The organism is Saccharicrinis sp. GN24d3 (genome assembly GCF_052400645.1).
GTDB lineage: Bacteria > Bacteroidota > Bacteroidia > Bacteroidales > Marinilabiliaceae > Saccharicrinis.
Genome location: NZ_JBQTGI010000033.1, coordinates 1 through 41,711, shown reverse-complemented (window position 1 = coordinate 41,711; position 41,711 = coordinate 1). Strand labels below are relative to the sequence as shown.

Sequence of the window (41,711 nt, the reverse complement as noted above, 5' to 3'; positions counted from 1 at the left end):
CCTTTCATTTAGAGGCTGTCCAGACGATGGCCGGTAAAGAACAGTCGCTTTCGGACTGGTATGCCGATATTATTACCGGGCGCAAAACACAGCTGCTTGGGCTATCTTCATACCTGGTGGCCGATGCATGGTTTGCAAAACGTACGTTTGTTGACCAGGTAACAAATGCCGATATGCACTTAATTAGCAGGCTAAGGGACGATGCCCATTTGCGGTACCTGCATCAGGGTGAGCCAACGGGCAAGCGTGGAAGACCCAAAAAATATGACGGGAAAGTCGATAACAGCAATATCGACTTGAGACACTTTGAGCTTGTGTCAAAAGACCAGCGGGCTGTAATCCATAGTGCCATTGTATATTCCATATCCTTAAAACGCAGCATAAAGGTTGTGCATGCCCTTTATTGCAACGAAAAGGGCAAGCAGGTTTATTAACTTTATTTCTCAACAGATATCAATATGGCTGCTTCCGATATCCTGAAGTTTTATCAAAGCCGTTTCCAAATCGAATTTCTTTACCGGGACGGAAAACAGCATACAGGCTTAAATGATTGTCAAGCCAGAAGCAGAAACAAATTGGATTTTCACTTTAACGCTTCGCTGACAGCCATTATCCTTGCCTAGGTCGCCCACTGGTTGAGCATACCCAAAGAGCTTAGAAAATCATTTTCGATGACAGACATCAAAACAATAAACCACAATGCCTTACAGTTGAATTTGTTTTTTGACAAGTTCGGTATTAACCCACACTTGCCTAAAAATAAAAAGAAGGCAAGGGAACTATTACATTACGGAACTATTGCCGCTTAAAAGTTTAACGAAGTATTGTCACCTATATGTTCACTGAAATCCAATAAAAGAATTTTATCTGAAATTTTTGACAAAGAGATTTACAACTTTATGAATGGAGATTATTGAGGTTTAACCTGTTCTTTGACAATTTTTTTGGATATACATACAAAAAGATAACGATAGTTAATTATATGGATATCAAATACTAAGTAATTATTATTGGATAGGTATTATTGTTTTGCATCGTTATATAAAATAAAATTCCTTGAGAACAGCATGGGTAGAATTGGCTGCTTATTTTATTGATGAAACATACGGAGTTATCTTGAATGTCCGACGGTCTGAGACAAAGCTACATATATCAATCAAAGAATAGTTTTTACCGAACAATAGCTAAGGGTGTAAAATATAGTATTTATCGCGCTATTGAATGTTGTGTAGCTTGGCTGCAACATCAATCAGCCAAATATGGAGCGCTGGCTGCTAATGGGGAGTATAATTACTAAGCGGTAGTATTGTAAATTTTAAAGCATCATATAGGATCAAGATGTACCTTATAAAGCAGTTGTTATACATTAAATGAATAGTGCTATATTTAAGCGATATATTTAAGCAAAAGTTGAGTCTGTTGATATGTCTAAAGCTCAAAATTGCTTTTTTGCACATTCTCAACTTTATGAAAGGCAAAATGAAGAAAAAGAGCTTTCTAATTGTAATACTTCTCTATGTTGGAATAAACAGTGTTTTGTCCAACAATGTAATATCAGGAAATAAACGAATAGAAAAGTTTTTAAACGAACAGGGTTTCTTCCAGAATACTATCTCTGCAATTGTATCCGATAAACTCGGTTACTTATGGATTGCCACACCTAATGGATTGGTTCGGTACGATGGTTATTCCTTTGAATATTTTTACCACGATTCTCGTAATTCCGCATCTATCCCAGGTAACAAAATTAAAAATCTACTGAATGATTCCGAGGGAAAACTTTGGATTGGAACAGATCAGGGGCTTTGTATTTACCTTGTTGATAAAGAGCAATTTATTTCGATTAATTACGATGTGAAAAATGTTGCGTTTATAAAGGAAGATGCTCAGAAAAAAATTTGGGTAGGTAAAGGCTCAAGTATACATGTTTTTAATACAAAAACCCTAGCATTGGAAACACAAAATCCTGATGTAAGAATTAATCTTAAGGAAGAATTGGGCGGTGGAGAGATTTTAGATATTGAGTTTCTCGAAGATTCAGTGTTGTTATTAAATACACCTTCAGCCATATATAAAGTTACTTATAGCGGAACTAAAGCTTTTACCTATGCTGTTCAAAAGCTTTTATTTGATTATGAGGGAAATGGCATAAACAAAATAATTAAAAGAGATAATACCGTTTGGATAGGTACAGAAAATGGATTATATCAGGCCTTGCTTGAAGAAACCAGGCTCACTACAATACGTCGTTTTTTTTACTCAACTATTCAAGAACATGTTAATTCAATTGATGTTCTGACTTTATTTTCCGATAAGGAGAAGAATTTGTGGATTGGAACAAAACACGATGGAATACTAAAATATGATAGTAAAAGCGAGAATTTTATTTCGTACGAATTTGATTCAAAACACATTTTTGGATTAACCAGTAACCGCATCAACTGTTTTTATGAAGATGAATTTGGAGTAATTTGGATTGGTACTGCTCAAGGAGGGTTAAATAAACTAGATAAATATCAAAAATCATTTCAAAATTATTCCCATAATCCATATGATAGTCAATCTCTATCAAGCAATTTAATTACTAATATAGTAGAAGATAAAGCGGGGCATATCTGGATTTCGTTTTTTGATGATGTGATATGCCGTACAACAAATGAAGAAGATATAAGTGGAGGGCATAAACTAAAATTTAAAAGACTCGAACATCAACTTGACGTTTTAAAAAACAAAATAGTTGTAAAGCTATATCAGGACTTTAAAGGGTATTGGTGGATTGGTACTCAGGAAGGTTTGTATTTTTTTGATGATAAAAAGGAAAGGCTTAGTCAGGTCTTAGTAAAAACTAGTGGTCAGATATTCTCACCTATAGGTAACAGGGTCATTACACATGTTAGTCCAAACAAAATTATAATAGGGGGACGTCAGGTTTTTTTGCTCGATGATCCCTGGAGATGGATAATTAGTAATGAACCTATCCCTGTAAATTCTGCTTTGTTTGACATAGAAAAAGGCAATTCTGTGAATGATTTTAAAGAAGATGGACTGGGCAATTTATGGTTTGGATCGCAGAATGGTATTTTTCGTATTCAAAAACAAGATAATGAGTTTGTTTTAAAAGATCACCTGAATACCAATAGCGCTAATGAAAACCTTCAGCTCAGTCATAACCAAATATTTTGTATTCATAAAAGCCGCAATAGAAATATTTGGGTAGGATCTTTTGGTGGTGGCTTAATGAAAATTCAGTTAAACCCTGCTGGAGAACCGGAGAAGATAAAAACTTACCATGAGAAAGATGGCCTTCCCGATGAAGTGATTTATGGAATTTTAGAAGATGCTGATGGAAAACTTTGGATGAGCACCGATATGGGGATATGTTGTTTTGATCCCCTAGTTGAAAAATTTGAGGTTTTTGATGTTAACGATGGAATTTTGAATTATAATTTCCGACAGGCATCTTGTTATAAAACAGAAAAAGGGATGATGTTGATGGGAGGCTTAAATGGATTAACTGTTTTTAATCCTGAACAAATAACAAAAAACAAGATATCACCTAAGGTTTTAATTTCAAGGTTAAAAATAAATGATCAACTTATTATTGCGGGTAAAAAATATCACAATAAAATTCTCCTTGATAATTCAATTTCCAATACCAAAAAATTGATATTAGATCATCACAATAGAAATATTTCGTTAGATATTGTTGTTCAGCATTATTCGGCTCCACAGAAAAATACGATATCGTATATTTTGGAAGGTGTTAACAAAGATTGGATTGAAGTAGATGGAGGAAAAGCGACTGCAACCTATACGAATTTAAATGCTGGCACCTACCGATTTTTATATAAAGGAGCCAATTGTGATGGTATTTGGACCGAGAAATCTGGGGAGCTATTTGTCAGAATACTAGCTCCCTGGTATATGCGTTGGTGGAGTTTGGCTATCTGGGGTACAATAATATTGTTGCTAATATATGTGGTGTTTAGATATCTGATTAATTTAGAAAAACTCAAACAGAAATTGAATTTTGAGCAGTTAGACAAAGAACGAATACATGAAATGGATCAGGCTAAATTGCGATTTTTTACCAATATTACACATGATTTCAAAACACCATTATCGTTAATTATTGGGCCACTGGAGAAAATTGAAGAAAAACACAAACGCAAGGATAACCAAAAGTACTTTTCAATAATTCAAAATAATATCTCAAGACTTCAACGACTAATTGATCAGCTAATATCATACAGGAAAGCAGAAACAGGTCATCTTGAATTAAAGTATTCAGAAACTACTTTGGGAAGTTTTATTTATCCTTTGATGGAAGCTTTTGAGGAAAATGCAAAACGGTCAAACATTAATTTTTATTATAAGGTAAATGAGCCTAACCGCCTCATTACAATAGATATTGATAATACCGAACGCATATTGTTAAATCTGTTTTCAAATGCAGTTAAATTTACGGAACAAAATGGAGAAGTGAGCATTGAAGCAGGTTTTCGTGAAGTTAATGGGAAAGAAATACTGTATTTCAAAGTGAGTGATAATGGTATAGGTATTCAGAAAGAAAAAATTGATAAGATTTTTGATCGCTTTTATCGCGGTGTTGATGATCGTGGTAGTTGGAGCGGTACTGGAATTGGTCTGGCTTTGTGCAAGTCTTTAATTGAGTATATGAAAGGTAGCATTAGAGTGGAGAGTACCCCGGGCAAAAAAACCGTTTTTATCATTGAACTCCCATTTAATGAAATTGAAACTAAGGATATTAAGGTAAGCGATATAAATAAGTACAGTAAAATTGTTACCGATTGGATGCCTGATGCACTCACTGAAACAAAACAATTACCAGTTAATTCTAAAATGCCAACCTTATTAATTATTGATGATGAGAAAGATGTTCGTTCATTTTTAAAAGAGTCACTAGGCAATATATATAACATTGTATTAGCTGTTGATGGAGAGGATGGTTTTAATAAGTTAATGGAATATCAGCCTCAGCTTGTTATTTGCGACGTGATGATGCCGCATATGAGTGGTTACGAATTGTGCGAAAAAGTAAAATCAGATCCCGAAACCTGCCATATACCCGTAATACTACTTACCGCTTTAGAAAATGATGATAAGATGATTGAGGGATTAGAACTTGGTGCCGATGATTACATCACCAAACCCTTTTCTATTAAACACCTTGAAACGCGCATTAAGATGCTGATTGAAAACAAGCAGCGACTAATTGAGTATTTCTCGAAAAATAGTGTGATACCGGATGATAATTTGGGTATAGCCAAAAAAGATCGTTCTTTTCTCGAATCAATAATCTCTTCAATCGAAAGCAATTTGTCTAATTCTAGTTTTGGAGTTGAAGAATTAGCAAAATGTGCAGGAATGAGCAATTCGCACCTATACCGTAGACTAAAACAGTTAACAGGCCAGGTGCCAAATGTTTATATCCGAAACCTTCGTTTACAAAAGGCCGCCGAAATATTAAAACAAAATAAAGATATAACTGCAGTTGAAGTGATGTACGAAATAGGGATAGAGTCACCATCTTATTTTTCTACCTCGTTTAAAAAGATGTATGGTACTTCTCCAAGGGAATATCAAAAAAAGAATTAAATCAAACGATGTATTCTTTCATTCATGATGCAGGTATGGAAGTGCTCTAGTGTTAATTTTTAAATTAATCATCATATTTCTGACCATTTATTGCAAAGAATTTAACCTTTTGTTTATTGAGAGTTTAATAAATGTAGGTAATACCGACCTAAACTATTGTAAAAATCCATTTGTATGTATTTTAAATCTCATTTTATAATCAGATAGTATGTTTTTAATGAGACTGATTTGAGCAATTTGCTTTATAAGTTACATGTTGTTAGGTGCTAAGGTATTCTCTAATCGTGTGAGTGATAAGAGCAATAATTTTCATTTTTTGAGAAATGTTAAATGGTTAATGACTGTTAAATTAGCACAAAATATGATGCATGAGCATTGCTCTACAAACATTTAAATGTTATTAAATCATTTCTTATGAAAAAAATCTTGTTAATGTTTTTATGGGTAATTTCCATTTCTGTTTTTGCACAAACGCAAAAAGTTACGGGAAATATTACCGACACAGCAGGGGAACCGCTGCCAGGTGTAACTATAGTTGTTAAAGGAACTACTCTGGGAACTATATCTGATGTTAAAGGTAATTATATATTACCCAACGTTCCAACTGATGGAGTCATACAAATATCATTTATAGGTATGGCTACACAAGATATTGAAGTGGCTGGTAAGTCTATTATTAATGCAGTTTTAGAATTCGATTTAGTTGGGCTCGACGAGGTAGTAGCTATTGGTTATGGTACTGTTAGAAAAAAAGATTTAACGGGATCAGTAGCAACGGTAAATACTAAAAATGCTTATAGTGCACCCGTAGCCAATATCGAAAATTCTATTCAAGGTATGACTTCTGGGGTTCAGGTAACTTCAGGAAGTGGTAACCCGGGTAGTGTACCCACAATTAGAATTAGAGGTGGTAACTCCATTTCGGCAGGAAACAGTCCTCTTTATGTTATTGATGGTTTTATTGGTGCAGGTACATCTATTAACCCAAATGATATTGAATCGATGCAGGTACTTAAAGATGCCTCGTCAACTGCCATATATGGAGCACGTGGAGCTAATGGTGTAATTTTAATCACTACCAAAAAAGGTAGAAATAGTGCGCCTGTTGTAAACTTTAAATCATCATATGGTATGCAGTATCTGCCAGAGAAAGTTGGTGTTCAAAGTGCTAGGGAGTTTGCAAACTGGAAAAATATTCACGATCCACAGTCTGATGGAGAATTTGATTTAGATAATCTACCAGCATCAACCGACTGGCAAGATGTATTGATAGGCCCTGCTCCAATTACCGATAATCAGATATCTGTAACAGGAGGAACTGATAAGATCAATTACTACATGTCTGCTGGTTATATGAGCCAAGATGGTATAGTTGAAAGTACCGACTTTAAAAGATATAGTTTAAGGTCAAATATAGATGTTAAATTATCCAAGATATTTAAAACCGGAATAAACCTATCTATAGTTGAAACTAGCAGAGATATTAACAATATCGATTTTAAAGACTTGGTTAGAGAAGACCCATTAAAAGATGTGTACGACAGTGAAGGCTATTATAATATAGTTGGATATGGTAAGGATGTTATTACTAGCAATTTATTGGCAGATAATGAATTGGATCAAAATGATAATGTGAGTGATAGAGCTTTGATTAATACTTACATACAAGCGTCTTTATTTAATAATAAATTGGTATATAAATCTACTTTCGGAACAGATGTAGCATTTACAAAAATAGATAAGTATTCTCCTTCAACCAATCCTATAAACCTTGAGGAAAACGTGCTTGGTTATGGATCAACTGAGCAGAAGAAAGCGGTTGATATGCTTAATGAGAATACATTGAATTATAAAGAATCATTTGGAGACCATTCTATTGGAGTTTTAGGAGGTATTACTTTTCAAAAAGCGCATACCACAACAACTAAGATGAGTTTTGCTGAAATGCCTACTGATGGTGTGGGCATTAACTCTGTTCAGCTTGCGCCAGTTGAAAATACAGGTATTACTTCAAACTATAGCCAATCACAGTTGGTTTCATTTCTGGCTCGAGCCAATTATTCTTATAAGGGTAAATATTTACTAACAGCAACTTTTCGTCGAGATGGTTCTTCAAAGGTTGGTGGAAAATATGCAAATTTCCCTTCTGCTGCCGTAGCATGGAATGCCGCTGACGAATCTTTTGTACAGGATCTATCTGTGTTCGATGTGTTAAAATTGAGAGCAAGTTACGGATGGACAGGTAGTCAGTCTGTTGGGGCTTACAGTACTTTGTCTACATATGCCAAGAAAGGTACCGCAGCTATTATAGGAGGAACCGAGGTTGCTGGGGTAACACAAGGTAATCTTGCAAATCCTTCGTTAGATTGGGAGAGAACTGAACAAATGGATTTAGGTATTGAGTTTGCCGTTTTAAACCGGAGACTTACAGGAGAGGTGGATTTCTATTATAAAACTACACATGACTTGCTTCTTGATGCTTCATTAATGCAACAAACAGGTTATGATTCTCAAACAACCAATGTGGGTTCTGTTAAGAATAATGGGGTGGATATAACACTACATGGCGTAATCTTAAATACATCAGATTGGAACTGGAGTACAACGCTTAATATTTCTACTTTTAAAAACGAAGTAATTGATTTAGGAAGTAAAAGCTTTATCGAAGTTCAAAAGTTAAGTGCACCAGCAAATGATTGGGCTTCTCAATTAATGGTAGGTGAACCAGTTGGAACATTCTGGGGATATGTATATGATGGAATTGATTTAGAAACAGGTGATGCCATTTTTAAGGATCTTAGTGGTCCTGATGGAATTCCAGATGGAGAAATTGATGCGGATGATAAAACCGTAATTGGTGATGCAACACCTGATTTTTATGGAGGTTTACAAACCAACTTAAGCTGGAAAAACATTGATTTTATGGCTTCTTTCCCTTTTTCTTATGGTAACGATGTTTATAATATGGAAGCATACTTAGCCAACGAAGGAACGATTAATTCTTTTGCATCCATTAGAGATAAAATGTGGATTCCAGGTGACCCTAATGGTACCAATAAAGATGCAGTATTTCCTACTGTAGGTAACTCAACAATGTATAAATCAAATAGCTTCTATATTCAGGACGGAAGTTTCCTTAGACTTGCTAACCTTCAGGTAGGGTATACGTTACCTGAAAATTTAATTAAGGGAATTAGTAATTGTAGGTTTTATGTAACAGGTACCAATTTATTCTTGGCTAAAGACAAAGATTATTGGGGATATGACCCTGATGTAAGTGGATACGGCGATAATTCAACAAAACGCGGATTTGATAATATGCAATACCCATTAAATAGGTCTTATATCGTTGGTCTTGATATTACTTTCTAATTACTGTTGTATACTAAATTTTAAAATGATGAAAACGAAATATTTAATATTAGCATTCATTGCCATTTTAGGCAGTTTAATAACGAGTTGCAGCGACTTTCTACAAGAAGATACGAGGGCAATTCTTAGTCCAGATGGTTTTATAACCAATCAAGAGTCTGCAAATTTAGCTTTAAATGGGCTACAGGGACAGCTGACAGGAACCGCTGACATGAATCAGTTATTAGGTACAGATCAGGGTGTAGTAGGTAGGAATAGTATTGCTGCAGGATGGATATCAGCAGTATATCAACACGATGCAACACATCCTACAGTACTAAAAAGTTGGTCTACAAATTATACAGCAGTTAAAGATGCCAACTTTTTGTTGTCGAGTATTGAAGGAGCGGATGTAACTGATGAAATAAGAGGAAGTACAAAAGCACAAGCTTTATTTTATAGAGCTATTTTTTACTGGAACTTGTCTACTACTTTTGGGGATGTTCCTTATTGGAGAAATGAACTGGATATTGAGGCGGTTTCTATGTTAGGAAAAACTGATGCTGAAGTAATTCAACAAGATATGATAGACGACCTACAAGAAGCTATTGAATCGGGTTACCTTTCTACCGATACATGGCAAGGAAATGGTGGCCGTCCTACTGTTTGGGCTGCTCGTATGTTAAAAGCTCATTTTCATATCTGGTTAAAGCAATGGAGCGAGGCTCGTACTGAGTTAAAAGAAGTTATTGAAAAATCACCACACGGAAGTACCTTAGGCGATTTTGGTGATACATATCGAGAAGGCAGTGAAACGCATAATGAAATTATTTTTGGTAGAGAGTTCATTGCCAATGTGCAAAACAATGCATCCTTAAATGTGTTCCATTATCAAGCAGCTAACGAAAATCCCAATGCCAAAAAGGCCATGGCTGAAGTAGATGTTTTTACCAATTCTGCAGCTATGACGTTGAGAAAGAGTTTTGCGGATACTTATGATGAAAATGATGCTCGAAAGAAATATACGGTATGGGAAAATTATACCCTATCTAGCGGAACAGAAGCTGTTTTTAATTGGATTTATATACCTAAATTCATGCGTTGTACCTTGCCAATTGAAGATCCATTGATGACAACTCCTGAAGCAAAAAGTAAATCAAGTGATTCGTACAAATTATTTAAATTGTCGGAAGCTTATTTATTACTATCAGAAGCTGAGTTTATGATAGGTGGTTCTTCTATAGAGGCACTTGCGGCTTTAAATGCAGTACGTACAAGAGCCAATCTAACTTCATTAACTGTGATGACTATTGAAGATATATATAGAGAACGCGCTTGGGAGTTAGCTGCTGAAGGTTTTATTGGGCGTAAAAGAGATTTAATACGTTGGGGCATTTTTGAATCTACCATTTATGCTACTCCTCAGGCAGAAAGAGCAGCTGGGGCAACAGAATCTGCAATAGAACGTGCAATGGATGATTCAACCTACATAACCAATGGTGCTGATGGTAAATATTATTACTATCCAATACCTACTGAAGAGCTTTTAAAAGCAGAGGATATTGGAAGTGCTTTAACTCAAAACCCATTATGGGAGTAGTGTTGTTTAAATAACTTCACTAAATGAGAATTCTAATTATTTCTAGCATTATAGGGTGTTAGCAATTACCTCTGGACAAACATAAAAAGCGTGTGAGATTCTCACACGCTTTAATGTAACTTATTTCTCTATAACAGAAATAATTCTACTGGGCTTTTTTAATAAATTATTACCCAATTTAATGATGATATACTTGCTATGTCATTTATTAAAGGACATTTACATATAACAATATGAAAAAAATAGTAGCTTTTATAATACTGATTTGCTGTGTAAGTATACTGCAGGCGCAGAACCGTAGTGGCAAAGAGAAGAATGAAAGTATGGATAAAATGTGGGGTGAAGCCACCGTTGCTGTTGATGTTTTAAAGTCGGGTCGTGGAAAATTGTTCGATGAAAGTAATTTCGGAATGTTTATTCACTGGGGCTTGTTTTCGCATTTAGGAGGCAAGTGGAATGGAAAAACTTATTATGGCATTGGCGAATGGATCATGAGTCCAAGAGTAGCAGGTATAGCACCTGAAGAATATAAAAAAATAGCTAATGATTTTAATCCTAAGGAGTTTGATGCCGCGGCAATTGCAAAATTAGCTAAGGATGCAGGAATGAAATACATTATTATTACAAGTAAACACCACGAGGGTTTTGCTATGTTCGATTCTAAGGCGAGTAAGTTTAATATTGTTGATGCCACACCTTTTTCTCGCGACCCAATGAAAGAGCTTTCGTTAGCATGTAAAGAGTTAGGTTTAGGTTTTGGTTTCTATTACTCCCACAATCAAGACTGGATAGCTCCAGGGGGTACTAATGGCCCAACTAAATTTTCTAATGGAAAAGAAGCCACTTTCGATGACTATTTCTATAAAAAGTGTAAGCCTCAAGTAAAAGAAATTTGCTCAAACTATGGAAAAATTGATTTCATATGGTTTGATACCCCAGGTGGGATGGAAAAGGAACAAATTGTTGAATTAGCGGATATGGTTCGTGAGCTTCAGCCTGAAGCCATGTTATGTAGTCGTATTGGATATGGTTTAGGAGATTATGTGACACATGGGGACATGGAAGTGCCATCTCGTAATTTAGATATATTATGGGAAAGCTGTGATACCAATAACGATTCTTGGTCATACGCATGGTACGATAACAACTTTAAAGATCCACGTGAGATACTACACCGACTTATTTCAACAGTTGCGCGTGGAGGAACATATCTATTTAATGTAGGCCCTGATGGTAGTGGTAAAATACCGGAAATAGGCGTTCAGTTTCTTCTAGAAACGGGTAAATGGATTAAAAAGTATCCTCAGGTTATTTACGATGCAGGCAGTTCTCCTTGGAGGCATGCACAAGCATGGGGAGATGTAACAACACAAGATAAATCAATGTTCCTTTCGGTATTTGATTGGCCAAAGGATGGCAAACTCTATTTGCCAGGAATGAATACGAAGATTGCTTTTGCACACATGATTGTTGATGGAAAAGCTAAGCAAATATCCTATGCTAAACAAAATGATTGGGTAGTGTTTGATGTTCCTTGTAAACCTGCGGACTCTCCTGTGTCTGTGATTGAACTGAAGCTAGATACAGATGCCAAAAATGCACAAGTAGATACTACATTAGGCATTTATCCTAACATAAGTGCGGTGTTACTGACCGAATTTGCAGATGTTAACAATGCCAAACAGGAGTCCATAAGATGGATGGAGAAATTTGGAGAATGGAAAAGAACTACTCAAGTAAGCCATTGGGGAAATGAAGGAGAGGTTAAATGGACTGTTAATGTACTAAACCCAGGATATTATTACTTGGATCTAAATTATAAAGGAGAAGGTCGTTTGGTTTGGAAAATTCGAACAGATGAGGGTGTAATTGTGCAAAACCAACAAGCAGCTTCCGAGGTATATCATAGTTACCCAATGGGTATTGTGGAGTTTAAAACCGCAGGTAAACACACACTGTCTGTGTCTTTGGTAGAAGGCGATACCAAAACCTCCAGTTTAAAATCTATCATTGTTAAACCAATTCAATAATCATAAAATGCATAAGCACAAATTACTCTATATCGTATCCGTTGTTGCAATAGTTCTATTTAATTGTTGTACCATAAAAAAAATACAAAAAACAGATGCTAAACCCAATATTATCCTTGTAATGACGGATGATCAAGGTTATGGAGATTTAGGACATACCGGAAATCCTATAATAAAAACGCCTAGTATCGATGCTTTTTCAAAGGAAGCTATCAACCTTACCAATTATCATGTAGGTACTACTTGTACTCCTACACGAGCTGGTTTATTAACTGGTCGTAACTGTAATCGTAACGGTGCATGGCATACCATTATGGGAGCCTCATCTATCAATGGTGATGAAGTAACAATTGCCGATGTTTTTAAAAAAAACGGGTATCAAACTGGCATGTTTGGTAAATGGCATTTAGGCGATAATCACCCGTCTCTTCCTAATGATAAAGGTTTTGAAGAGGCTTTTTACTTAAAAGGTGGAGGTGTAGGACAAACTCCTGATTATTGGAATAATAATTATTTCGACGGTACATATTTCCGTAACGAGAAACCTGAACAAGTAAAAGGATATTGTACTGATGTATGGTTTGATGAAGCAATTAAATACATCGAAAATAAAAAAGATGATCCATTTCTTTGCTATCTAAGTCTTAATGCACCGCACTCCCCATATAATGTGCCTGAGGAATATTATAATATTTATAAAAATGAAAATACAATTTTAGAGAGTCAAAAACGATTTTATGGTATGATTACCAATATCGATGATAACTTCTCTAAATTATTGGCAAAACTAGAAGAGCTGAAAATTGCCGACAATACAATTATCATATTTACTACCGATAATGGAACTTCTAATGGATATAAATTAGATCAAGAAACTGGCGAAATACATGGGTATAATGCAGGTATGCGCGGTACAAAAGCAAGTGAATATGAAGGAGGACACAGGGTTCCTTTTATAATAAGATGGCCTAAAGGAGGTTTAATAGGAGGCGAAAAGCGTGATGATCTTGTAGGTCATATAGATATGTTACCAACTTTAACTGCACTAGCGGGTATCAAATTTTCATCTTCAAAAGTACTCGATGGTACTGATGTAAGTAAATACTTAAAAACAGGAGAAAATATAAAAGATAGAATGTTGGTTACCGATACTCAACGTGTTCCTTGGCCTATTAAAGGGAAACAAAGTTGTGTTATGGATGGAGTTTGGCGATTAATTAACGGAAACGAACTGTACAACATTAGTAGCGATCCTGGTCAGGAAACAAACTTGGCTGATCAGTTTCCGGAGAGAGTTATAGAAATGAATGAATTCTATAATACTTGGTGGGAAGGTGTGATTAAAGAATCAAAATTTACAGTTATCGACTTAGGTATTGATGCAAAAGAAACACTCACATGCATGGATATTCACTCCAAAGAGCAATATCCTAATTGGAACCAAGGAATGATACGTAAAGGAACAGCACTAATACCTGCTAACTTTTTGGTGAACTTCACACAAAAAGGATCCTATAAAATAAGTCTTAGTCGTTGGCCCGAAGAAAGCGGACTTGCACTAGCCGATGAAGCCAATGATGCAGTAAAAGAGACAGCGTATACAAACGCTCGTAGTAAAGGTAATTCTCTTAAGTTTAAAAAAGCATTTCTTAAAATCGGAGAGAAAGAGTATTCGGTGGATGCGGATAACACGGAACAAGCAACATCCTTTGAAATTGAAACCGATTTAGGCGAAACAGATCTGACTGCTTGGTTCGCGATGGAGAATGGAACCTTAACGAATGCATTCTATGTTTATGTTGAGAAATTAAACTAAATACCGTGAAATTATACTTTATTTATATACTTCTCTTATCGTTTTTTTACTCTGCTTATGGCCAGGAGCCTTATCAGTTGGTATATGCACAAAGGGAGTTTATGCGTTTAGATAAAAATGGTGATAACCTCCTCGAAAAAAAGGAAGTGCAAAATCGTTGGGAGACATTTAAAAAATTCGATTCAAACGGAGATGATGTTGTTTCTCTTGAGGAATACTCAGCTGTTGTAATTCCATATTTAAGTACTTCTGGTGAAAAGAACTTAAATATTAAGTATAAATCAACTCCCGAGGAAGATTTATACTTAGATATTTATTACCCTCCTGGTAAAACCAAAAATAAAACATTCCCTGTTATGGTTTATGTACATGGCGGAGGTTGGTTTAATGGGAGTAAGGAAAATATAACTAAAAAATATGTGAACGAAACTTTCTCAAAGTTAGTAGAACAGGGGTTTGCTGTGGTTTCTGTCAATTATCGACTTACAAAACATAAATCGGTTGTAATGAGAGATTGTGTTATAGATGCAATGGATGCCATACGTTATCTGTCAAAACACCATAGCGCACTTAAACTAAATACCGATAGTGTTTATGTATTAGGAGATTCTGCTGGTGGACAATTGGCGCAAATGATAACTTTAGCCGATGCCTCTATATTCGAAGGTGATAGCGAGTTGTATCAGTATAAATATAAAGTAAAAGCAGGCGTATCGTGGTATGGGCCATGCGATTTTACTCAAACTGAATTGTTTGAAACCAACGATCCCCAAAAAGAACCGGATAGATTTCGTGGAAGAATACTCAAAAAAGAAACAGATCCGTCATTAAAAGATTCTTGTTTTAAGGAGATGAGTTCTATCTTTTATTTAAACCAACAAAGTCCTCCGCTCTATATGATGGCGGCTGAGGATGACACTACAATTCCAGTATCTCACGCCTACCATATGAAAAAAAGGGCTGATGTGATTAATGCAACTGTTGAAATATTTATTGCAAAGAATGCAGGACACAATTGGCGACATGTAGATGGTCAAATAGATCCATCAACAGATGTGATCATACAAAAAACAGTGGATTTTTTCCTAAAATATAAATAACATAATTGTCATATGAAGCACTTACTTTTTATAATTGCCCTGTGTACATTAATAGTATCAGAAAGTATTGGCCAAAAACCCAATATTATTTATCTGATGGTTGATGATCAAAATCTCTTATCTGTTGGATGTTATGGTAATACAGAAGTGTTTACACCAAATATGGATAAGATAGGAAATCAAGGTACCATTTTTATGAAACATTATAATACTACATCCATATGTATGGCGAGTAGGGCAAATGTTTTTACCGGTATGTACGAGTTTAAAACAGGTACTAATTTCGATCATGGTAACATGAAACCCGAAATTTGGAAAAAGTCATATCCTGTTTTACTTCGAGAAGCCGGGTACTTTACGGCTTTTGCCGGAAAACTTGGTTTTGAAGTTGATAAATTAGGCTTATGCGAAAATGATTTTGATATGTGGGGAGGTGGCCCCGGACAAACTGAGTATGTAACCAGTAAAAATAAATCGATGAAAAAATATGCCAAAGATTTTCCACATTCAACCTTATCTTATGGAGCCTTTGGACAAGATGTTATTAAAGAGGCAGTGAAACAAGATAAACCTTTTTGTTTGTCTGTAAGTTTCAAGGCACCTCACCGCCCAGTGCAGCCTGATCCTAAATTTGACGATGTGTATGCTGGAAAGACCTTCACCAAACCAGCGAATTTTGGGCGTGAAGCGGGTGAACACATGTCGACGCAAAGCAAGCAGGGAAGACAGTATGTGCGTTTTCACGAATGGAAATATAGTACCGATTACGATGCGGTTATGGCAAAATATTATCAGCTTATTTATGGGATAGACGTTGCGGTTGGAATGATAATGGAAGAGTTGGAAAAACAAGGAATTGCCGATAATACAGTTATTATTTATACCAGCGACAACGGTTACATTTGTGGTTCACATGGCTACGGATCAAAAGTTCTTCCTATGGAGGAATCATCGCATGCCCCATTAATGATTTTTGATCCTCGAAGCAAAACAGCAGGTAAAAAACTTCGCTGTGCTTCCTTAACGGGAAATATTGATTTTGCTCCTACAATACTTGATTTAGCAGGGGTTTCTATTCCCGAAAATATGGATGGTAAGAGTTTAGCGCCACTTTTAGATAATCCGAATCAGAATATTCACGAATATTTGGCTTTTATAAATACATGGGGAGTGGTTCCAACACAGAGTTTATCATGTATTACAAAAGATTGGAAATATACTTATTGGTGGTATGGAAATGATGAGATGACTCCAACTGAGGAATTATATAATCTCGAAAGTGATGCATTGGAAATGAATAATCTGTCTAAAGATCCAGAATCAGAATGCGATCTCAAGGACATGCGAAAAAAATACGATTCAATATTAAAGCATTGGAAAAAAGAGGCCATTAGCTATAATAATTATCAGCAATATGTAACATTGTTTGATCGATCAATACCATGGGAGCAGAAAAAATTCACTAAAAGCAAAAAGACTAATGAATCAAATCATTAAAATTACAGCTTTTTGTCTTGCAATATCATTAATATTTGCAAACCTACAAGCTCAGAAAAAGAAGAGTCAACCCAATATCATTTTCATTTTTGCTGATGATTGGGGATATGGCGATTTAAGTTGTCACGGAAGTACTTTTGTGAAAACACCCAATATCGATAAAATGGTTAGCGAAGGTGTAGATTTTGCAAATTTCACGGTAAATAGTCCTGTATGTTCTCCAAGTCGAGTTGCAGTAATGACAGGACAATTTCCTGCTCGTCAATGTATACATCAACATTTCCAGGGAGTTAAGGCTCATATTAACAGAGGTATGCCCGATTGGATGGATGCAGATGGTATTTCTATGCCTAGAGAATTTCAAAAAGCAGGATATACAACAGCTCATTTTGGTAAATGGCATCTAGGAGCTAGTCCCGATGGGCCATCTGAAGATAAATATGGCTACGATGAGTTTGCTACTTTTAACGGCTCTCGTATCAACGAAATACCTAAAGGCGGATCGGTAGGTGTTGATTATGCAGAAGAATTCATTAAGAAGAATAAAGACAAACCATTTTTCATCAACTTATGGTTACATGAAGCACATACTGCTCATTTTCCTCTAGAGAAATTTATGGATGAATTTGGAAATTTAGATGAACAGAAGCAAGTTTATGCATCTATAATTGCTGAAGGGGATGAAGCTGTTGGGAGAATTATAACATTATTAGAACAATTAGATATTGATAAGAATACATTGGTTGTTTTTTCAACAGATAATGGCCCCGAATGGGAAGGTACAGAAGCCGATAAATTACATAAAGAAGGTCCTGGACTAGGGAAATACTATTCTGTAGGTGAAACAGGTGGATTAAAAGGCCAAAAACGTTCTTTATTTGCCGGCGGAATTCGAGTTCCATTTGTTGTGAGGTGGCCAGAAATGGTTCCAATGGGAGTTGAAGACAAAAACGCTGTAATTACAGCTGTAGATTTATTACCTACATTTTATGAAGTGGCAGGAATTGATATTCCTAAAGATTGGAAACTTGATGGAGAAAGTGTTTTATCAGCATTTAAAGGGGAAAAATTTGAAAGATCCAAACCCATATTCTGGGAATGGAAAGGTGGCGAAAAAAATGAATTTACTTGGCCAACACTTGGCGTTAGATGCGGCGATTGGAAATTAGTGGTGGATGTTAGTCGCGATAGAAAAGAGTTATATAACTTATCTGACGATTGGGCTGAAAAGAATGATCTATCAGACAGCAATCCTAAAAAATTAGAAGAGCTTTCTCAATTAATTGAAGAATGGAAACAATCATTGCCTACAGAGCCAAAACCTAGCTGTTTATCCAGTGCCAGGTCTAAAGCAAAAAATAAAAAAGCTAAATTATGATGAACAAGATAGTTTTATTCCTATTCGCCACACTTTTATTTAGTTGTCAAACTAAGGACACAAAGAGTTGGGAACAAATGAATGGCTCAAAAGCAAAAGCAAAAGAGGCATTTAATGATGCCAAGTATGGTATGTTTATTCATTGGGGACTTTATTCTATTCCTGCCGGTACATGGAAAGGGAAAAAGATGGAAGAACTTCGAGGACCTCGAGTAGCTGAATGGATTCAATATGGAGCGCAAATACCGCGTAACGAGTATGCTCAGCTTGCCCAAGAATTTAATCCAACAGGGTTTGATGCAGATGCCATTGCTAAATTAGCCTATGATGCCGGCATGAAATATCTAGTAATTACATCGAAACATCATGATGGTTTTGCTATGTACGATTCCAAAGTTAGCGAATACGACATTATGGATGCAAGTCCTTACCAAAAAGATATTGTTCAGGAATTGTACGATGCTTGTAAGAAATATGGAATTGATTTCGGTTTGTATTATTCGCATAACATCGATTGGATGGATGGAAATGATTGTGGTTACGAAGAGTTAGTAGCTAGTGGTTTACCTATTAGTGATAGAGCAATGCGCAAGGCTGGTATGAATACCTGGGATCCTAGCCCAAATACTTTTACCGAATATTTAGAATCAAAAGCCTATCCGCAAGTAAAAGAGATTTTAACTAAATTTCCAGATATGACCACGCTGTGGTACGATTACGATCGTTATATCACTCCCGGGCAGAGTATGAAATTTTATCAGTTGGCCTATGATTTACAACCAAATATGCTTGTTAATTCGAGAGTAGGTCATGATTTGGGCGATTTCGATATTCCAGGGGATAATAAAATTCCTGAAGATCATTTATCTATTACTAAACCATGGCAAACAGTGGGTACTACCAATAATTCATGGGGATACAAATCGTATGATGATGATTGGAAATCCGTAAAGGAACTCTTGTTCTGGCTGACCGAAATTGTAAGTAAAGGTGGAAACTACATGCTAAATATTGGCCCAAAGGCTTCAGGCGAAGTACCTCAAGAATCAATAGATAATTTATTGGAAGTTGGTAAGTGGTTAAAAGTAAATGGTGAAGCTATCTATAATACACGCAAATGGGAAGTTACTCACGAAGGTCCCACTAAGCTCGATATGAGTGGTACAAAAGCCAGAGAAGAACATGGTTTTATGGCCGAATTTACTCCGCAGGATTTCTGGTTCACCCAAAAAGACAACAACTTATATTTGATTGCATTTGAATATCCCGAAGATAAAATATTGGTTAAAAGTTTAACTAAAGATGTTGTAGGTGAAATAAAAAACCTGCAGTTATTAGGCAGTGAGACTAAATTAGAGTGGAAACAAACTAATAAAGGATTAGAGGTGACCATTGGCAGTGAGAGAGTAAATCAGAATGGTTATTCTTTAAAAGTAAGCCTTTAATATTTGAGATAAAACGATTTAAAATGAAAAAGTTAGTTTTAATACTGTTATCTGTCATAGGTATATTATTTTATTCTTCTGCGCAGTCAGATGAGGTAAATATATTTGTATCGCCTACAGGTAATGATGCCAATTCAGGTAGCATTGATATGCCTTTAGCTAGCCTTGAAGGTGCTAAAATGTTTGTTCGAAAAGTAAAACCTTCTACCAAAGGAGACATCATGGTTTGGTTTCGTGGAGGAAATTATAAATTAAACGAAACCGTTGTTTTTGGCTTAGAAGATTCGGGAAATAGTGAGCAAACAATAAATTATAAAGCCTATAAAGATGAGATTCCAATTTTTAGTTCAGGACAGGAGATTAAAGGTTGGAAAAAAGTAACAGAGGAATTACCTGGATTGCCAAAAGTGGCAAAAGGAAAAATCATGGTTGCTCATACTAATGGTTTAAAGTTCTTTACCCTTTTTGATGAAGATGGTTTATTACCACGTTCACAATCAGAAGGAATTATAACCGGGCTTGGAAAAAGTGGTAGAAACCGTTTGCATTATCCTGAAGGATTCATAAAGAATTGGTCAAATATTTCGGATGTAGAAATTAAAGTACGTCCGCACCATGCCTGGATTGTAAATATTCTTCCACTAGAAGCAGTAAACGAAGAAACAAGAATGGCAAAAACATCTTTGGATGCAACTTATGCTATGAATTCTTTACATTTCCTAAAAGACGATAAAAATTGTTGGCTTGAAAATGTATTAGAAGAGTTGGATGAACCTGGTGAGTGGGTATTGAATACAAAAGAAGGTAAAGTTTACCTTTGGCCACGAAATGATTCTCCAGTTATTGCTCCTACATTAAATGAATTGGTTCGTGTAGAAGGTAAAATTGATTTTGATGGACCTACCGATGTGCCGGTGCGGAATTTACATTTTAGCGGCTTAACATTCAAACATGCTAAACGTTATCAATTAACTGCAGATGATAAAGGCTTGCAGCACGATTGGGATATGTTAGATAAAGATAATGCTTTGCTTCGTTTGCGAGGTACTGAGAATTGTGTTATTGAAAAGTGTCACTTTTTACACAGTGGAAGTGGTGCTATCCGAGTTGATTTACACGGCATAGGAAATAATATATCAAGCAATCATATTGAGCATCTCGGTGGAAGCGGTATTTTACTTTGTGGCTATGGTCCAGGCACAAAGGATGTTAACAAACGGAATATTGTATACAACAATAATATTCATCACGTAGGTGAAGTGTATTGGCATTCGCCAGGAATCTTTCTTTGGCAGAGTGGCGATAACCAAGTATATAACAACCTAATTCATCATACAGATTATACTGGCTTAATTGTATCTGGTTGTATGTCGCATTTTTTCAAAAAGGAGGGACGAGAATTAGCCAGAACGCTTCGATTAAACGAACTACCTGACTTACCTGAAGAAGTTAGCAGAGAGTTTGCACTTCCTTATTTGCATTCGCGTAACAATATAATTGAATATAACGAGATTCATCACTCAATGTTAAGGTTGGGAGATGGTAATGCCATTTATATCCGTGGTTCTGGTGAGGGTAATATCATTCGACGTAACTACATACATCATATGGTAGGTAAAACTATTATGCAAGCAGCAATTCGTACAGATGGAGGGCAAACGGGAACACTAATTGCCGAAAACTTACTGTATAAATGTACATCGCAAGGAATTCTTACTAAGCTGGATAATAAAGTAGAAAACAATATTGTAGTAGATGTAATTGCACCGCCGCGCGGTTACTATCTTTCTGTAAGAGAAGGTCCTTTAACAGGAGCATCCATCAAACGAAATATCTTATATTCTTCATCTGATACCTGTCGTTTTATAGATGAGTTACCTCCAGGTAAAGCAGGAAGTAGTGAGGATCGTCGTGGACGATCGCTTGCACGGGTAATGGATGCAGATACCGATTATAATATCTATTTCTGCAAAGTTAATCATGCTAAAGGTCAAGCTCTGTTAGACAAAAATCAAAAAAATGGAGTTGATAAAAATAGTAAAGCTGTAGATCCAATGTTTGTTGATCCGGAAAATGGAGACTTTAGATTTAAACCAGATTCTCCTGCATTGAAGATGGGTATTGTTCCATTCGATAGGTCTATAGTGGGATTGCGTACTGAACCCTAAAAGTACTTGGTGTCAACCGAAATAATAGTTATGTTCCTGAAAACTTGTTTATAGAAAATTTATTTTGGGTATGTAATAGTCCTTAAAATCTACAAAACAAAATTTACATGAAAACAAAATCTTTATTAGGTAAAAGCGCAATGTTAAAATTGTTGTTTTTACCATCTTCATTTGCCTCAATATCAAGGGTAAAAACAAATGTAATAACAAGAGTATTTATTATTGCCATTTGCTTATTCTCTGCAATTAAGCTAGATGCACAAGATCTGAATCCTAATTTAGGTTTACGTGCTAATTGGCTTAGAGGAACTTGGGGGCTTAACTGGAAACCTGTTGATTTACAGAATGGCGTGCATGAAGGAATATCAATTCAGCCTTTTTTAGATCAGATAAGTCATATCAATACGATTGACTATATTCAAGTACACCTTGGAGAGTCATCTATTAAGTCTCCTGTACATTTTGGTCCTCACCCTTTGCTAGAGAGTTTCTGGCAAGGAGATACTGACATAAGTGGTGAGATAATTAATCTAGTGGTTCCACGTGCATCATATGGCGAAGATCCTTTCCTTGAGATTATTCAGGCAGTGCATGAAAACGGGATGAAGGTGATGGTTTATGTGAATAGTTCAAATATGCTTAATCGTGATGGGGATGTTAATCCAGAATCTATTCCTAATATAACGGAGCGTTGGAAAGCTTGGTGTGACACTGATGCTGAAGCTCAGGCTTTTATAGCGAGTCAACCCTACCATACTGGTGTGTGGGATGCGGATACAGAAACGTATGTGGATGCTACTGATGTTTATCCTAATCGTAAATACATGTTTTGTTATGCTGAATTTGTACTTAAAGTATATGCAATGCGCTATGGAAAGCTGATTGATGCTTGGTGTTTCGATTCAGGAAGTTACATGGTGTTGAGTGGCGACAATGCAACCAATGGCGTTTATGAAGATCAAATGATATATCTTGCATTTGCAGAGGCTGTTCGTGCAGGAAACCCCGATGCTGCGTGTTCATTCCAAAATAGTCCAAATAGAGTTACGGAGGAGTTGAATCCTTTTTCTGAAGCCACTCATGCGGATGATTATATGTTCGGTCATCCATATAATGGTGGTAAAAATGGAGGGAGCCATGAGGGTGATCCGTCCAATTACGACAGAAATTACGCTCATATCGAAAAGATGATTGAAACGGACGGATATGCGCATCGAGGCAGTGATGCACATGACTGGACGTGGGACGACAATGTTATTGCTCATTACGATCCACCTATGAGCACTACTTCGTGGAATGGAGGATATACAATGGCATTCACTGATGATGAATTTAATCTTTGGAACTTGCAGGCTATGCAAAATAATGGAGCCATCTCTTGGGGCTTACCTTTGTTAGGTAAAAGTTCAGGCATTAGTGAAAAATTAGTGGCTAATGATGTGGCTTTGGCTCAATTGAATCAAATGGACGCTCATTTGAAGGAGTTTGAATTTCCAGGAGCACCAAACTGGTCTAGAGCAGAAACTTATTTACCTGTAGTAAATATTGGGGAGGATTTTTCTAGAGATTTAGTTGATGGCGTTGATTTTTGGGATTCTGAAGGTGACGAGATATTGAATGTAACAATTGTGAATGATGGAAATGCACCATCATGGTTATCTGTCGATAAATCAACAACAGAAACAGGAACCTGGACTTTAAGTGGTAGCCCAACTGAGACTGAAAATACTGAATATGAATTTACTTTACAGGTAGAGGATGCACAAGGTGCTTCAGATAGAGTAGTAGATTTAAGCGTTATTGATGCTGGAAATATTGCTGTTACTGAAATACTGCTTTCTCCCAATAGTGCTTCGTTATATTTAGGTGATACCAAGCAACTTTCTGTAATCATTTATCCGAGTGATGCAAGTGATAAAGACTATGTATGGGCAACAAGCAATGAATCAATTGCTACGGTAACGGATGGTTTGGTTACTGCAGAAGGCGAAGGGACTGTTACTATCTCAGCAACTACAAATGATGGAGGATTTGTAGGTGAATGTGTAATTTCTATAACAGAAAGAATCGATGTTACTGGTATGGAGATTTCTTCTACTAGTGAATCCTTTGACTGGCCAGGTAAAACATTAACGCTAACCGCTAATGTATTACCAGTTGATGCATCCAATCAAAATTTCACTTGGAGCAGTGACGCCCCTGATGTAGCTACAGTAGATATTTATGGTGTAGTATCGTCATTGAGTGAAGGGACTGCAATTATTACTGCAGAATCAGAAGATGGACAATTTACAGCTACATGTGAAATAACTGTTGTTATTGATTATGAGGTTGGATATTTTGTTCCCGTTGAGATTTTTGCAACTAATAATACAGATTATGGGGTAAGTACCGTTGCAGTTATGACCTCAGAAACCGTAATAGCCCCAGATGGTATAGCAACTTTTCAGATGTCGATTGATGTAACACCTGAAACAGGAAAAGGTATTAACACTGGAGCTTCTGGTGGAATAGCTGAAAAAAATGCTTGGGGACTAGGAGGAGATGATAGAGATGAGAATAAGGTAGATATTTTTTATGGTGAATTGGGAGATGTAGTAGAGGTTAATAATATTCAAATAGTAAACTTTGAAGCCAATGGTGGCGACATGATTATTGAAGATTTTGGAGATATCGTTTTTGGTTCTATTACATTAATTAATGGACAGTCAGCAGGAAAGGATGCTGTGGCTTATACAATAAATAATACGCCAACAGATCTTGGTAATTTAGCATCAAATCCTTTTGTACTCAACTTACAAGATGCTTACGAATTTTCTATTGGAGTTGGAACTAGTGCTGATCAAACAAAAAACAAATGGAGTGTGGCTAGTGTGACTGTAAAGTATTCAGTAGGAGTTTCTACTAGTATTGATAGCGACAACAAAACCTTAAATCCTTTAGCATTTAATATTTATCCGAATCCATCTAAAGGTACTATTTTTGTGACTTTGGAAGAAGAACAACATACCATTTATCAAGTTTATTCTTTAAGTGGAGAAAAACTGCTTCAAGGAACTGCCTATGGATCATTAGAGTTGGACATGAGTATGTTTAGCCAAGGAATTTACCTCATTAAAATAGAATCTGATAAAGCGGTGAATACCAAGATGATTACTTTGAATTAATTGGTATTTTATGCACCAAGGTCAATACACCTTTGTTACAACAAAAAAAATCGAATGAAACGTATCATGATTAATTATTTAACACCTGGCTGCCGTCGGGCACAGGGTAATGATCAGAAGGCTTCGCAACTTCGTGTCCATCAGTCTTAATACTTGACACTAATTATTTTAACGCATGAATAATGTTAAATTAAAATCGATGATAATAGTTGCATTGATAGCAATAAGTTTTTGCAGTTGTGCAAAAAATACGGTCCAAGCCGACTTTTATGTGTCTCCCAATGGTTCCGATAGTTGGTCCGGCACATTGGCCGAACCTAATTCAGAAGGAACAGATGGTCCTTTTGCCACATTGGATCGTGCTAGAGATGCAGTTCGCGAACTTAAACAGCATAAAACAAAGGACATTCTTGTCCATATTCGTGAAGGAAACTATCAGGTAAAAGAAACAATTGTGTTTGGCTTGGAAGATTCAGGAGAAGGAGAATCAACAATTACATACGCTGCTTACTCTGGAGAAAAACCTATTTTCAGTTCAGGACTTGAAATAGCAGATTGGAAAAAAGTCACGGAAGACCTTCCTGGTTTGCCTGTCGAAGCTAAAGGAAAAATTTTAGTAGCAGAAGTGTCGCATAAGTTTAAAACTCTTTATGATGAAACAGGTATGTTGCCAAGAGCTCAATCTAAGCGCTTTGTTCCTTTAAAGGGCAGCTCTAATACTAAACTTTTATTTCCGAAAGGTAAAATGAAGGACTGGGATAATGTTGAAGATGTAGAAATATTAGTACGTCCCACACGAGATTGGATGATGAACATATTACCTCTCTCATCAATTGATGCTGATGCAGGTATTGCTCATACTGCTATAGAGGCAACTTACGGAATGAATAAAAAAGGGTGCTGGGTAGAAAATGTGTTGGAGGAGTTGGATGAGCCAGGCGAATGGGTACTCAATTCAAAAGAAGGTAAATTGTACCTATGGCCACGAAATAATAGCAAAGTGGTAGCATCTCAATTGATCGAATATTTTTTAGTGAAAGGTAAAATAGCTGAAAATGGGCCTAAGGATATTCCTGTGCGTAACATACGCTTTAGTGGATTGACGTTTAAACACGGAGATCGATATACTTTAGATGAGGATGATGCCGGTTTGCAACATGATTGGGACATGTTGGATAAGGGTAATGCTCTTGTCCGTTTCCGAGGTGCTGAGAATTGCGCAATCGAAGAATGTCACTTTCTACAAAGTGGTAGTGGTGCCATCCGTGTTGATCTATACGGACAAAATAATGACATCTCAAATAACCATATTGAGCAAATGGGAGGCGGAGGTATTCTATTGTGTGGGTATGGTCCTGGTACAAAAGATGTCAATAAAAAGAATACAGTATATAATAATCATGTGCACGATATTGGCATAATTTATTGGCACTCACCAGGTATTTTTCTTTGGAATAGTGGCGAAAATCATGTGTATAACAATTTGATTTATGATGGTAATTATTGCGGGCTAATAGTGTCAGGCTGTGTAATTAGGTTCTTTACCCATTCTAATAAACGCGAACAATGCAGGGCTATTCGCTGGCACGAGATTGGCGAGTTACCAAAAGAATTAACGCCAGACGATGTACGAGCATACTGGCACAGCCGAAATAACATTATTGAGTACAATGAAATTCATCACGTCATGAAAAAACTAGGTGATGGCAATGGAATTTACATTCGGGCGGCTGGTCCGGGAAATATTATACGTCGTAATTATGTACATCATTTGGTTGCTGAAACGGGAAAACAGAGTGGAATAAGAACAGATGGAGGACAAATGGATGTTCTTATTAGCGAAAATTTGATCTATAAATGTACCTCGCAAGGAATGACTTTGAAACTCAACAATCGTTTCGAGAATAATATCATTGCAGATGTTACAGAGCCACGTTTGGTTTATTTAAAACTGGTAGAGGGACCTATGACAGGAGCTAGTAATAAGCGCAATATATTTTATGCTGTTAATGATGGTTGTACTTTTATTTCGCAACCAGGTAAAGGAAAAGGCTTGGTTGAAGAGGATAGTAGAGGGCGAGTGACAGCCACGATTAAAGATGTAGATTCCGATTTCAACATCTTTTATTGTAAAGAAAACAATAGCCTTGCAGAACAAACATTATCAAGTCTTCAAAAAGACTACAATTCTGATCTAAATAGTTTAGCCACAGATCCTCTGTTCGTAGATCCCGAAAATGGAGATTTCAGATTAAAGCCAGAATCTCCCGCCTTAAAAATGGGTTTTATTCAATTCGATGTTAAAAAAGTTGGTTTACAATAGAAAAATATAAACGAAACACCTAATTCATTAATACTTAATGGTCTTCTGGTATTCGTAGAGCTATTTCAGCAAACAATGAGCATATAAGAGAAAGGATTAATTTTTGGGATGCAGTATTTTTAATGTGTCGTTTTCTTTCAAATAGAAATGCTGTGTAAAAAAAATACTTTTAAACGAGAAGAGATCTAAAATCATTTTTCTTACTAGAAGTTGGATTAAAGAAACTAAAAAACTAATATTTAAATACAGCTACTATGAATAATCATTTTCTTCGAAATCTATGGGTGGGGTTATTGCTGTTCATAATCATAAATCCATTTATTGTATTAGCACAGGAAACCCCCAATGTAATAATTGTAATTACCGATGATCAGGGAATGGGAGACCTCTCATGTATGGGAAATCCTTATGTTAAAACGCCCAACATTGATAAATTTTATAAAGAAGCGGTTCGCTTTACCAATTACCATGTGTCAACAACCTGTGCACCCACGCGTGGGTCATTAATGACCGGGAGGCACACCAATCGTGTAAATGTTTTTCATACAATCACAGGTCGTTCGCTACTTTTTGAAGACGAAGTACTTCTTCCACAGGTTTTTGCCCAAAACGGATATACTAACGGTATGTTTGGTAAATGGCATTTGGGAGATAATTATCCATATCGTCCCGAAGATAGAGGATTTCATGAGGTTGTTCGGCATGGAGGAGGCGGAATTGCACAGGGACCCGATTACTGGGGTAACGATTATTTCGATGATACCTTTTGGCACAATGGTGAACTTGAACAATACAAAGGATATTGCACAGATGTGTTTTTTTCTGAGGCTCTTAAATTTATAGAAACCAACAAAGACAATCCTTTCTTTTGCTATATATCAACAAATGCGCCCCATGCACCACTAAATCTTCCTGAAGAATATTACAATCAATATAAGAATATAGATGATATTCCTGAGCGGATTAAACGATTCTATGGGATGATCACCAATATTGATGATAATTTCAAAATATTAGAAAAGAAATTGGATGCCTTAGGCATAGCAGATAACACAATTCTCATTTTTACTACCGACAATGGAACCGCTGGTGGGAACAAAGTATTCGATGCAGGATTGAAAGGAAGTAAAGGACATGTTACCGAAGGTGGTCATCGTGTTCCTTTGTTTATTCGCTGGCCAAACGGTAATCTCACAGGCGGTAAGGACATTGACAAACTGGTGGCCCATTACGATTTGCTGCCAACTTTTGTAGATTTACTTGGATTCGATTTTACACCTGTAAAACCACTCGATGGAAAGAGTTTGCAGCCATTGCTTTACGATGCTAATCCTAATTGGACAAATAGGATTTTGTACCTGGATACGCAGCGGATGCAAAATCTTATAAAGTATAAATCCTATGTTGTAATGGATGATAATTGGCGTTTGGTGGATGGTAAAGAATTACACAATATGAATTCTGATAGAAGCCAAACAAAAAATGTAATTGATCAGTATCCTGAAGTAGCTGCAAGGCTAGCTGTTGGATATGAAACATGGTGGCAATCAATAATGTCAGAGGATCCCAACGAAAGATATGCTTACATAAAAGTAGGATCACCCAAAGAGAATCCTAGCAGAATATCAGCGCATGATATGTTTACCGGTAAGCATGCAGGTTCATGGCATCAACATGGTGCTGCAAAAGCGGTTCAGGCTGCTGGAAGATGGAAAATTGAGTTTGTTGAGGATGGGGAGTATGCGATTACACTTCGCAGGTTTCCAAGAGAAAGTGGGTTGGCAATAAATGAGACATTTGCAGCTGTTGAAGATGTTGTTGAAAAGGAAAGACCTATGCCAGCTAGTGTGAAAACAGATTTTGAAAAAGCGTTTTTGTATGTTGCCAACCAAAATAAAAACATTCGTATTCAACCCGGGCAAGAGGAAGTCACTTTCAATGGAAATATACCTGCCGGAAAATACGACATGGAAGCCCAGCTAATTGACAAAGACGGTAAAGTGCACCCTGCTTATTATTTATATATCGAAAAACTTTAGAAAACGCCAAGATATGTTACTAAATAAAAAAGTGATTCTGTTGATGACGGTTCTTTTCCTGTTTCAATTAAGTTGCCATAGCCAAAATAAGGATATTAAGTTTGTCGATTTCATCACTGAAACTTCAGGGAAAGTAGATTTTGGAAAAACTGATGTTTCGGCTTATACGCCAGAAATAAGAGAAAACATGAAAAAACTGTACGAAGATAAGTTCGGCATGTTTGTTCATTGGGGACCTTATGCCCAGCTGGAAGGTATGTGGAAGGGTGAAAAAGTAAGTGCCGAATGGATCATGAAAAGAGGTCCAATATCTATACAAGATTACGAAAGAGAAGCAGCAGGTAAATTTAAGCCTGAAAAATTTAATGCCAACGATTGGATTGATATTGCAGAGAATGCAGGTATGAAATTCATTGTGCTGACAGCCAAACACCACGATGGATTTGCCATGTATAAATCTGCACATTCATATAATTTGGTTGATTTTGCAGGTTATGGTCGCGATATCTATAAAGAATTATCTGTGGCGTGTGCCAAAAGAGGTATGAATCTGGGTTTTTATTATTCGCAAAGTCAGGATTGGCATGAGAAGGGTGGAGTTGGTAACGATTGGGATTTTGAAGGTGTTCTTAAGCCTCAGAAAGACTTTGATGCTTATTTTAAGGATAAGGTAGCTGTACAAATAAAAGAACTGAGCCAAAATTATGGCGATATTTTTATGGTTTGGTTCGATACACCCATTCAGATGGACGATGACAAGTGCCAGTTGTTGATGGATATTGTAAAAGAGAATCAACCGGGAGCTCTGGTAAACTCTCGTTTGGGTAACGGATTTGGTCATTTTGATGTTTCTATTGATAATGGCAAAACTCCAAGTGTGAGCACAGCAACGTGGTTGCCAGATTTAAAAGTGCCATGGCAAACACACGAATCGGTTACTGTAGGTGGTTGGGGTTATACAAAATTTGGTGGCGATATCGATCGTTCGGCCAGTTACTCCGATTTTATTTATAGTTTTTGCCGCATTGTTGGTAACGGAGGTGTGTATTTATTAAATGTAGCACCTCGTCCTGATGGAACCATTCCGCAGTCGCAGGCCAATAGTTTACGTGCGATAGGTGAGTGGCTCGAAGTAAATGGAGAGGCCATTTACGGTGCCGACCCAAGCCCGTTAAAGTTCCCTCCTTATGCCATTACCAGTAAGCCCGGAAAAATATATTTGCATCTGCAAGATTTGGTGCAAACACAGATTGAGCTTAATGGCATTTTGTCAAAAGTGCAGAAGGCATATTGTTTAGCTGATAAATCACAACAAAGTTTACGATTCAAACAGGAAAAAGATATTTTGAATATTTCTGTCCCCGAGGAACTTCATCAGCCTAAAGTAACCGTAGTTGTGTTGGAAATTGAAGATGAAGTGGCAAAGGTAATAGACGAAACGCTCCAACAAGAAGAAGATGGTTCTATTAAAATGCCGGTTTCAAAATGTGAATTTGCCATCAGGCGTATCAGTTACGATTACGAAAAACAGGTAACGCATCGATGGGGAGAGAATGTGAAGCAAGGTTTGATATGGACTGTAAATGTTAATCAATCCGGTACTTTTAAAGTAATAAGCGAAGATTCTGGAGATAATGATTTTGTTTACATGCTGATGACTGGACAAGATATCTTGGTTTTAAATGCGAAGGGGTACATTGGAAAATTAACAAAGAGGGAGCAGAAAGGAAGGGTGTTTTTGGAAAAAGGAATACATCAAATCATAGTTTATCCTAAAGTGCCTACATCAAAAGAAACCAAGCACAGTTATAAGTTTAAAGGACTGGAATTAATTCCTGTTAAGTAAGCTGATGCAGGAATAATTTATAAATGAGTATTTCTTTGATAGGTTAGTTCATCAGGGAGAAACAATTAAATCTTTATAAATTAGATATAGATGAAACGAGCCATGAGGATTGCTTCACACACTGGAGTATGGTTGTTTTTGGTGAGTTTCATGTGACTATAAAAATCAAATTATAAACACATGAATTTATATTTAAAACTTATATTTCTCTTAACTGCTTTAATTGTTTTGTTTTCATGCAAACCAGATCAAACGATTAAAGAATCTGACTTTTGTAAATCACTTGTTCCGGGTAAATATATTCTTCCTGCAGAGGAGGGTTGGTGGAACTGGTGTATGGCACCCATCTACGATGAAAATGGGAAATTACATGTTTTCATGTCTTCTATTCCAAATAATGGTAGTTGGATAAAGGATAGCAAGATTGTACATTTTGTAGCGTATAAACCTGAAGGGCCATATACTTTTGTGGATACAACGTTTTCAAGCAACTTTGCAACCTACCATAATCCGCAAATTTCAAAAGTGGACGATACTTATGTTTTGGTGTATTTGTTAAAAAACAGAAATACACTAAGGTTAAATCAGGAAATAGGAATAGCTACAACTAAATCTTTAGATGAGCCTTGGGTAGAAAGTCCGCACAATCCAATTATTAAAGCATCAGGACAAATGGATGGAGCCAACATTATTCATGCATCCAACCCTACTTTTGTAGAGGATGAAGAAGGGAAATTCAGGATTTATTATAAATCAATAACTGATAAATATAAGCCAAAAACCTACCGTGAAATATCGCTAGCCATAAGCGACCATATTGAAGGGCCATATGAAAATTACAAGGAAAATCCTATAATAAGTTATGCGGATATGGGGTTGGATATTGAAGATCCGTATGCTTATTATTACAAAGGTATGTATTACATGATTGTAGAAGACCGCATGGGTGTTAAAAATGCGCTTGAAGGACATTCTATAGCCGAGAAAGAGATAAAAAAAGGAGGAAACAGACCAGGGTTAATTTATCAATCAAAAGATGGAATAAACTGGGGGAGACCTGAAGTTGGCTACAATACCAACGAATATTACTTTAAGCATGAGTTGGCACGTTGCGAACGTCCAAATATTTTGTGGAAAGACGGAAAACCTGAATGTCTTTTTCTGGCTTGTCACGATGAAGATCCTACAGCCGGGTTTTTCTTAAGAATTGAGGGGTGGGAATAAAATATAGATTTTAAGGCAATTATACACATAGTTATTAAGGCATGAATAAATATAAAATTGGGTTAATCGCTACCTTATTATTTACAGTTGTTACTGTGTTCAGTCAACAAAGGGTAATTCATCCCTATTGGGCACCAAAAACTTGGTCAATTCGCGCGGATGATATTACCACTATTATGGGATTTAGAGCTGAATTAAGTGGGCAATTAAACCATCTAGAACGTCCTGCTCCAATGGCAGTTAATAATGCATTTATCCGCGGATTTCTTACGAAAGATGATGTGATGACCTGGACTGTAGATGTTCCTTCTGATGCTGAGTATAGCGTAGCTTTACTATATACAGGCAGCAACAATATTCTTTCTCAATCTACCTTCGAAGTTAAAACAGAGTCTTCAGTAATAATTGAAAAAGCTCAGATAAAAAATTGGGAAACACGTCCCATTGTTCAACGCCATTTTTTATCGCAAAACATAAAACTTAAAAAAGGTATTAATAAAATAAGTTTTCGATTAGTAACTTTTGGTGAAGAAAAACAACGCCAAGAAAATACTGAAATTAAAGCCAATGCAAACATCAAACCTAACCCATTTGCCTTTTGGTCTATTGAGTTGGTACAACCAAAAGTGTTAGTGGCTATAAAGGATCGGGCCAAAGCAATGAAAGCTGATGTGCAGTGGATGGTGGATGGAAAATATGGCCTGTTTGTGCATTTTTCATCAGCCTCAGTTCCTTTTAATGGTGGTCCAAAATTAGGAGATCAATACCAAAAGCTCGTTGATACTTTCGATGTTGATGCTTTTGTAGATAAGGTAGTTGAAATTGGTGCTTCTTGGGTATGTTTTACCTGTGCTCATGGAACTCAACATTGGCCAGGGCCAAGCAATACCATCGATAAAATAAAATCTGGATTTACTTGTGAACGCGATCTGATAAGGGAACTTATTGATGGTCTAGGGAAACATGATATTCGACTCATGTTATATTATAATCCCAATAGTGGAATGGAGGATTTGTATGGAAATACTTATGGTCACGGAAAATGGCCAGATTCCAAAGGTTATTTTAATTTTCTAGAACCTCACTTTCGTGAGGTTAGTCTTCGCTATGGTGAGGATCTAGCAACCACTGCAGGATATATCGATGATTGCGGTTGGAAAGTATATCAACTTGATCCTCCATGGGGAAAATTTGCAAAAGCCATTAAAGCAGGTAACGCTAATGCTTGCATAGGTTTTAGCCAAAACATATTTCCTAACCTAACCCCATTTAGCGACTTAGTTGTTTCCGATGGGTCGGGAAGAGTACCCGAAATTCAATCTCCCTTTTTATTTGAAGAAGGTGGCCAGCTAGAAGGGCAATACCCTGCCAGCTGGTTTTATATGGATGGTTGGTCTAGTAGAACAGGTAATGGTGTTTTTACCCAAAAACCTAAATTCTCCACTGAAAAGTATGTCGAAATATTTAAAAAAGCAGATGCTGAAAATGTACCTATAACAATAAACCTAGCTATGACTCCTGATGTAAATAAGGATCACCCAATTTTTAATCCGGTTTGTATTGAAATAATGAAACAGGTACGAAAAGCTGTAAAAGGTTATTAATGAAAAATTACAAAATAATTAATATGAATATTTTTAATCTGACTACCCTAATTTTTATGGCATTTGTGCTTAATGTAGCACAGGCAGCTGATTTATACGTAAGCCCAAAAGGATCAGATTCGAATAAAGGAACAAAGAAGAAACCTTTTGCAACACTTTTAGCTGCAAAAAATGCTGCTCAAAAATATGCAGGTAAAGAATCCGTAACAATACATGTTCAAGATGGCGTGTATTATTTAAGCGAAACGCTTGTTTTTGAACCGAAAGATTCTGGATCAGAGAAGTACCCTATAATGTATAAAGCCATTAACGAAGGTGGTGCTGTACTAAGCGGAGGAACCATGCTGCAACTTACATGGAAACCTTATCGTGATGGAATTTATCAGGCCAATACACCAGAAAACTTGAGCATCGATCAACTTTTTGTGAACGGAAAAAACCAACGAATGGCTCGTTATCCAAACTACGATGCTACAAAAAAAACAGATGCCTACCAGGGATATGCAGCTGATGCTTTTTCAAAAGAACGAGCGGCTGGGTGGAAGAATCCTGAGGGTGGATATATTCATGCCATGCACACCAAGCGCTGGGGCGGATATCATTACATCATCACCGGAAAAAATGCTAGTGGTGAGGTAAGCTACGAAGGAGGTTGGCAAAATAATCGAAAAATGGGAATGCACTCAGATTTTCGTATGGTAGAAAATATTTTTGAAGAATTAGATGCTGCTGGTGAGTGGTTCCATGATGCAGAGGCCAATGTGTTATATTATATGCCCGAGCCTAATACGGAATTGTCGAAAGCTAAGATTGAAGTTGTTCGCCTAAGTCACTTACTTGAGTTTCAGGGAACGGAGGCATCACCTGTTGAGTACATTACTTTACAAGGCTTTGTAGTAAAACATGCTGCACGTACTTTTATGGATTGTAAAGAGCAGTTGTTACGTTCTGATTGGGCTATCTATCGAGGAGGTGCCTTTATGCTTACAGGTACAGAAAATATCCAAATTCTAGATATGGAATTTGATCAGGTAGGAGGGAATGCCATTTTTGTGAATAATTATAATCGAAATACCTTGGTAAAAGGATGTCATATTCATGATACTGGTGCAAGTGGTGTTTGTTTTGTAGGTGACCCGAATGCAGTGCGTGATCCTCTTTTTGAATATAACGAGACGAATGATTTATCTAAAATAGACCGTACTCCAGGACCAAAAACCAATAACTATCCAGCAAAAGGTATAGTGGAAGATTGTTTAATTCATGGTATTGGTCGTGTAGAGCGTCAGCCTGCCGGGGTGCAGATTTCTATGGCTAAAAATATTACTGTTCGTGATGCTTCAATTTACGATTGTGCCCGAGCGGGTATTAATATTAGCGAAGGTACTTGGGGAGGTCATTTAATCGAGCGTTGTGATGTTTTTGAAACAGTACAGGAAACTCATGATCATGGTTCGTTTAACTCTTGGGGGCGTGACCGTTTCTGGCACAAAAACCGTAACTATTCTCAAGAGATGATAGATGAGGATCCAAACTTGCCATTTCTGGATGCTACAGAAACAACAATTATTCGCGATAGTCGTTGGCGATGTGATCATGGTTGGGATATTGACTTGGACGATGGATCAACTAATTATGATATTTATAATAACTTGATGTTATCTGGGGGCTTAAAGTTTCGTGAAGGATTTCGTCGTAAAGCTTGGAATAATATCACAGTAAATAACACTTTTCATCCACACGTATGGTATGCCAAAAGTAATGATGAGGTCTATTCCAATATCTTTATGTATAAATACAAAGGAGTAAAAGTACCCACAGAAAAAAATCCCGGAAAACGTGTAGACAGTAATCTTATTTTTAATTCAGCGTTAACGCAAAAGTTTGGTTGGGATGAAAATTCTATAGTGGCCGATCCGATGTTTATAGATCCTGAAAATGGTGATTTCCGCGTAAAAGAAGGTTCGCCAGCTTTTGATATTGGCTTTAAAAACTTTCCGATGGACCAGTTTGGAGTGAAAAAGCCTTCGCTTAAGGCTATTGCTCGTAAGCCCGAAGTACCTGTTTTAGGAGAAATGGGTTCTTTGGATAGGAAGAATACGAAGAAAGGTACACCCAAAGCTACAACTTGGATGGGTGCAACCATAAATGGTTTAGTTGGGATGGAGTTTTCGGCTTATGGTGTTGCAAAAGAAGATGGTGGTATTGCGCTTACTACAGTTCCAAAAGGTTCGCAAGCTGCCAAATTAGGCTTCGTCGAAGGCGATCTAATTTTAACCGTTAATGGACAAAAAGTGGATGAAGTAGGTCAATTTATAAATTTGGTTAAAGCAAATCAGTCAACGCCACTTAAGCTTAAAGTAGTTCGGGAGCAGCAAAATATTGACTTATCAATTCAACTTAAATAGCTTAATGGTGAGTATCTACTAAATTAAAAATTCCAATAATCATGATAAAGAGCTTGGATGCAAAGAATATGATTATGTTTTCATTGCGTCTTAGTCTCTTTTAAGAGACCTTTTACATATGAAGTACTACTTAGTTAAAATTACCTTGTTAATGTTAGGATCAGGATTTATGGTGTCATGCACTAATGCTAGTCTAAAGTCTGATCAACCTAATATTATATTGATTATGCCTGATGATGCAGGTTATGGCGATTATGCTTGTCTAGGGAGTCCAATCATTAATACTCCAGCAGTTGATGCTTTTAAAGAGAAGAGTTTGCTTCTGACACATTTTCATGTAAGTCCTAAGTGTGCACCAACTAGTGCTGCACTTTTGAGCGGACGACATGATTTTAAGAATGGTGTGACTCATACTGTTTTTGAGCGTGAACGTATGAGCTTAGAAACATTTACACTTTCTGATATGCTTAGGAGTTCGGGTTATGCCACAGGTATCTTTGGTAAATGGCATCTTGGTGATGAGGAGGCTTATCTTCCAGAAAATAGAGGATTTGATGAGGTTTATATTCATGGTGGCGGTAGTATTGGCCAAACTTTTACCGGCTCCTGTGGAGATGCTCCTAACAATAGTAATATCAATCCAGCTTTATGGCACAACGGCACATGGGAGAAAACTACGGGATATTGTACCGATCTTTTTTTCGATCAAGCTACCAAATGGATGGATGACCAACGCCAGGCAGGTAAGCCTTTTTTTGCTTACCTCCCTCTAAATGCACCGCATGGTCCATTTGTTTTACCTGACGAGTATTATCAGCAATATCTTGGTCATCCTAAATTGAACGATAATCTAGCCAAGTTTTATGGCATGTTGGAGAAAATTGATACCAATTTTGGTCAACTGTTGACTCAACTTGAAGAGTGGGGTATAGCTAATAATACAATAGTGATCTTTATGGGATCAGATAATGGTGGTACTAAGGGTGTGCCTATCTACAATGCAGGAATGCGTGAAGGTAAGGGTTCTCCTTATCAGGGAGGTACGCGTGTTCCTTGTTTTTTTCGTTGGCCAGATGGTGGTATACCTGAAGGTGTAGAGACAGATGCCTTGAGTGCTCACCTGGATATTTTTCCCACTTTTGCAGAAATCGTAGGAGCAGAGTTGTCTTCAAAAGTTATGCAACAAGTCGAAGGACGAAGTTTGTTACCTAATTGGCGCACAACCTTATTCGTATTTTATGTATAGTTGGGGCTGGAAGTTAGCAACAGGTCCATTGGTTAACTACCCCGAGATGCAAAAGCCGCTTGGTGCGCCCAATGATGCATATGAGCGCGTTAGTTCTAATGGTTGGGCATTTACCCGCGAATTTGAAGGTGCAAGTGTTTGGGTAGATACGGAAAAAAGAGAAGCTAAAATTACCTGGAAGTAGAGTGTGAAATGAATGTATTTGAAAAAATTAGATAATGAGAGAAAATAATAGAATGTTTTTTTTGAGTCTTAGACTGTTGGTAGTGATGATGTTTGGTGCATCTACCTTTGTTTGTGCCGGGGAGGGAAATAAAACTGCCCAGTACACAAAAAAAGAAACTTTTGGCAACGCTGATAGGGTAACAAAAAGTTTAAGACTATGGTACAATGAACCTGCTCCAAACAATAATACTGGTTGGGTAAATGCTTCAATACCTATGGGAAATGGATATATGGGAGTGAATGTATTTGGAGGTACAGAAACAGATCGGATACAAATTACAGAAAATAGTTTGTACGATTGGGGAGAGGATCGAGGACTAAAGCGCAGGGGATTAAATAATTTTGCGGAGGTATATATCGATTTTGGCCACGATAATATTACCGACTATAAACGAGAATTAAATCTTAATGAAGGAGTTTCCTTTGTAAAGTATAAGCAGGATGGAGTTGAGTACACAAGAGAGTATTTTACTAGTTATCCAGATAAAGTAATGGTGATTCGCTTAAATGCATCTGAGACTGGCAAATTGTCGTTTACATTACGTCCAACTATTCCTTTCTTAAATGAAGGAAAATCTGGATCTGTAAAGGCTAAGGGAAATGTGGTTACCCTGTCTGGTGCCATGCATTATTATAATATTAAGTACGAAGGACAATTTAAAGTGATACCAGAGGGAGGTAAGATTACGGCAAGCGATAATGGGACTATTAATATCGTAGATGCTGATCGTGCTGTTATTTTAATAGCAGTAGGAACCAACTATAAAATCGATTCTCAGGTGTTCCTAACCGAATCAGCAACTCAAAAGCTAGCCGGTTTTCCTGATCCTCATATTAAGGTTACCGATTATATGAACAAAGCCACAGCAAAGCCATATGATGAGTTGTTGGAAAATCACCAAAAGGATTATAAAGAGCTTTTTCATCGGGTGAATGTCGATTTTGGTGCCGAAGAACCAACTATTCCAACTAACAAGTTGGTTGATACCTACCCAGAGGGTATTTATAGTACATATCTTGAGGAGCTTGCATTTCAGTATGGACGTTACATGTTAATATGCTCTTCACGAAAAGGCACACTTCCTCCTCATCTTCAGGGAATATGGAATGTATATGAAAAACCCCCATGGTCGTCGCAGTACTTACATGACACCAACCTGCAAATGGCCTATGCACCTGTTTTTTCCACTAACTTGTCTGAGTTGTTTGAGTCCTATGTCGATTATTTTAATACTTTCGAACCACGCCAACGGTTGTATGCCAATGAATATATAAAGCAGTACAATAGTTCTCAGTTTGACCCCAATGGAGACAATGGTTGGTCGGGGCCTTTTTGGAGTAATCCATATGATGTTCCTGGAAAATCAAAGGTCGCTGGATTTGGAACAGGTTCCTGGATTGGACTATTATTTTGGGATTACTACGATTTTATACGTGATGAATCGATTTTAGAAGAAAAGGTTTACCCTGTAATTTACGAGCAAGCCAATTTTGTATCTCGATTTGTAAAAGATGTTAATGGTGTTCTGTTGGCTAACCCTTCGTCAAGTCCGGAGCAAAAACTTAGAAATACAGTTGGTACTACTTTTGATCAGCAGATGTTTTACGAGAATCATCATAACACCATAAAAGCGTCTAAGGTATTAGGTCGTTCCGATAGTAAATTGGCCACATTTGAAACTCAGCTTCCATTATTGGATCCTATTCAGGTAGGTAAGTCGGGACAGATTAAAGAGTTTCGCCAAGAGGAATACTTCGATGATATTGGTGATCCAAATCATCGACATGCTTCTATGCTTCTAGGTTTATACCCAGGACAATTGATTAATGATAATACACCTGCTTGGCTCGATGCTGCCAAAGTTAGTTTGCAAAAAAGATCTCATAAAACGAATATTGGATGGGCCCGTGCCGAGCGAATAGCTATGTGGGCCCGAGTGCACGATGGTGAAGAGGCTTATTCGTACTATAAAGAATTATTGAGCGAGAATTATTTACACAATTTGTTTAATGACCATAGGGGGGATCCTTTGTTTCAGGCAGATGCGAATTATGGTGCCACAGCAGGGGTTGCAGAAATGCTTATACAGAGTCATGATTACGTAGTGGCTCCATTATCTGCATTACCAAAGTCATGGCCGGAAGGTAGCTATCAAGGCTTGTTGGCAAGAGGTAACTTCGAAGTTTCAGCCAAGTGGTCAGATAGGCATGCTAAAAAAATTGAAGTATTGTCTAAATCGGGTGGATTATTGGAATTAAGGTATCCAAATGTTGCTAAAGCAAATATTAGAAATGTCAAGGGTAAGAAAGTGGATTTTGAGGTCGTGAATGATGACCAAATTAGTATTCACACCAGAAAGGGACAAACTTATGTGATCACAAAAATACCTACTAGTGTCCCTGTTGTTGAGCCATCTAATCTAAAAATAGTGAATAATTCGGCAACTAATAAAATAGAGCTTTTTTGGGATACCAGTGCTGATGCTAAATCGTATAACATATACTGGGCTGGAGATAATGCTCCAGGTTATGAATTGGTGGCTTCTGATGTTGAAAGTTCAAATTTTAATTTTGATGTGAGTAATCTTAAACCGCATGATCAAATGACGATAAAAGTTACTGCAGTAAATGCCGATGGCCGCGAGAGTAATAATGGCACTACGCTGTTATGGTTAATGCCATAGTGATAGAATATAAACGATTAGCATAAAATTATAACAAACAATAATGCTAGGTAATATGAAAAATAATAAACGAATAACAAGAGTGCTAATAGGTGTATGCATCTTTTGCTTGGGTTTAACAGGATGCAACCAAAGCACCAATGTGCCTTCTTACCTTAAAGGATATGAGGATAATTATAAGGAGAATCCAAGAACTGCTGCACTAAAGTGGTTTAGAGCGGCAGAATTTGGAATGTTCATTCATTATGGTTTGTTTAGCTTAACGGAAGGGTATTGGGGTGATATTCATTCAAAACCCGCCGAGTGGGTGCAATTGCGCGCTAAAATAAGACCCGATGAATACGCTAAACTAGCCGATAAATTCACAGCCGAAAATTTTGATGCTGACTTGATTACTGACTTGGCCATTAATGCAGGTATGAAGTATATTAACATTACGACCAGGCATCATGATGGATTTTGTTTATTTGATTCAGAATATACCGATTTTAAAAGCACCAACAGTGCTGCTAAACGAGACTTGGTTGCAGAATTGGCCGAGCAATGTCATAAAAAGGCTTGGGATTATTCTTTTATTATTCGCACGGACGCGATTGGCGACATCCGCATTCTCCAAATAGAGATGAATGGGGAGGAAATCCTAAACCCGAGTATGATACACCAGTAGAGTCTTACAAATATGGAGAAGAGCGCGATTTGCAGCTTAACGTGGAATTTATGAAAAATCAAATCACTGAATTACTAACTAATTATGGCCCTGTAGCTGGGACATGGTTTGACAGAAGATCTGTTCCTAGTTCGCGACCAGAAAAGAGACACGAATTAAAATACAGGAACTATATGATCATATTCATTCCCTACAACCTCTTGACTTCCGCACTTTTTGTGGGACACCCTCCGTATCCCTTGCTATTGCTGACTTTCTTTTTTAACTTGGGTGT

The 41,711-nt window shown here is 36.9% G+C and carries 22 protein-coding genes and 1 pseudogene; all 23 read left to right on the top strand.

Features of this window, described 5'->3' with window-relative positions:
- Window positions 1-434: pseudogene (locus ACT29I_RS23350) on the top strand (hypothetical protein); the annotation flags it as partial.
- Window positions 435-1,479: 1,045 nt separating this feature from the next.
- The gene (locus tag ACT29I_RS23345) at window positions 1,480-5,619 is read left to right on the top strand and encodes a hybrid sensor histidine kinase/response regulator transcription factor (protein WP_444794568.1); all 4,140 of its coding nucleotides are present in this window, start codon (window positions 1,480-1,482) and stop codon (window positions 5,617-5,619) included.
- A 414-nt stretch (window positions 5,620-6,033) separates the two neighbouring features.
- Window positions 6,034-8,991: a SusC/RagA family TonB-linked outer membrane protein gene (locus ACT29I_RS23340; RefSeq protein WP_444794567.1), complete on the top strand. Its 2,958-nt coding sequence runs from the start codon at window positions 6,034-6,036 to the stop codon at window positions 8,989-8,991.
- Between the two features lie 25 nt (window positions 8,992-9,016).
- The gene (locus tag ACT29I_RS23335; protein WP_444794566.1) at window positions 9,017-10,570 is read left to right on the top strand and encodes a RagB/SusD family nutrient uptake outer membrane protein; all 1,554 of its coding nucleotides are present in this window, start codon (window positions 9,017-9,019) and stop codon (window positions 10,568-10,570) included.
- Window positions 10,571-10,803: 233 nt separating this feature from the next.
- Window positions 10,804-12,600: an alpha-L-fucosidase gene (locus ACT29I_RS23330; RefSeq protein ID WP_444794565.1), complete on the top strand. Its 1,797-nt coding sequence runs from the start codon at window positions 10,804-10,806 to the stop codon at window positions 12,598-12,600.
- The gene (locus ACT29I_RS23325) at window positions 12,581-14,416 is read left to right on the top strand and encodes an arylsulfatase (RefSeq protein WP_444794564.1); all 1,836 of its coding nucleotides are present in this window, start codon (window positions 12,581-12,583) and stop codon (window positions 14,414-14,416) included. The genes ACT29I_RS23330 and ACT29I_RS23325 overlap by 20 nt, the downstream gene beginning before the upstream one ends.
- 5 nt (window positions 14,417-14,421) lie before the next feature.
- Window positions 14,422-15,516, top strand: coding sequence for an alpha/beta hydrolase fold domain-containing protein (locus ACT29I_RS23320; protein WP_444794563.1), 1,095 nt, complete (start codon window positions 14,422-14,424; stop codon window positions 15,514-15,516).
- A 12-nt stretch (window positions 15,517-15,528) separates the two neighbouring features.
- The gene (locus ACT29I_RS23315; protein ID WP_444794562.1) at window positions 15,529-17,013 is read left to right on the top strand and encodes a sulfatase family protein; all 1,485 of its coding nucleotides are present in this window, start codon (window positions 15,529-15,531) and stop codon (window positions 17,011-17,013) included.
- A complete protein-coding gene (locus ACT29I_RS23310) occupies window positions 16,997-18,391 on the top strand; it encodes a sulfatase family protein (RefSeq protein ID WP_444794561.1) in 1,395 nt (464 codons plus the stop codon). The genes ACT29I_RS23315 and ACT29I_RS23310 overlap by 17 nt, the downstream gene beginning before the upstream one ends.
- Complete coding sequence (locus tag ACT29I_RS23305; protein ID WP_444794560.1) at window positions 18,388-19,836, top strand: alpha-L-fucosidase; 1,449 nt, start codon at window positions 18,388-18,390, stop codon at window positions 19,834-19,836. The genes ACT29I_RS23310 and ACT29I_RS23305 overlap by 4 nt, the downstream gene beginning before the upstream one ends.
- Before the next feature lie 23 nt (window positions 19,837-19,859).
- Window positions 19,860-22,004: a right-handed parallel beta-helix repeat-containing protein gene (locus ACT29I_RS23300; protein ID WP_444794559.1), complete on the top strand. Its 2,145-nt coding sequence runs from the start codon at window positions 19,860-19,862 to the stop codon at window positions 22,002-22,004.
- 107 nt (window positions 22,005-22,111) lie between these two features.
- Entirely contained in the window at window positions 22,112-25,171 is a 3,060-nt protein-coding gene (locus ACT29I_RS23295) for an Ig-like domain-containing protein (protein WP_444794558.1), read from the top strand.
- A gap of 175 nt (window positions 25,172-25,346) precedes the next feature.
- Window positions 25,347-27,494 carry a right-handed parallel beta-helix repeat-containing protein gene (locus ACT29I_RS23290; protein ID WP_444794557.1) on the top strand — a complete coding sequence of 716 codons (2,148 nt, stop codon included), beginning with the start codon at window positions 25,347-25,349 and terminating at the stop codon, window positions 27,492-27,494.
- A gap of 254 nt (window positions 27,495-27,748) precedes the next feature.
- On the top strand, window positions 27,749-29,533 hold the full coding sequence (locus ACT29I_RS23285) for an arylsulfatase (protein WP_444794556.1): 1,785 nt from the start codon (window positions 27,749-27,751) through the stop codon (window positions 29,531-29,533).
- 13 nt (window positions 29,534-29,546) lie between these two features.
- A complete protein-coding gene (locus ACT29I_RS23280) occupies window positions 29,547-31,379 on the top strand; it encodes an alpha-L-fucosidase (RefSeq protein ID WP_444794555.1) in 1,833 nt (610 codons plus the stop codon).
- 180 nt (window positions 31,380-31,559) lie between these two features.
- Window positions 31,560-32,603, top strand: a complete 1,044-nt coding sequence (locus ACT29I_RS23275; RefSeq protein ID WP_444794554.1) for a glycoside hydrolase family protein — start codon at window positions 31,560-31,562, stop codon at window positions 32,601-32,603.
- A 41-nt stretch (window positions 32,604-32,644) separates the two neighbouring features.
- Window positions 32,645-34,207: an alpha-L-fucosidase gene (locus tag ACT29I_RS23270; RefSeq protein ID WP_444794553.1), complete on the top strand. Its 1,563-nt coding sequence runs from the start codon at window positions 32,645-32,647 to the stop codon at window positions 34,205-34,207.
- A 23-nt stretch (window positions 34,208-34,230) separates the two neighbouring features.
- A complete protein-coding gene (locus ACT29I_RS23265; RefSeq protein WP_444794552.1) occupies window positions 34,231-36,615 on the top strand; it encodes a right-handed parallel beta-helix repeat-containing protein in 2,385 nt (794 codons plus the stop codon).
- A 118-nt stretch (window positions 36,616-36,733) separates the two neighbouring features.
- Window positions 36,734-37,861, top strand: a complete 1,128-nt coding sequence (locus ACT29I_RS23260) for an arylsulfatase (RefSeq protein WP_444794551.1) — start codon at window positions 36,734-36,736, stop codon at window positions 37,859-37,861.
- Window positions 37,854-38,045, top strand: coding sequence for a hypothetical protein (locus ACT29I_RS23255; protein ID WP_444794550.1), 192 nt, complete (start codon window positions 37,854-37,856; stop codon window positions 38,043-38,045). Before ACT29I_RS23260 ends, ACT29I_RS23255 begins: the two co-directional genes overlap by 8 nt.
- Before the next feature lie 34 nt (window positions 38,046-38,079).
- A complete protein-coding gene (locus ACT29I_RS23250; protein WP_444794549.1) occupies window positions 38,080-40,770 on the top strand; it encodes a glycosyl hydrolase family 95 catalytic domain-containing protein in 2,691 nt (896 codons plus the stop codon).
- Between the two features lie 55 nt (window positions 40,771-40,825).
- Window positions 40,826-41,437, top strand: coding sequence for an alpha-L-fucosidase (locus tag ACT29I_RS23245; protein WP_444794548.1), 612 nt, complete (start codon window positions 40,826-40,828; stop codon window positions 41,435-41,437).
- A gap of 50 nt (window positions 41,438-41,487) precedes the next feature.
- The coding region (locus ACT29I_RS23240; RefSeq protein ID WP_444794547.1) for a hypothetical protein at window positions 41,488-41,711 on the top strand (224 nt) is incomplete at its 3' end.

Excerpts from the sequence above, each read along its gene's own strand:
- ACT29I_RS23290 (WP_444794557.1), top strand. The coding sequence starts at position 25,347 with ATGAATAATGTTAAATTAAAATCGATGATAATAGTTGCATTGATAGCA.
- ACT29I_RS23310 (WP_444794561.1), top strand. The coding sequence starts at position 16,997 with ATGAATCAAATCATTAAAATTACAGCTTTTTGTCTTGCAATATCATTA.
- ACT29I_RS23265 (WP_444794552.1), top strand. The coding sequence starts at position 34,231 with ATGAATATTTTTAATCTGACTACCCTAATTTTTATGGCATTTGTGCTT.
- ACT29I_RS23330 (WP_444794565.1), top strand. The coding sequence starts at position 10,804 with ATGAAAAAAATAGTAGCTTTTATAATACTGATTTGCTGTGTAAGTATA.
- ACT29I_RS23245 (WP_444794548.1), top strand. The coding sequence starts at position 40,826 with ATGAAAAATAATAAACGAATAACAAGAGTGCTAATAGGTGTATGCATC.
- ACT29I_RS23250 (WP_444794549.1), top strand. The coding sequence starts at position 38,080 with ATGAGAGAAAATAATAGAATGTTTTTTTTGAGTCTTAGACTGTTGGTA.
- ACT29I_RS23340 (WP_444794567.1), top strand. The coding sequence starts at position 6,034 with ATGAAAAAAATCTTGTTAATGTTTTTATGGGTAATTTCCATTTCTGTT.
- ACT29I_RS23280 (WP_444794555.1), top strand. The coding sequence starts at position 29,547 with ATGTTACTAAATAAAAAAGTGATTCTGTTGATGACGGTTCTTTTCCTG.
- ACT29I_RS23335 (WP_444794566.1), top strand. The coding sequence starts at position 9,017 with ATGATGAAAACGAAATATTTAATATTAGCATTCATTGCCATTTTAGGC.
- ACT29I_RS23315 (WP_444794562.1), top strand. The coding sequence starts at position 15,529 with ATGAAGCACTTACTTTTTATAATTGCCCTGTGTACATTAATAGTATCA.
- ACT29I_RS23255 (WP_444794550.1), top strand. The coding sequence starts at position 37,854 with ATGTATAGTTGGGGCTGGAAGTTAGCAACAGGTCCATTGGTTAACTAC.
- ACT29I_RS23270 (WP_444794553.1), top strand. The coding sequence starts at position 32,645 with ATGAATAAATATAAAATTGGGTTAATCGCTACCTTATTATTTACAGTT.
- ACT29I_RS23345 (WP_444794568.1), top strand. The coding sequence starts at position 1,480 with ATGAAGAAAAAGAGCTTTCTAATTGTAATACTTCTCTATGTTGGAATA.
- ACT29I_RS23260 (WP_444794551.1), top strand. The coding sequence starts at position 36,734 with ATGAAGTACTACTTAGTTAAAATTACCTTGTTAATGTTAGGATCAGGA.
- ACT29I_RS23300 (WP_444794559.1), top strand. The coding sequence starts at position 19,860 with ATGAAAAAGTTAGTTTTAATACTGTTATCTGTCATAGGTATATTATTT.
- ACT29I_RS23285 (WP_444794556.1), top strand. The coding sequence starts at position 27,749 with ATGAATAATCATTTTCTTCGAAATCTATGGGTGGGGTTATTGCTGTTC.
- ACT29I_RS23295 (WP_444794558.1), top strand. The coding sequence starts at position 22,112 with ATGAAAACAAAATCTTTATTAGGTAAAAGCGCAATGTTAAAATTGTTG.
- ACT29I_RS23305 (WP_444794560.1), top strand. The coding sequence starts at position 18,388 with ATGATGAACAAGATAGTTTTATTCCTATTCGCCACACTTTTATTTAGT.
- ACT29I_RS23275 (WP_444794554.1), top strand. The coding sequence starts at position 31,560 with ATGAATTTATATTTAAAACTTATATTTCTCTTAACTGCTTTAATTGTT.